This is a genomic window from Fulvimarina manganoxydans, assembly GCF_900176465.1.
GTDB classification, from domain to species: domain Bacteria; phylum Pseudomonadota; class Alphaproteobacteria; order Rhizobiales; family Rhizobiaceae; genus Fulvimarina; species Fulvimarina manganoxydans.
This window is the reverse complement of sequence record NZ_FWXR01000006.1, coordinates 111,562-169,232: the sequence shown is the minus strand read 5'-3', so window position 1 is coordinate 169,232 and position 57,671 is coordinate 111,562. Positions and strand designations below refer to the sequence as shown.

At 62.9% G+C, this 57,671-nt stretch carries 46 protein-coding genes and 1 pseudogene (2 of these 47 only partly in view); 21 read left to right on the top strand and 26 right to left on the bottom strand.

Annotated features, from left to right (window positions below; all coding sequences use genetic code 11):
* The 5 genes from B9A15_RS09480 to xylF all read right to left on the bottom strand — a co-directional run.
* On the bottom strand, nt 1-842 hold the 5' portion of the coding sequence (locus tag B9A15_RS09480) for a flagellin N-terminal helical domain-containing protein (protein WP_084409804.1). 460 nt of this gene lie to the left of the window's left edge; 842 of the gene's 1,302 nt are visible here — the first part of the coding sequence; the start codon lies at nt 840-842; its stop codon lies off the left edge, out of view.
* 624 nt (nt 843-1,466) lie between these two features.
* Complete coding sequence (locus tag B9A15_RS09475) at nt 1,467-2,771, bottom strand: flagellin N-terminal helical domain-containing protein (RefSeq protein WP_084409803.1); 1,305 nt, start codon at nt 2,769-2,771, stop codon at nt 1,467-1,469.
* A gap of 603 nt (nt 2,772-3,374) precedes the next feature.
* Complete coding sequence (locus B9A15_RS09470; protein ID WP_084409839.1) at nt 3,375-4,127, bottom strand: ATP-binding cassette domain-containing protein; 753 nt, start codon at nt 4,125-4,127, stop codon at nt 3,375-3,377.
* An 83-nt stretch (nt 4,128-4,210) separates the two neighbouring features.
* Nucleotides 4,211-5,530, bottom strand: coding sequence for a sugar ABC transporter permease (locus B9A15_RS09465; protein ID WP_084409838.1), 1,320 nt, complete (start codon nt 5,528-5,530; stop codon nt 4,211-4,213).
* Between the two features lie 235 nt (nt 5,531-5,765).
* On the bottom strand, nt 5,766-6,809 hold the full coding sequence (xylF, locus tag B9A15_RS09460; protein ID WP_084409802.1) for a D-xylose ABC transporter substrate-binding protein: 1,044 nt from the start codon (nt 6,807-6,809) through the stop codon (nt 5,766-5,768).
* A 183-nt stretch (nt 6,810-6,992) separates the two neighbouring features.
* Between xylF and B9A15_RS09455 the strand changes: the two genes are divergently transcribed.
* From B9A15_RS09455 to B9A15_RS09425, 7 genes are all read left to right on the top strand, one after another.
* Nucleotides 6,993-8,222 carry an ROK family protein gene (locus B9A15_RS09455; protein WP_084409801.1) on the top strand — a complete coding sequence of 410 codons (1,230 nt, stop codon included), beginning with the start codon at nt 6,993-6,995 and terminating at the stop codon, nt 8,220-8,222.
* A 47-nt stretch (nt 8,223-8,269) separates the two neighbouring features.
* Nucleotides 8,270-9,649: a di-heme oxidoredictase family protein gene (locus B9A15_RS09450; RefSeq protein ID WP_244556870.1), complete on the top strand. Its 1,380-nt coding sequence runs from the start codon at nt 8,270-8,272 to the stop codon at nt 9,647-9,649.
* 284 nt (nt 9,650-9,933) lie between these two features.
* On the top strand, nt 9,934-11,604 hold the full coding sequence (locus tag B9A15_RS09445; protein WP_084409836.1) for a CRTAC1 family protein: 1,671 nt from the start codon (nt 9,934-9,936) through the stop codon (nt 11,602-11,604).
* Between the two features lie 117 nt (nt 11,605-11,721).
* Nucleotides 11,722-13,626, top strand: coding sequence for an ABCB family ABC transporter ATP-binding protein/permease (locus B9A15_RS09440; RefSeq protein ID WP_084409800.1), 1,905 nt, complete (start codon nt 11,722-11,724; stop codon nt 13,624-13,626).
* Between the two features lie 172 nt (nt 13,627-13,798).
* On the top strand, nt 13,799-15,091 hold the full coding sequence (hisD, locus tag B9A15_RS09435) for a histidinol dehydrogenase (protein ID WP_084409799.1): 1,293 nt from the start codon (nt 13,799-13,801) through the stop codon (nt 15,089-15,091).
* A 6-nt stretch (nt 15,092-15,097) separates the two neighbouring features.
* A complete protein-coding gene (locus B9A15_RS09430) occupies nt 15,098-15,580 on the top strand; it encodes a UPF0262 family protein (protein ID WP_084409798.1) in 483 nt (160 codons plus the stop codon).
* A gap of 33 nt (nt 15,581-15,613) precedes the next feature.
* Nucleotides 15,614-16,063 carry an arsenate-mycothiol transferase ArsC gene (locus tag B9A15_RS09425; protein ID WP_425292952.1) on the top strand — a complete coding sequence of 150 codons (450 nt, stop codon included), beginning with the start codon at nt 15,614-15,616 and terminating at the stop codon, nt 16,061-16,063.
* 1 nt (nt 16,064) lies between these two features.
* Here the strand turns inward: B9A15_RS09425 and B9A15_RS09420 are convergent, their stop codons facing one another.
* From B9A15_RS09420 to B9A15_RS09410, 3 genes are all read right to left on the bottom strand, one after another.
* A complete protein-coding gene (locus B9A15_RS09420; RefSeq protein ID WP_084409796.1) occupies nt 16,065-16,919 on the bottom strand; it encodes a TrmH family RNA methyltransferase in 855 nt (284 codons plus the stop codon).
* A gap of 69 nt (nt 16,920-16,988) precedes the next feature.
* Entirely contained in the window at nt 16,989-18,041 is a 1,053-nt protein-coding gene (locus B9A15_RS09415) for a glycosyltransferase family 4 protein (protein WP_084409795.1), read from the bottom strand.
* Nucleotides 18,041-18,883, bottom strand: a complete 843-nt coding sequence (locus B9A15_RS09410) for a UDP-2,3-diacylglucosamine diphosphatase (protein WP_084409794.1) — start codon at nt 18,881-18,883, stop codon at nt 18,041-18,043. Before B9A15_RS09410 ends, B9A15_RS09415 begins: the two co-directional genes overlap by 1 nt.
* A gap of 308 nt (nt 18,884-19,191) precedes the next feature.
* Here B9A15_RS09410 and B9A15_RS09405 point away from each other — a divergent pair, with 308 nt between their 5' ends.
* Nucleotides 19,192-21,495: an NADP-dependent malic enzyme gene (locus B9A15_RS09405; protein ID WP_084409793.1), complete on the top strand. Its 2,304-nt coding sequence runs from the start codon at nt 19,192-19,194 to the stop codon at nt 21,493-21,495.
* A 240-nt stretch (nt 21,496-21,735) separates the two neighbouring features.
* Here the strand turns inward: B9A15_RS09405 and proX are convergent, their stop codons facing one another.
* The 9 genes and pseudogenes from proX to polA all read right to left on the bottom strand — a co-directional run bounded on the left by proX (nt 21,736) and on the right by polA (nt 34,515).
* On the bottom strand, nt 21,736-22,761 hold the full coding sequence (gene proX, locus B9A15_RS09400; RefSeq protein ID WP_084409792.1) for a glycine betaine/L-proline ABC transporter substrate-binding protein ProX: 1,026 nt from the start codon (nt 22,759-22,761) through the stop codon (nt 21,736-21,738).
* Nucleotides 22,762-22,882: 121 nt separating this feature from the next.
* On the bottom strand, nt 22,883-24,097 hold the full coding sequence (gene proW, locus B9A15_RS09395) for a glycine betaine/L-proline ABC transporter permease ProW (RefSeq protein ID WP_244556869.1): 1,215 nt from the start codon (nt 24,095-24,097) through the stop codon (nt 22,883-22,885).
* Nucleotides 24,090-25,283 (bottom strand): glycine betaine/L-proline ABC transporter ATP-binding protein ProV, encoded by a 1,194-nt coding sequence (proV, locus tag B9A15_RS09390; protein WP_084409791.1) that lies wholly within the window; start codon nt 25,281-25,283, stop codon nt 24,090-24,092. The genes proW and proV overlap by 8 nt, the downstream gene beginning before the upstream one ends.
* 1,662 nt (nt 25,284-26,945) lie before the next feature.
* Nucleotides 26,946-28,199: pseudogene (locus B9A15_RS23355) on the bottom strand (polyhydroxyalkanoate depolymerase); the annotation flags it as partial.
* Nucleotides 28,200-28,362: 163 nt separating this feature from the next.
* Nucleotides 28,363-28,956, bottom strand: a complete 594-nt coding sequence (locus B9A15_RS09380; RefSeq protein ID WP_084409789.1) for a GNAT family N-acetyltransferase — start codon at nt 28,954-28,956, stop codon at nt 28,363-28,365.
* Complete coding sequence (locus tag B9A15_RS09375; RefSeq protein WP_084409788.1) at nt 28,946-29,239, bottom strand: DUF1330 domain-containing protein; 294 nt, start codon at nt 29,237-29,239, stop codon at nt 28,946-28,948. The genes B9A15_RS09380 and B9A15_RS09375 overlap by 11 nt, the downstream gene beginning before the upstream one ends.
* A 102-nt stretch (nt 29,240-29,341) precedes the next feature.
* A complete protein-coding gene (gene pyrF / locus B9A15_RS09370; RefSeq protein WP_084409787.1) occupies nt 29,342-30,052 on the bottom strand; it encodes an orotidine-5'-phosphate decarboxylase in 711 nt (236 codons plus the stop codon).
* Between the two features lie 41 nt (nt 30,053-30,093).
* Nucleotides 30,094-31,359, bottom strand: a complete 1,266-nt coding sequence (locus B9A15_RS09365) for a PAS domain-containing protein (protein ID WP_084409786.1) — start codon at nt 31,357-31,359, stop codon at nt 30,094-30,096.
* 237 nt (nt 31,360-31,596) lie between these two features.
* Entirely contained in the window at nt 31,597-34,515 is a 2,919-nt protein-coding gene (gene polA / locus B9A15_RS09360) for a DNA polymerase I (RefSeq protein ID WP_084409785.1), read from the bottom strand.
* 705 nt (nt 34,516-35,220) lie between these two features.
* Here polA and B9A15_RS09355 point away from each other — a divergent pair.
* Nucleotides 35,221-36,408: a GGDEF domain-containing protein gene (locus B9A15_RS09355; protein ID WP_170923225.1), complete on the top strand. Its 1,188-nt coding sequence runs from the start codon at nt 35,221-35,223 to the stop codon at nt 36,406-36,408.
* A gap of 259 nt (nt 36,409-36,667) precedes the next feature.
* Here B9A15_RS09355 and B9A15_RS09350 read toward each other — a convergent pair whose 3' ends face one another.
* From B9A15_RS09350 to B9A15_RS09335, 4 genes are all read right to left on the bottom strand, one after another.
* Nucleotides 36,668-37,660: an MBL fold metallo-hydrolase gene (locus B9A15_RS09350; protein WP_084409783.1), complete on the bottom strand. Its 993-nt coding sequence runs from the start codon at nt 37,658-37,660 to the stop codon at nt 36,668-36,670.
* Between the two features lie 189 nt (nt 37,661-37,849).
* The gene (locus B9A15_RS09345; protein ID WP_084409782.1) at nt 37,850-39,520 is read right to left on the bottom strand and encodes a putative bifunctional diguanylate cyclase/phosphodiesterase; all 1,671 of its coding nucleotides are present in this window, start codon (nt 39,518-39,520) and stop codon (nt 37,850-37,852) included.
* A 665-nt stretch (nt 39,521-40,185) separates the two neighbouring features.
* Complete coding sequence (locus B9A15_RS09340) at nt 40,186-41,016, bottom strand: class II glutamine amidotransferase (RefSeq protein WP_084409781.1); 831 nt, start codon at nt 41,014-41,016, stop codon at nt 40,186-40,188.
* A gap of 3 nt (nt 41,017-41,019) precedes the next feature.
* Nucleotides 41,020-41,736 (bottom strand): aspartate/glutamate racemase family protein, encoded by a 717-nt coding sequence (locus B9A15_RS09335; protein ID WP_084409780.1) that lies wholly within the window; start codon nt 41,734-41,736, stop codon nt 41,020-41,022.
* 173 nt (nt 41,737-41,909) lie between these two features.
* Between B9A15_RS09335 and B9A15_RS09330 the strand changes: the two genes are divergently transcribed.
* Nucleotides 41,910-42,371: an Lrp/AsnC family transcriptional regulator gene (locus tag B9A15_RS09330; protein ID WP_084409779.1), complete on the top strand. Its 462-nt coding sequence runs from the start codon at nt 41,910-41,912 to the stop codon at nt 42,369-42,371.
* 4 nt (nt 42,372-42,375) lie between these two features.
* Here B9A15_RS09330 and B9A15_RS09325 read toward each other — a convergent pair whose 3' ends face one another.
* Nucleotides 42,376-43,593, bottom strand: coding sequence for an ROK family transcriptional regulator (locus B9A15_RS09325; protein ID WP_084409778.1), 1,218 nt, complete (start codon nt 43,591-43,593; stop codon nt 42,376-42,378).
* Between the two features lie 239 nt (nt 43,594-43,832).
* On the opposite strand from B9A15_RS09325, the gene B9A15_RS09320 reads away from it, so the two are divergent.
* From B9A15_RS09320 to B9A15_RS09280, 9 genes are all read left to right on the top strand, one after another.
* The gene (locus B9A15_RS09320; protein ID WP_084409777.1) at nt 43,833-44,861 is read left to right on the top strand and encodes a sugar ABC transporter substrate-binding protein; all 1,029 of its coding nucleotides are present in this window, start codon (nt 43,833-43,835) and stop codon (nt 44,859-44,861) included.
* A 217-nt stretch (nt 44,862-45,078) separates the two neighbouring features.
* Entirely contained in the window at nt 45,079-46,149 is a 1,071-nt protein-coding gene (locus B9A15_RS09315) for an ABC transporter permease (RefSeq protein ID WP_084409776.1), read from the top strand.
* Nucleotides 46,125-46,934, top strand: coding sequence for an ATP-binding cassette domain-containing protein (locus B9A15_RS09310; RefSeq protein WP_084409775.1), 810 nt, complete (start codon nt 46,125-46,127; stop codon nt 46,932-46,934). Before B9A15_RS09315 ends, B9A15_RS09310 begins: the two co-directional genes overlap by 25 nt.
* 559 nt (nt 46,935-47,493) lie before the next feature.
* Nucleotides 47,494-48,849: a DUF2252 family protein gene (locus B9A15_RS09305; protein ID WP_170923224.1), complete on the top strand. Its 1,356-nt coding sequence runs from the start codon at nt 47,494-47,496 to the stop codon at nt 48,847-48,849.
* Between the two features lie 85 nt (nt 48,850-48,934).
* Entirely contained in the window at nt 48,935-49,468 is a 534-nt protein-coding gene (locus B9A15_RS09300; RefSeq protein WP_084409773.1) for a gamma carbonic anhydrase family protein, read from the top strand.
* Nucleotides 49,465-50,622, top strand: a complete 1,158-nt coding sequence (locus tag B9A15_RS09295) for a pyridoxal phosphate-dependent aminotransferase (RefSeq protein ID WP_084409772.1) — start codon at nt 49,465-49,467, stop codon at nt 50,620-50,622. Before B9A15_RS09300 ends, B9A15_RS09295 begins: the two co-directional genes overlap by 4 nt.
* 13 nt (nt 50,623-50,635) lie before the next feature.
* Complete coding sequence (locus tag B9A15_RS09290; protein WP_084409771.1) at nt 50,636-50,989, top strand: DUF2147 domain-containing protein; 354 nt, start codon at nt 50,636-50,638, stop codon at nt 50,987-50,989.
* 204 nt (nt 50,990-51,193) lie between these two features.
* A complete protein-coding gene (locus B9A15_RS09285; RefSeq protein WP_084409770.1) occupies nt 51,194-51,559 on the top strand; it encodes a CidA/LrgA family protein in 366 nt (121 codons plus the stop codon).
* Nucleotides 51,552-52,271, top strand: coding sequence for an LrgB family protein (locus tag B9A15_RS09280; protein ID WP_084409769.1), 720 nt, complete (start codon nt 51,552-51,554; stop codon nt 52,269-52,271). Before B9A15_RS09285 ends, B9A15_RS09280 begins: the two co-directional genes overlap by 8 nt.
* Before the next feature lie 27 nt (nt 52,272-52,298).
* Here the strand turns inward: B9A15_RS09280 and B9A15_RS09275 are convergent, their stop codons facing one another.
* On the bottom strand, nt 52,299-52,748 hold the full coding sequence (locus B9A15_RS09275) for a GatB/YqeY domain-containing protein (RefSeq protein WP_084409834.1): 450 nt from the start codon (nt 52,746-52,748) through the stop codon (nt 52,299-52,301).
* 472 nt (nt 52,749-53,220) lie between these two features.
* On the opposite strand from B9A15_RS09275, the gene carA reads away from it, so the two are divergent.
* Nucleotides 53,221-54,405 (top strand): glutamine-hydrolyzing carbamoyl-phosphate synthase small subunit, encoded by a 1,185-nt coding sequence (gene carA / locus B9A15_RS09270; RefSeq protein ID WP_139798297.1) that lies wholly within the window; start codon nt 53,221-53,223, stop codon nt 54,403-54,405.
* A gap of 118 nt (nt 54,406-54,523) precedes the next feature.
* On the opposite strand, the gene B9A15_RS22915 is transcribed toward carA, so the two are convergent.
* The gene (locus tag B9A15_RS22915) at nt 54,524-54,682 is read right to left on the bottom strand and encodes a hypothetical protein (RefSeq protein ID WP_170923223.1); all 159 of its coding nucleotides are present in this window, start codon (nt 54,680-54,682) and stop codon (nt 54,524-54,526) included.
* A gap of 466 nt (nt 54,683-55,148) precedes the next feature.
* On the bottom strand, nt 55,149-55,925 hold the full coding sequence (locus B9A15_RS09265) for a polyphosphate kinase 2 family protein (RefSeq protein ID WP_084409767.1): 777 nt from the start codon (nt 55,923-55,925) through the stop codon (nt 55,149-55,151).
* Between the two features lie 242 nt (nt 55,926-56,167).
* Here B9A15_RS09265 and B9A15_RS09260 point away from each other — a divergent pair, with 242 nt between their 5' ends.
* Nucleotides 56,168-57,328, top strand: a complete 1,161-nt coding sequence (locus B9A15_RS09260; protein WP_084409766.1) for a YbfB/YjiJ family MFS transporter — start codon at nt 56,168-56,170, stop codon at nt 57,326-57,328.
* 30 nt (nt 57,329-57,358) lie between these two features.
* On the opposite strand, the gene B9A15_RS09255 is transcribed toward B9A15_RS09260, so the two are convergent.
* A protein-coding gene (locus B9A15_RS09255) for an alpha,alpha-trehalose-phosphate synthase (UDP-forming) (protein WP_084409765.1) crosses the window boundary here: on the bottom strand, nt 57,359-57,671 show its 3' portion. 1,145 nt of this gene lie beyond the right edge of the window; the window shows 313 of its 1,458 coding nt (coding positions 1,146-1,458); its start codon lies beyond the right edge, outside the window; it ends in the stop codon at nt 57,359-57,361.

The following is a 57,671-nucleotide window of genomic DNA, read 5'->3' as shown; positions in this document are numbered from 1 at the left end:
GCATAGTCGGCCTCGCTGTCGATCACGCCGTCAGTCGAGCCAAGAGCGGAGTCGACCGTGGACTTGGTGATCGAAACCTTGGTTTCCGTGCCGGAACCGATCTTGATCTTAAAGCTCATGACATCGGTGTCACCCAGTGTCACGTCATGTGTACCCGCGGTTACGGTCGCGCTTGTGTCCCAGGTACCCTTCGTGGTCGCGGTACCGGCCGTGTTGGTCGCCGTGCCCATATAGGCGGCGAACTTCGTATCCTTCGCCGTTGTGGTCGCAGCCAAGTCCTTCTCGAGAAGGCCCGTCTTGGAGGACGAGGCGTCGAAGAGAGCGAGGCTTCCCGTATCGACCTTGATCGAGCCGGTGGATAGAGCGCCTGATTCCGAGCGGGTGAAGCTGCCCAGCATTTCCTTCACGGCTTTGTAGCCGCTGGCCGAAGAGTCAACAGACAGCCAGTTCTGACCGGAGAAAGAAGCGGAGTCGGCGATGCTCTTCAGCTGACCCTGGGCCTGCTTGATCTCGTCCTGAACCTTCGACTTCTCGACGCCGTCCTGAGTGGCTGAGGTGAGAAGTGTCTTGATCTTGTCGAGGACGTCCTTCGTGGAGGTCAGGGCATTGTAGGCCGTGTCGACCGTCGCCGAACCGATGCCGAGCGAGTCGGTCACGGTCGAGAGAGCCTTGACGTCCGAACGCATGGTGGTTGCGATCGACCAATAGGCAGCGTTGTCGGAGGCCGAATTGACCCGGTAACCGGTCGAGATGCGGCTCTGAGTGGATTCCATCTCCGAATTCGTGCTCTGCAAGGTCTGCAGGGCGGTCATCGCGGCGACGTTGGTATTGATGCTCGTCATTGTAATATGTCCCAAATAAAGGGCTACTTTGGGGACAGTCCGGGTCGGCCGGAATAGCAAGTCAGCATCATGCTTGCGGGTTATGTTTCATCCGCCTCGCTATGAGGCCAATGTGGACGCGGGAGTTTATCGAGGCGCTAAGAAAGACAGTTAATGGCGACCCGATGCATGTCCGAGAAAAAGCTTGGTAAACGGAAGCCGGAAAAAGCAGTTAAATTCATCTGAATATTCATTCTAAACGCCACGCTTGCAAATGGAGCTCTTTCCTCGCCTCGGAAGATCCGCCTTGGACTTCGCGTCTGTTCGGCGACACCGCTGTGCGCTCCAACTCCATAGGCAAACCGCGACTGCCCGGAAAACGACAGGCGAATGAGTGGTATTCCGTTTGTCGATGAACGTGCTTCAGGATGCCTTGCGGACCGCACGATCAGCTCCGGTCCAGTGAGCCAATTTTATCCATCGCACACTCAATCCCCCAGTATTGGCTTAGCATTGGCGCAGCGAATAGCGTCGTTGAGGGTCTACGTTACGAAGCCCCAAAGCGCGTTGCGCAAAAAGATCGCAAAACGCGAAAAGGGCCACCCGAAGGCGGCCCGTTCCAAGATTGGTTTGCTAGTTTGAACGTTAGTTCTGGAAGAGCTGCATGATCGTCTGCGAGGAAGAATTCGCAATAGACAGGGCTTGGACGCCGAGCTGCTGCTGGGTTTGAAGCGCTTTGAGCTTGGTCGATTCTTCTGTCATGTCCGCGTCGACCAGCGTCCCGATACCCTTCTCGAGCGTGTCCATGAGGGTGGAAACGAACTGGGTCTGAACGTCCAGGCGGTTCTTGACTGCACCCAGCGTCGAGGCAGCTGCAGTGACCTTTGAGATCGCCTTGTCGACGATGTTGATGTATGCCTTGATGTCGGAGAAGCTCGTACCGGAAGCGGTAATGTCGATGTCCGCAGCGCCGAAGCTCTCGATCTTGATTGCGCCAACCACAACAGACTCGTTGTTGTTCGCCGTGGTGATGGTCAAAGAGTTCGTAGCGATCGCCCAGGTTCCACCCTGAACGCCAGCGTCATCCAGGCCCTTCTTGAGGACCGCTGCATAGTCCGCCTCGCTGTCGATCACGCCATCCGTGGAACCAAGTGCCGCGTCGACCATCGACTTGGTAATCGCAACCTTGGTCGTCGGGCCGGAGCCGATCTTGACGGTGAAGCTCATAACGTCAGTGTCGCCGAGCGTGACGTCATGCGTGCCGGCTGTCACTGTGGGACCCGTATCCCAGATACCCTTCGTCGTTGCGGTGCCGGCCGTATTGGTAGCGGTACCCATATAGGTGCTGAAACGCCCGCTTTTAGCGGTCGTCGTCGCGGCGAGATCCTTCTCGAGGACACCTGTCGCGGAGCTAGAAGAGTCGAACATCTTCATGGTCGACGTGTCGATCTTGACGGTGGTCAGCGAAAGGGCGCCGGCGGAGCTCCGAGAGAAGCTCGCAATGACGTCGCGCATCGACACATAGCCTGTGGCGCTGGAATCGATCGACAGCCAGTTCTGACCGGCGAAAGACGCCGTGGTAGCGACATTCTTAAGCTGGTTCTGGGCCTGAGTGATTTCATCCTGAACCTTAGAGCGCTCGACACCATCCTGAGAGGCCGTCGTCAGCAGCGACTTCATTTTGTCGAGGACGTCCTTGATCGACGTCATTGCCGTATAGGCCGTGTCCACGACGGACGTACCGATGCCAAGCGCGTCCTTGACAGCCGACATCGCCTTGTTGTCCGACCGCATGGTCGTGGCAATCGACCAGTAGGCGGCGTTGTCCGAAGCCTCAGAGACACGGTAGCCGGTCGAGATGCGGTTCTGCGTCGCTTCCATTGCCTTATTCGTCGACTGCAGGGTCTGCAGGGCGGTCATGGCGGCGACGTTGGTGAGGAGACTCGTCATAACTTGATACCTTCGTTGGCGAGTGCCTGCCCCTCATGGCTGGCTAGTCTTGCACCGTCGCCTCATGCACGGCTTGAACAAGGAGAGTGATAAAGCGTTAGGGTTAATCATGCGTAAAACTGGATTGGGCTTGATCGCGGCAAAGCGCTGAAAAGCCTGAAGTCGAGTGCGACCTGACGCGTTTTATTAACGATAACAGCGCTTTAATTGGATTGATAAAAAATACTAAGGTCTCTTGAACGCCCCCCTCTGGCAGCGGTCGAGACGGCTTAGCGGGCAGGCCTTTGATCGAAGCTTCTTAAGATTGGCGCGCCCTCCCCTCGCAGCGCCAGGATCAGCGCCTTTCGAAAGAAGCGCGGTCGGGTCGAGGGCGTCGTTCCGCTGAGGGCGAGGGCCCGATCTGAAGATCGGCGAATGCGGCGCCTGTTCATGCTTGCGTGGACTTGGCGCTTTGGGTGGATTCTGCCGGTTCGATCATCGCCGGCACGACGATCCCCATGCTTCAAACACCAACGCCCGGCACCTTTCGGCACCGGGCGTTTGCGATCCATATCGGTCGGCATGACGGCGAGACTGAAGTGCCGCGCCGTCAGGTCATCGCGCTCAGTCCTTCATCGCGCCGGGCCCCGGCGTTGCGCCGGGCGGGCATTTGCCGAGGATGATCATGCCGAGGACCTCGTCCTTGGTCACGTCCTCGGTCCGGGCCGAGCCGACCACCTGACCGTTCTTCATGACGACAACCCGATCGGAAAGATCGAAGACATCGTGAATGTCGTGGCTGATCAGGAAGATGCCGATTTCCTCCTTCTTCAATTCCTTGATCAGATCGGCGACCTGCGCTGTTTCCTGCGGGCCCAGGGCTGCGGTCGGCTCGTCCATGATCAGGATCTTGGCGTTGAAGAGGATCGCCCGGGCGATCGCCACCGACTGCCGCTGGCCGCCCGACAGGGCTTTCACCGGCTCCTTGAAGCGGCGGAAGTTGGGGTTCAGCCGACCCATCACCTTGCGGGCCTCGGCCTCCATCGCGCCGTCGTCGAGCGTGCCCCAGGGGGTCATGATCTCGCGGCCGAGGAAGAGATTGGCGGCGGCGTCCACATTGTCGGCGAGCGCCAGCGTCTGGTAGATCGTCTCGATCCCATAGGCCTTGGCATCGCGCGGATTGGAGATCGACGCCTTGTCGCCGCGCACATAGATCTCGCCGGAATCGCGCTTGTAGGCGCCCGACAGGATCTTGATCAGCGTCGACTTGCCGGCGCCGTTATGGCCCAGCAGCGCCACGACTTCGCCGGGATAGAGATCGAGCGAGGCGTGGTCGACGGCGTGGATGCCGCCGAAGGCGATCGAGATATCTTCCATCGCGACCAGGGGCGGGCCGGAGCGGTCGACATGGTCGTGATGATGCCCCGGACCGTGATCCTTGATGGTCTCCATCGTGGTGCTCATGCCGCCCTCCTGCGGTAGATGGTGTCGAGCCAGACGGCGACGACGAGAACCGCGCCGACGACGATGTTCTGCAGCGGGGTGTCCATGCCGAGAAGCACCATGCCCGATTGCAGGCTCTGCATGACGAGGGCGCCGAGCATGGCGCCCGCGATGGTGCCGGCGCCGCCGGCGAGCGATGTGCCGCCGATGACCGCCGCGGCGATGGTGTAGAGCTCGTCCAGCGTGCCCTGTGCGTTGGTGGCCGAGGAGAGGCGCGCCGTCGAGATCGCCGCCGCGATCGCAGCCAGCATGCCCATCAGCATGAAGACCATCATGGTGACGCGCTTGGTGTTGATGCCGGCAAGTTCCGCCGCTTCCGGATTGCCGCCGATCGCGAAGACATAGCGGCCGAAGCGGGTGCGCCTTGCGATGAAGGTCATCACGATGCCGACACCGATGAACAGAAGCACCGGGATCGCGTAGCCGAAGCTGATTTCGAGCCCGCCGTCGGGCACGGCGAGGCCGTTCGCCTCCGCGTACCGACGCGCCAGCGGCCCCGGCAGGAGGTAGGAATTGACGATGATCGTCGCGGCGATGACGGCGAGAACCGAAATGCCGATGGTGAACCCTTCGGCCCAGAGCGGCTTCTGGGCGAAATTGAAACGCTTGCGCTGGCGGCGGGCATTGAGCGCGCCGACGAGGATGAGGACGATCGCGACCGCCGCGAGAATCCAGCTCCAGGTGGCGCCGATCGAGCCGTCACTGCCGCCGCCCAGAAGCTTGAAATTGTCGTCGGTGAGCGGGATCGTGCGCCCCGAGGCGACCCACCAGGCCGCGCCGCGCCAGACAAGCAGGCCACCCAGCGTCACGATGAAGGCCGGAACGCCGAGATAGGCGATGACGAAGCCCTGCAGCCCGCCGATCACCAGCCCGCAGATCAGGCCGACGGCCAGCGTGGCGATCCAGACGAGGCCGGAATCATAGCCGAGAAAGGGCGAGATATACTGGGTCTGCGCGACCGCCATCACCATGCCGGTGACGCCGAGGATCGAGCCGACCGACAGATCGATGTTGCGGGTGACGATGACCAGCACCATGCCCGTCGCCATGACGCCGACCGAGGCGGTCTGGACCGATAGGTTCCAGAGGTTGCGCGGGGTCAGGAACGTGCCGCCCGAAAGAATGTGAAATCCGACCCAGATGACCAGCAGCGCGCCGATCATGCCGAGCATGCGCGTATCGATCTCGGTCGCGCGCATGAAGCCCTTGAACCCGCCGCCCGCGCCGATCGTCGGGCTGCTGCGGGCCGGGGTCGTATTCGAGGTTGCCTCGCTCAATACCGCCTCCCATTCGCGATCGCGCGGCACCGGCCTCAAAAGCCTTTGCCCGAAATGCGCATCGCACGGTCTTGTTTGGGTTGAAGCCCGATCTCTTGAAGGATCGGATCGTCTTATGGCTGCCCGCGTCTTTTTTTCAGAGCAGCATGCCCGCCCGGCTCGCTTTGGTCGAGAGCCGCATTTGAAAATGGCCGCAGCATAAGCTGCGGCCATCCGTGTCATCGCCCCGTGGCGATTATTCGCAAGCCGGAACCGAGCCGGCCTCGACGCCCTGGCAGACGGTCTCCTTGGACACCCAGCCGGCATCGATGATGGTCTGAAGATTGTCCTTGGTGATCGCGATCGGCTTCAGGAAGATCGCCTCGAGCTGCTGGCCATTGGGGCTTTCCCAACCTTCGGCGCCCTCGACCTCGGAGAGCTGCTTGCCGTCAGCGAGCTGCAGCGCGATTTCCGCGGCGCGCTTGCCGAGTTCGCGGGAGTCCTTCCAGACCGAGACGGTCTGGGTGCCGAGCGCGATGCGGTTCAGCGCCGCCTGATCGGCATCCTGGCCGGAGACCGGAACGGAACCTGCGAGACCCTGCGCTTCCAGCGCCGCGATGGCACCGCCGGCCGTGCCGTCATTCGAAGCGACGACCGCGTCGACATCGTTGTTATTGGCGGTCAGGATCTGTTCCATGTTCTGCTGGGCATTGGCCGGAAGCCAGCCATCCGTATAGGCCTCGCCGACATTCTTGATCTTGCCGGAATCGATGGCGTCCTTCAGGACTTCCATCTGGCCTTCGAACAGGAAGTCAGCGTTCGGATCGGCCGACGAGCCCTTGATGAAAGCGTAATTGCCTTCCGGCTGCACCTTCTGGACTTCGCGGGCCTGAATGCGGCCGACTTCCTTGTTGTCGAAGGTGAGGTAGAAGGCGTTCGGATCTTCGATCAGGCGGTCATAGCCGACGACCGGAATGCCGTTGTTGACGGCGGTCTGCACGGCCGGGCCGATCGCCGCGGAATCCTGGGCGAGGATGATCAGCGCATCGGCGCCCTGCGTGATCAGCGACTCGACGTCGGTCAGCTGCTTGGCGGCGGACGACTGGGCGTCGGCCGAGATGTAGCTGGCGCCCGCGGCTTCGAGAGCGGCCTTGATCGCCGCCTCATCCGTCTTCCAACGCTCTTCCTGGAAGTTCGACCAGGACACGCCGACGGTCGGGCCGTCCTGGGCGATCGCGCCCGTGGTGGCGCCAGCGATCGTGAACACCGCGCCGGCAAGCGCGAGCTTCAAAGTCTTCATCTTGTATCCTCCCTGGCGTCGCAACGCCTTCGTCACTCCCCCGACGCCGTTCCTCCGCGCCGGTCAGAGACTTTTTCCAAGCCTCGGAAAAAATGGTGACAGCAATTCATAACTCTGTCAACTTGCGTCCGTCGTCGCCCCAGGGAGGAGACCGGGACGAATGACGGGAGGACTAGACAGCACATGCTCGCCAAGACCGATGCCGAGGGCGTGCGCGCCCATAACCGGCGCGTCGTGATCGACCAATTGCGCCGAAGCAGCGTCTCGACGCGCCGTGCCGTGAGCGCGGCGACCGGCCTGTCGGTCTCGTCGGCCTCGGCGATCACGGCAGCCCTCATCCGCGACGGTGTTCTGATCGAGATCCCGGACGACGAGCGGGGCCTGAAGCGCGGCCGTCCCGAGCGCCGGCTCGGCTTCGAGCCAAGCGCGGCGACCGTCGCTGCCGTGAAGATCGCCGTCGGCGAGATGGCCGTGCGTGTGTCGGATTATGCGGGCCAGCCTCTCGCCTATGTCCATCGCACCATGACAATCGCCGATCTCGACGCCGATCGCATGGTGGCGGCGATCGCTGATCTGGTTCGCGAAGCAGAGGCACTGGTGAAGCGTGCTGGGCACCCCAAGACCGAGCGCCTGACTCTGGCCGTCCAGGGCAAGACGGATGCGGAAGACGGTCGCATCGTCTGGTCGCCGGCCATGAAGCATCGCGATCTGGTGGTCGGGCCAAAGCTCGCACAGGCGTTGGGCGCCACGATCAGCGTCTGCAACGACTGTTCGCTGATGCCGGAAGGCGTTCGCTGGCGCGGCGGCACCAACGCCCGCGACTTCGCCTTTCTCTTCATCGGCTTTGGTGTCGGCATGGGCTTGAGGATCGGCGGGCGCACCTTTCAGGACGGCACCAATTCGGCCGTCGAATTCGGCCATATCAATCACGTGCCAGGGGGCGCGGCTTGTCGCTGCGGCAATTCGGGCTGCGTCGAGGCCTATGCCGGAGACTATGCCATCTGGCGGCGGGCGCTGGGACGGCCGGCCTCGGAAATCATCGACCGCCGCATCAGCGATGCCGAAATCCATCGCCTCGCCGAGGACGCGCGCAAGGCGCCAGGCGACGCACGATCAGCCTTCGAAGAGGCAGGAATCGCCATCGGTTATGGGCTCGGCCGCCTCTTCACCATCATCGACCCTCTACCGATCATCTTCACCGGCGTCGGCGCCCATGCGATCGACCTGATGGAGCCGGCGATCCGAAAAGGCATCGCGGAAAGCTCCATCGCCGAACAGGGCGCGGACGTTCCCTTCAGCGTCGAGGAGGATGTCGATGCCCTCGTCTTCGAGGCAGCGACCAATCATGCGCTTGCCGGGATCGACGAACGCTTTGCCCGCAGTCCCGGGCGCCATGCGGAGGCCGCAGAATGATGTGGATGCGAACCCTGGCCGGAGCCGGCCTCGCCACAGCGAGTCTCATGCTCACTTCTCCGGCCTTGTCGGCGGACACGCCGCCCTGGTCGGAACATGCGATCCGCGAGCCCGTCGATCAGGCGACATTGGTCGGCCGGCTGTCGAAAGCCGATCTCGAAGCCCTCATCGAGAAGGGCCGTGAATTCTTCGAGGCCCGCTTCACGACGCTCGACGGGGCGGGACGCCCGCATGCGACCCAGGCGATCATTCCGACGGCCCATCGACGACCCGTCGAACATGACTTCCAGCGCCTCGCCGGTCCCGATGCCAATGCCTGCGCCTCCTGCCACAACGAACCGATAACGGGCGGGGCCGGCGGCTTCGTCGGCAATGTCTTCGTTTCGGAAGGCTTCGAAAGCGCGGATTTCGACACGCTCGATCCGCAATTCTCGAACGAGCGCGGCACCAACCATCTCTTCGGCGCGGGGCTCGTCGAGCTTCTCGCCCGGGAGATGTCGGCCGATCTGAAGGCCGCGCGAACAAAGGCTTTGAAGAACGCTCGGCAGAGCGGCGAGCCGGTAAAGGCCAGGCTCGACAGCAAGGGCATCTCCTTCGGCTTCCTGACCGCCCTCCCCGACGGCTCGGTGGATTTTGCCGGCCTTGAAGGCGTCGATCCGGATCTCGTCCTCCGCCCCTTCACCCAGAAGGGCGTGATGACCTCCTTGCGCCAATTCACCGTCAACGCCCTCAACCAGCATCACGGCATCCAGCCCGACGAGCGCTGGGGCGCCCGCTGGACGGCCACCGACGATTTCGATCGTGATGGTAAGGCGAAGGAATTCGGCGAAGGCTCGGTCTCGGCCATGGTCGCCTTTCAGGCTGCCCTGCCCGCCCCGCTGGAAACCGATCCCGGTGACGAGGCCTGGCGGCAAGCGGCCGCACGAGGGCGCGAGATCTTCGCCGATCTGAACTGCGAAAGCTGTCACCGCCCGCATCTGCCGCTCGACAGCCTCGCCTTTTCCGATCCGGGCCCCCTCGATACGGCGGGCACGTTACGGCTTGGCGATATCGAGACCCCGGCGATCTACGACCTGTCCCTTCTCGACTGGGCGAATACCTTGCCGCGTGATGACAAGGGCCGTGTTCTCGTGCCGCTCTTCGGCGACTTGAAGCGCCACCGCATCGCCGATCAGCGCCAATCCGCCCTCGGCAACGAGACCCTCGCCCAGCGCTTCGTCGAACGCGACGTCTTCATGACCGCCGAGCTCTGGGGCCTTGCCGATACCGCGCCCTATGGCCATCGCGGCGACATGACGACGCTAGACGAGGTGATCCGCGCCCATGGCGGCGAAGCCTATGCAAGCGCCAAGGCCTATGACGCGCTGATAGAAGAGGATCGCTCCGCGCTGATCGCCTGGCTCAAGACGTTGAGGGTTGCACAATGAAGCGTTGCACTGGAGCCTCCCTCTCTGGAAATGACGGGCTACGATGTTCACACATTGTGCCGCTAACGGATGAGAGCCGAACAGGGAAGCTGCGGCTTCCCCCCCATGGGGAGAAGTGCCGGCAGGCGATGAGGGGACAAATAGGGCGTTTGCGGGAGGAACGCCGATCGGCCACAACCCTCATCTCGCCGAGCTTTCCCGCTCAGCCGCCCCTTGGGCAACGTCTCTCACGGGTCGGCGAAGACGTGACCCATGTGATCGTTGCCATCCTCCTCGGCTTTGCGATGACAATGGGCACGAAGGCACAGGAGGCGCCGCCCCCCTTCTCGGCCGATACGCCGGTCCTCAACGAGGAGGCCGAAGCTGCCGGCATCTCCCATGTCTATGACGGGCCCTGGGAGTTTTTCGTGGGCGGTGGCGGCGCGGCCTTCGATTGCGACGGCGACCGCAAACAGGATGTCTTCCTGGCCGGTGGCAAGGAAACCGCTCAGCTTTTCCGCAATCGCTCAGCCGTTGGCGGGGCGCTCGCCTTCGAGCCCGCCGAGACGGGGGTCGACGCGGATAGTCTGACCAAGGTCACCGGCGCTTACGCGCTCGACATTGACCAGGACGGTATCAAGGACCTCGTCCTGTTGCGCGTCGGGGCGAACCACATCCTGAAAGGGCTCGGAAACTGCCGCTTCGAGGATGCGACGCGCGCCTTCGCCATCGATCCGGGCCGGGACTGGACAACGGCCTTTTCGGCGACCTTCGAGCCCGGCCTGTCCTATCCGACGCTCGCCTTCGGCAATTATGTCGACCGATCCGCGCCCGGATCGCCCTGGGGCACTTGCGCAGATAATATGCTGATGCGCCCGATGAAGGGCCGCGAGGAACCGGACTATTCCGAGCCACAGCGCCTCTCGCCGGGCTTTTGCGCGCTCTCGATGCTCTTCACCGACTGGAACCGCAGCGGCGAGCCGGCGCTTCGCATCACCAATGACCGGCAGTATTATCGCGGCGGCGAGGAGCAGCTCTGGCGCGTCGAGCCGGGCCGACCTGCCCGCCCCTATCGCAAGGCCGATGGCTGGCAGCATCTGTCGATCTGGGGCATGGGCATCGCGGAAGCCGACCTCAACGGCGACGGCTGGCCGGAATACGCCCTCACCTCCATGGGCGACACGAAGCTCCAGGTACTCGACCGAACCTATGAGGACACGCCGGCCTATGAGGACGAGGCCTTTGACCGCGGCGCGACCGCGCATCGGCCTTACGAGGGCGACGAAGGCAAACCCTCGACCGGCTGGCATGCCGAATTCGCCGATTTCAACAACGACACCGCCCTCGATCTCTTTATCGCCAAGGGCAATGTGGAGGCGATGCCCGATTTCGCCGCCTTCGATCCCGACAATCTCCTGATGGGCGGGTTCGATGGCCGCTTCACCGAGCGCGGCCGCGAGGCCGGTATTGCACGCCCTACCAAAGGTCGGGGCGCGCTCGTCGCCGATTTCAACATGGATGGCGCCCTCGACCTTCTCGTCGTCAATCGCGGCGGCAAGGCGAGCCTCTTCCGCAATCTCGGCGGCGCCAGCCCCTTTGGACCGCGCCCCTTGGGCAACTTCCTCGAAGTCGAACTCGCCCAGAAAGGCGCCAATCGCGAAGCCCTTGGCGCCAAGCTTGCCGTGCGCGTCGGCACCAAGACATTGATGCGCACGATCAAGGTGGGCGGCGGCCATGCCTCGGGCTCGAACGGCTTCGTCCATCTCGGCCTAGGCGTCGCCGAACGCGCGGAGATCCGCGTTCAATGGCCGGATGGTGAGTGGAGCCACCCCTACCGCGTCTTCGCCAACAATTTCGTCCTGATCGACCGGGACGCGGATGCCGCCCGCTATTGGTATCCGGCGGAGGAGCCGGTCGAGGCCGATGGGGCGGTGGATTCGGCTCAGGTCGATATAGAGGCCGAGATCTCCCGATAGAGGCGGCGAACAGGCCGGCCGGTTCCCCTTTCCCTGGAACTGTTCTAGATGAAGCCGTCAAGCGGCGCTTTCCACGCGACCGCTCCTAAACGCACAGCCCACCGATCCGAGGACCTCTTGGCCGATCCGCAACGGACAATTTCCGGCGACAGCGGCGCCACCCTGTCGACGCTGAAGAATCTTTGGCCCTATATGTGGCCCGACGACCGGCCGGACCTCAAACGCCGCGTGCTTTGGGCGACGCTGTTCCTGGTGGCGGCGAAGCTATTAACCGTCGGCGTTCCCTATTTCTACAAATGGGCGACCGATGCTCTGGACGGGGCGAACACGGCGCGCGAATGGCTGCCGATCGTCCTCACCGGCGCAATCACGCTCGTCGTCTCCTATAATGTGGCGCGGATCATCTCGGTCGGGCTCAACCAGCTGCGTGACGCGCTGTTCGCCTCCGTCGGCCAATATGCCGTGCGGCGTCTCGCCTATCGCACCTTCGTTCACATGCACCGCCTGTCGCTGCGCTTCCATCTGGAGCGTCGCACCGGCGGTCTGTCCCGGATCATCGAGCGCGGCACCAAGGGCATTGAGGCGATCGTCCGTTTCACCATCCTCAACACCCTGCCGACGCTTCTCGAATTCGCCCTCGTCGCCGTCATTTTCGGCTTCGCCTATGGCCTCGCCTATGTGGCGGTGATCGGGATCACGGTCTGGCTCTATGCTTGGTTCACCATCCGGGCGAGCGACTGGCGGATCGGCATTCGCCGGGCGATGAACGATTCCGACACGGAAGCAAACACCAAAGCGATCGACTCGCTCCTCAATTTCGAGACGGTCAAATATTTCGGCAATGAAGCGATGGAGGCCGAGCGCTTCGACCGCTCCATGGCGCGGTACGAACATGCGGCGACCCGCATTTGGACCTCGCTCGGCTGGCTGAATTTCGGCCAAGGCGTCATTTTCGGCGCCGGCATGGCGGTCGCCATGGTCATGTCGGCCTTTGCCGTGCGGGCCGGTACGCAGACGCTCGGCGATTTCGTCTTCATCAACGCCATGTTGATGCAGCTCTCGATCCCGCTCAACTTCATCGGCTTTGTCTATCGCGAAATCCGCCAGGGCCTGGCCGATATCGAGGCGATGTTCGCCCTTCTCTCGGTCAAGGCGGAGGTGCGCGACAGGCCGGACGCCAAGCCGATCGCCATCCAGAACGCCTCCATCAAATTCGAGGATGTGCGCTTCGGCTATGATCGCGAACGCCCGATCCTGAAAGGCATTTCCTTCGAAGTGCCGGCGGGGCGCTCCATCGCTATTGTCGGCCCGTCCGGTGCGGGCAAATCCACGATCTCCCGGCTCCTCTTCCGCTTCTACGATGTCGGCTCGGGCCGCATCACCATCGATGGCAAGGACATCTCGCAGGTCACCCAGGAAAGCGTTCGCGCTTTGATCGGCATCGTTCCCCAGGACACGGTCCTCTTCAACGATACGATCGCCTACAATATCCGCTATGGGCGCCCGGATGCGAGCGAGGAGGAGGTTCAGCGCGCCGCCGATCTCGCCCAGATCGGCCCCTTCATCCGCTCGTTGCCCGATGGTTTCGAGGCGATGGTGGGCGAGCGCGGCCTGAAACTGTCGGGCGGCGAGAAGCAGCGCGTGGCGATCGCCCGCACCATTTTGAAAGCGCCGCCCATCCTCGTTCTCGACGAGGCGACGAGCGCCCTCGACACGCATACCGAACAGGAAATCCAAGACGCCCTCGACCTCGTCTCGAAGGGCCGCACCACGCTGACCATCGCCCACCGGCTCTCCACCGTGGTGGGCGCCGACGAGATCATCGTGCTGAAGGCCGGCGAGATTATCGAGCGGGGCACCCATCGCGATCTCGTCGCGGCGGGTGGCCTCTATGCCGAGATGTGGTCCATGCAACGCGAAGCGACCGAAGCCGAGGAAGCCCTTCGCCGCGCCCGCGAGGCCGACGAGATGGGCGTTCTCGAACGGCGGCGCACCGATCCGCTTGGCGATCGCCAGGGCTAGGTCGAGGCTGACATTAAGCTTCGACGCCCCATTTCCAGCAAAACAACCCCGTTCGGCCTGTCGCATTGCGGGTCAGGGCCTGCCGGGCTATCGAGGGACGAAGGGATCGCCATGAGCGCGGCTGGTCAAGGCCCCGCTCGAATGGCCGAAGATAAGGGATGAGAGGCGAGACGTGCCCCAAAGGCTGACCACCGCCGATGCCGATTTCGAGACGCGCTTCGAGGCCTTTCTTGCAGAAAAGCGCGAAGCCGAGCCGGACGTTGCCGGCGCCGTCCGCTCGATCATTGCCGATGTGAGGGCTCGGGGCGACAAAGCCGTGATCGAGCTCACGGAAAAGTTCGACGCGCTTGCGCTGACGCCGGAAACCGTCCGCGTCCCGGCGGCCGAGATCGAGGCGGCTTGGGCGGCGACTCCCGAAAAGACCCGCGAGGCGCTACAGACCGCCGAGGCGCGTATTCGCTCCCATCACGCACGCCAGCTTCCCAAAGACGATCGCTATACGGACGGGCTCGGCGTCGAGCTCGGCAGCCGGTGGACGGCGGTCGAATCGGTCGGCCTCTATGTGCCGGGCGGGACGGCGAGCTACCCGTCATCGGTCCTGATGAACGCGGTTCCGGCCAAGGTCGCGGGGGTGAAACGCATCGCCATGGCGGTGCCGGCTCGGGCGGGCGAGCTGAACCCGCTGGTTCTGGCCGCCGCCCATCTTGCCGGCGTCGACGAAATCTACCGCATCGGCGGGGCGCAGGCCGTCGCGGCGCTCGCCTATGGCACCGAAACGATCGCACCGGTCGTCAAGATCGTCGGCCCCGGCAACGCTTATGTGGCCGAAGCCAAACGCCAGGTCTTCGGCCGTGTCGGCATCGACATGATCGCTGGCCCCTCCGAGATTCTGGTCATCGCCGATGGCGGCAATGATCCCGACTGGATTGCGGCCGATCTTCTCTCCCAGGCCGAGCACGACCCCTCCGCCCAATCGATCCTCATTACAGACGACGCGGGTTTCGCCGAGGCTGCCGAGGCCGCCGTCGAGCGCCAGTTGAAGCAGTTGCCCCGCGAGGCGACCGCCCGTGCCAGCTGGGAAACCCATGGCGCGGTGATCCTCGTCTCCTCCATGACGGAGGCGCCAGCGATTGCCGACCGGATCGCCGCCGAGCATCTGGAACTCGCCGTGGAAGAGCCCGAAGGCCTGCTTGCCAAGATCAGCAATGCGGGCGCCATCTTCCTCGGCCGGCATACGCCAGAGGTCATCGGCGACTATGTGGGCGGCTCGAACCATGTTCTGCCCACATCGCGCTCGGCACGGTTCTCGTCCGGGCTTTCCGTGCTCGATTTCGTCAAGCGAACCTCCATCCTCAAGCTCGGGCCCGAACAGCTGAAGGCGCTCGCCCCGGCTGCGATGGAGCTTGCAAGGGTCGAAGGTCTCGACGCCCATGGCCGCTCGGTCGGCATCCGAGTCAATCTTTGAGGACGCATGATGGCTGAACAGCCGAAAGGCCGGCTCGTCGACGTCGAACTCGATGACACGATCGGACGGGCGACACCCGACGTCGAACACGAGCGCAATGTGGCGATCTTCGATCTGATCGAGGAAAACGTCTTCAACCCGGCCGGCGCGCCCGAGAATGGCCGCTTCAAGCTGAAGCTCTCTTTGGTGGACAAGCGTCTCGTCTTCGACATTCGCAACGAGGCGGACGAGCCGCTCGTCACCCATATTCTGTCGCTGACGCCGTTCAGAAAGGTCATCAAAGACTACTTCATGATCTGCGACAGCTACTACGAGGCGATCCGCTCGGCGACGCCCCAGCAGATCGAGGCGATCGATATGGGACGTCGCGGCATCCACAATGACGGGTCGACGACCCTGATGGAACGGTTGAAGGGGAAGATCGATGTCGATCTCGATACGGCACGCCGGCTGTTCACCCTCATCTGCGTCCTGCAGTGGCGAAACTGACGCGCCTGCATCCATGGTGGTCCGGAAGTGAGCTTGCCCGGCTCCTCTGGCGGTCGCATCTCATCCATCCTGTTCCTCTGCGGGATGAACTCGATCCGCTCACCAATGGCCGAGGCGATCGCCAAGGCCGCCTTACCCCCGACGGTCTACGTCGCCTCCGCTGGCGTCCGGGCCGGCGAGCGCGATCCCTTCGTCGATTCGGTCCTCTCCGAACACGGGCTCGATCTCGGCACTCGGCGCCCGCAGCTCTATGACGATCTCGAAGACGATTATTTCGATCTGATCGTCACCATGGCACCGGAAGCCCATCACATGGCGCTCGACGCCATGGGCACCCAATCGGTCGAGATCGAATTCTGGCCGATGCCCGACCCGTCCGTCGCCACCGGCACGCGCGAGCAGATTCTCGACGCCTATCGCGACCTTTATCGCCGGATCGTCAAGCGGTTCGGCGAGCGGTTTCCGGCCTTCCGCGAACCGTAACTCAGCCTGCGCTGCGGGCTTCGAAAAGACGGGCGAGCACGATCGCGGCGCTCACCGCGACATTCAGGCTGTCCACATGCTCGGCCATTGGGATGCCGAGCCCCATCGCCCGGCGCAGCACCGAGGCCGGCAGCCCCGGCCCTTCCGCCCCAACGAAAAGAGCGAGAGGCCGCGCCGGATCGAGGCTCGCCGGCGTCGCCTCGGCACTCGGCGTCAGCGCGACCGGCTGATAGCCGGCCTCGCACACGCTCTTGAGAATGGTCTCGGCGTCGCCGCCATGATGCCAAGGTGTCGTCAGCACCGTGCCGACCGAAACCCGCAAGGCTTTTCGGTAAAGCGGATGGCAGGAGGTTTCGTCGAGGAGCACCACGCCGACGCCGAAGGCCGCGCCATTGCGGAACAGGGCGCCGACATTGTCGTGATTGGCAATCCCGATGGCGGCAAGGATCGGTTTCCTCGCCTGCGCGGCCGCTTTGGCGACGACCGTCTCAAGCGTCGGCGCAGCCTCCCTCTCGATCCCGAAGGCAAGGACGCCGCGATGCATCGGAAAGCCGGCAATGGCGTCGATTACGTCGCGCTCGGCCACGTAGATGGGGCAATCCGAGCCTAAGCGCTCGATGCGATCGGCGATGCCCGGCAGGCGGTTTTTCAGAACGAGAAGCGAGGCCGCGCGAAATCGCTCGCTGATCGCCAAATGATCGAGAAGCACCGTGCCTTCCGCGATGAAGCCCGATCGGCGAACGAGATCCTTTTCACGAATGTCGCGGAAGACCGCGATCCGTGGATCGTCCGGGTCGGTGATCGGCAGGACGGTTCGTCCCGGTTGAAGCGCGGACAAGGATTGGCTGTCGGTCATGCTTCGTCAGATGACGCAGCCGGCCTATGAGGGCAAGCGCTCGCTCTTGCGCAAAGGCAAACGCATCGCTCAGGCGGCGAGACGCGGTGACCGCTCCAAGCCGTGTTCGTCGATGTCCGTCATATCGAACTCGGCAGCCGCTTCCACGAAGATATCGGCGCAAGCGGCCCAGCTGAAGGCTTCGGATCGCGCCAGCGCATCTCGCGGGCTGAGGTCCAGCGCTTGCAGACAGGCCGTTCTCAGATCGTCCGACATGATGCCGGCTCTCGTCTCGGCAATGACGTCGATGGGGCCCGGCTCGCGATAGGTCGCCAGCGGAAGGCCACAGGCGAGTGCCTCGATCAAGACGATCCCGAAGGTGTCGGTCTTGGACGGGAAGACGAAGACATCGGCCGCGGCATAATGGCTGGCGAGCGCCGCACCCACCTGCTTGCCGGCGAAATGGACGTCCGGATAGCGGCGTTTCAGATCGGCAAGGGTCGGGCCGTCGCCGACGACGAGCTTGGAGCCGGGCAGGTCGAGATCGAGGAAGGCCTCGATATTCTTCTCCGGCGCGATGCGCGAGACGGTCATGAAGATCGGGCGCGGCAGGTCGAGCGGAACGGGATCGGCTTTACGGAACAGCGAGCGATCAACGCCGCGCGTCCAGGTGACGAGATGCGAAAAGCCGCGCTCGGAAAGCTCCCGGCGCATGGTTTCGGTCGGCACGAGAACGGCGCTCGCCGGCCGATGAAACCAGCGCAGAAAGGCATAGGTCCAGGCCTCCGGGATCGGCGCGCGTTTGCGCAGATATTCCGGGAAACGCGTGTGGAAGCTCGTGGTGAAGCTCAGACCAAGATCGAGCGCGGCGCGCCGGGCCGCAAGACCGATCAGGCCTTCCGTCGCGATATGGATCGCGGTCGGGCGAAAGGCGGCGATCCGCTTGGCGATCTGCCGGCTGCGGGCCAGCGCCAGCCGGATTTCACCATAGGTCGGACACGGCACGGTGCGAAAATCCGCTGGGCTGACGATCTCGACCTCATGGCCGCGCGCGGTCAGTTCGTCGGTCAGGCTCGACAGGGTCCGCACGACGCCGTTGACCTGGGGATGCCAGGCATCCGTCGCGATGAGATAGCGGCCCATCAGGCGGCCTCGGCCGGGCGCTCGCTCGCCCGCTGGCCGCTCGCCGGTTTGGGAAGCGCCGTCACTTTCGGGCGCAGCGCCTCTTCGCGCATGAGATCGGCCCAGCGCACGAGTTCGAGGGTTCCGTCATAACGCTCGGCGACCGCCGTGCAGCTTTCCACCCAGTCGCCGGTATTCACATATTCGACGCCGTTCAATTCGCGCATCTCGGCGTGATGGATATGGCCGCAAATGACGCCGTCGCAGCCATGGCGCTCGGCTTCGGCGGCGAGCGCCTGCTCGAAGGCCCCGATGAAGTTGACGGCGTTCTTGACCTTGAGCTTGGCCCAGGAGGAGAAGGACCAATAGGGGAAGCCCAGACGTCGACGGACCTTGTTGAAGATCACATTGATGGCGATCGCCGCGTCATAGGCCCAATCGCCGAGATAGGCGATGATACGGGCATTGCGCACCACCACATCGAACTCGTCGCCATGCATCACCAGGAACTTGCGACCGTCCGCTGTCGTGTGGATGTCGTTCTGCCGGACCTCGACGCCGCCGAAATGCTGGCCCGGAAAGTCGCGCAAGAACTCGTCGTGATTGCCGGGAATATAGACGATCCGGCTGCCCTTACGCGCCTTGCGCAAGAGCTTCTGGACCACGTCGTTGTGAAGCTGGGGCCAATGCCAGGAGCGCTTCAGGCGCCAGCCATCGACGATGTCCCCGACGAGATAGATCGTCTCGGCGTCGTGGACGCGCAGAAAATCGACCAGCAGTTCGGCCTGTGCGGCCTTCGAGCCGAGATGCACATCCGAGATGAACAGGGTGCGGAAATGGCGCGCCGTCATTTGGGAGGTCATGGTCGCCTTGGCCTTTCTTCGGGTCCGCCGGGAGCGATCGGTTCCGCGTTAAGGCTTTGCACATGCCTGATTGCATCCGTGTGACGATTGTCCGACGCTCTTATGACGGGCAGGGCTTGTCCCCTGAAAGGCACGCAAGGGAAGCTGGAGGTTCGCCGGAGCGGGCCGCTAGAGCGACGGGTTGCCGAAAAACCGGTATCCGCTTTTTCGCCCGTCGCTTGATAGCTTCACTGCTTGTCGCCGCCTAAGGACACGCTTACTAACCAGCCGAGAACTTGATCCCTTTTTGACGAGGAGCGGCTGAGGCGATGATGGAAGGCGACAATTCGAGACCGACGAGCGGCGACCTCGACGAGCAGGCCCTGTTCTTCCATCGCCATCCCAAGCCCGGCAAGCTGGCGATCCAGGCGACGAAGCCCCTGGGCAACCAGCGCGATCTGGCGCTCGCCTATTCGCCAGGCGTCGCCGCGCCTTGCCTTGCGATCGCCAAAGACCCCCATCTGGCTGCCGACTATACGAGCCGGGCCAATCTCGTCGCCGTCGTCTCCAACGGCACCGCCGTTCTCGGACTCGGCAATATCGGGCCGCTGGCCTCCAAGCCCGTGATGGAGGGCAAAGCGGTCCTCTTCAAGAAATTCGCCGATATCGACGTCTTCGACATCGAGATCGACGCCCATGAGATCGACCGGATCTGCGACGTCGTGGCGGCGCTGGAGCCAACCTTCGGCGGCATCAATCTGGAAGACATCAAGGCGCCCGAATGTTTCGAGGTGGAAAGCCGACTGCGCGAGCGCATGGCGATCCCGGTCTTCCACGACGATCAACACGGCACGGCGATCATCGTCGCCGCCGCGATCCGCAACGGGTTAATGCTGGCCGGAAAGAAGCTGGACGAGGTGAAGATCGTCGCCTCGGGCGCCGGCGCCGCCGCGCTCGCCTGCCTCAATCTTCTGGTCGAACTCGGCGCAAGACGCGAGAACATCATCGTCACCGACATCGACGGCGTCGTCTATGAAGGGCGCGAGGCCATGGATCGCTGGAAGGCGGTCTATGCCAAGAAGACCGAGATGCGCACGCTGGAAGAGGCCTGCGAGGGTGCCGATATCTTCCTCGGTCTGTCCGCCGGCGGCGTCCTCAAGCCGGACTATCTGAAGAAGATGGCGGACCGGCCGCTGATCATGGCGCTCGCCAATCCGACACCGGAGATTATGCCATCCCTCGCCAAGGAAGTGCGGCCCGACGCGATGATCTGCACCGGGCGTTCGGACTTTCCGAACCAGGTCAACAACGTTCTGTGCTTCCCTTACATTTTCCGAGGCGCACTCGATTGCGGCGCGACATCGATCACCGAATCCATGAAGCAGGCCGCGGTCGATGCGATCGCCGCCCTTGCCCGTGAAGACGTCTCGGAAGTCGCGGCCAAGGCCTATGGATCGGAAACGCCGATCTTCGGCCCGGATTTCCTGATCCCGACCCCCTTCGACCCGCGGCTCATCCTGAAGATCGCGCCGGCCGTCGCGGAAGCGGCCGAGCGGGACGGCGTCGCAACGCGCCCGATCACCGATCGCGGCGCCTATCTGGAAAAGCTCAATCGTTTCGTCTTCCGCTCCGGCCTCATCATGAAGCCGATCTTCCAGATCGCGACCGGTTGCGAGAAGCGGATCATCTTTTCAGACGGCGAGGACGAACGGGTGCTGCGCGCCGCCCAGGTCCTTCTCGAAGACCGCGTCTGCCAGCCAATCCTCATCGGCCGTCCGTCGGTGATTTCCAGCCGGCTCGAACGCTTCGGTCTGCGCATTCGCCCCGGCACCGATTTCGAGGTGATCAATCCGGAAGACGACCCGCGCTATCGCGACTATGTGGACCATTATTTCGCAAAGGTCGGCCGCAAGGGCGTGACCCCCGATACGGCCCGCAGCGTGGTGCGCACCAATCCGACGGTGATCGCTGCCGTCGCCGTCTCGCGCGGCGAGGCGGACGCCATGATCTGCGGCCTGGAAGGGCGCTACCCCGCCCATGTCACCGATATCAGCCAGGTGGTGGGCGTTGCCGAGGGCGTAAAGAAATTTGCCGCCCTCTCCATGCTGATCGCACAAGGCGGGACGAAGTTCTTCCTCGACACCTATGTCCAGCGCAATCCGAATGCGGCCGAGCTCGCCGAGATGACCCTGCTCGCGGCCGACGAGATCAACCGCTTCGGCATCACCCCGAAGATCGCGCTCGTCTCCCATTCCAATTTCGGCTCGGACGATACGCCCGACGCCGAAAAGCTGAGGGACGCGCTCGCCTTGATCCGCGAGGCGGCGCCCGATCTCGAAATCGACGGCGAAATGCATGGCGATGCGGCGCTGAACGCGACGATGCGGGCGCGCACCATGCCGAATTCGACGCTTGACGGCGAGGCCAATCTCCTCGTCTTCCCGACGCTCGACGCGGCGAACATCACCTTGAACGTGGTGAAGTCGATGCTGGAGGCGCTGCATGTGGGCCCCCTTCTCCTCGGGCCCGCCTCGCCCGCCCATGTGCTGACCCCGTCGGTGACCTCGCGCGGCGTCGTCAACATGGCGGCGATCGCCGCCGCCCAGGTCGTTCAGCGCACGGCAAAAGCGTAAGCGCGAGAGGTCCAAGGCTCCGGCGCGAGGCGGCGACAGCCTCGCGGACAAACGAAAACGCCGGCCTCTCTGGGGCCCGTTTTCACATTCAAGAAGACCATTCGAGAATGGCGAGGCGATCATGCGAAATTTGTCAGTTCGCTTCGCGATACGGATCTTGAGAACCGCTGAAGCGCCGCGAGGGCTTGGATACGGCGTCCGACCGAACCAGTCGGACACCGTATCAACGGCCCGAGATGGTTACTTTTTCGCGGCGGCGCGGGCCTCTTCCAGCCAGCCGTTCCACTGGTCCTGGTGACCGGCGATCCAGGCGTCGGCATGCTTCTCGATATCGGCTTCCGAATCCTGGCCCTGCTGCATCAGGAGATTTTGGGCGCTGATGTCGTTGGACGAGACCTGCATGATCGAGAAGAGCTTGGCCGCATCGGGATGGGCCTCGGCGAATTCGCGATTGGCGATGATGCGCTGATTGTTGGCCTCGAAGCCGTAATTCGAGCCGTCCGGCAGCGAGGTGTCGACGTCCGAGCGCTCGCCCGGCAGCGAGGAGAACGGTACGTTGAGCCAGGTCACGTCCTTGCCCGGCACCATCACGCCTGAAACCCAGTAAGGGGTCCAGGTGTAATAAAAGACCGGCTTGCCTTCCTTGAAGCGCGTGATCGTGTCGGCGATGATCGCCGAATAGGAGCCCTGATTGTGGGTGACCGTGTCGCGCAGACCGAAGGCGTCGAGCTGATGCTCGATCACCGCTTCGCAGCCCCAGCCCGGGGTGCAGCCGGCAAGATCGGCCTTGCCGTCGCCATCGGCGTCGAAGAGCTTGGCGATCTCGGGATCCTTCAGCTGATCGATATTGGTGATGTTGTGCTCATCGGCCGTTTTCTTGTCGATAAGATAGCCCTGAAGCGCGCCGGGCGAATAGACGCCCTCGCGATAGAGCTTCGCGTCACCGCCGGCCGCCGTATAGAAATCGGCATGGAGCGGGTCCCAATGATCGGCCATGAAGGTGCCGTCACCATTGGCGGTGGCGACATGACCGGCCGCATATTCGATTTCCTTGATCTCACCGACGTCGTAGCCGAGCTCTTCGAGCGCCTTGGAAACCAGGAGCGTCTGAAAGGTCTCTTCGGCGATCGAGGATTTCAGCGGCGTCACAGACACGCCCGCGCCCGGCTTATCCGCATCCTGGGCAAGAGCCGGCAGAGCGGCAAAGGACAGGCTGACGGCCGTCGCGCAAGCAAGAAGGGCAGACTTCGACTGGAAGAGACTCATGCAGGAACTCCCATGGGTGGTTTTGTTGAAAGAAGCGCGTCCAGACTTTTAAAGAGGGGCTCGGAACGCGGCTCCGGTTCGGTTGGAGGCGACCGACGGGCGGTCGCACTCGATGCAAGGATCAGGAGGCGAGCTTGGCCCGGCTTTCTTCTCCGGCTTCGGCCCCGGTGCGGGCCGATGTCCGGCCGAGAAGCCGGCGCGCATAGCCGATCGGCCCGCCTTCATGCCAGGCCAGATTGCCGCGCTCACGGCGGGACTGGCCAAGAGACTGTGTCATCCGATCGATGAGGATCGCCAGGATCACGATGCCGACGCCGCCGACGGTCGCAAGGCCCATGTCCAGACGGCCGATACCGCGCAGAACCATCTGACCGAGGCCGCCGACCGCGATCATCGAGGCGATGACCACCATGGAGAGCGCCAGCATCAGCGTCTGGTTCACGCCGGCCATGATGGTCGGCATCGCGATCGGCAGCTGGACCTTATAGAGAAGCTGACGCTTGGAGGCACCGAAGCTCGTCGCCGCTTCGATGAGGTCCTTCGGGACCTGGCGGATGGCGAGATTGGTCAGGCGGATCAGCGGCGGCAGGGCGAAGATGATGGTCACGACGACGCCCGGCACGTTGCCGATGCCGAAGAGCATGACGATCGGCACGAGATAGACGAAGGCCGGCGTCGTCTGCATGGCGTCGAGGACAGGCCGCAGACCGCTCGCCGCCCGGTCGTTGCGCGACAGCCAGATGCCGGTCGGCAGACCGATGACGACGCAGAAAAAGACCGAGGTGAAGACGAGTGCCAGCGTGACCATCGCTTCCGACCAAGCGCCGATCAGGCCGACGAAAGTGAGCGAGAGCACTGCGCCGATGGCGAGGCGCCGTCCGGCCACCTGCCAGGCCAAGAGGCCGATGATGAGGATCATGAGCAGCGGCGGCGTGCCCTGAAGCATCGCTTCGATGAAGGACAGAACGCCATCGATCGGATAGCGGATCGCCTGAAAGACAGGGCGGAAGTGCGCGACGACCCAGCTGAGACCGCTATCTACCCAGTCGTTCAGCGGAATGACCGAATGGTCGAAGGGGTGGAGCCAGTCGAAGCTCTTCTCCGGGGCGGCCGGCACTTGGGAGAGCCAATCCGGCGTCCCGGAGACCGTTCCGGGAGGGGTGCTCGTTGCCGCATCGCCCGCGGACGATGCCCCGCCTCCCCAAGGGTTGGAGGCCGCCGCGCCCGCATCTGGAGCCGAACCGGCGGCGGGAGCCGCCGACTGGGTGGAGGCGCCGCCTCCGGTTGCCCAGGGATTGTCCGCCTGAGCCATTTTGATGGTCACCTGATCAACCATGGGTCTCGTTCTCCCGGCACATGGCCTTCAACAGGATCTCGCGGCTCACGCCACCGATGAGGCGACCATCCCCGCGCGTCACGGGAACCGGACAAGGCGCGTGGGCGACCGGCCTTACGACTTCGCTGAGCTTGGTCTCTTGGCTGACGGCCTCCACATTGGAGAGCGTCGCGAGGGTCAGGCCGGCGCCGTTCGTCAGATGCCGCAGGGAGGCTTGCGACACCGTCCCCGTATAGCGTCCATCGGCGTCGACGACGTAGCCATGACTGGCAGAGCCCAGCTTGTTGGTCGCCGTCTGCGGATCGTCCGTCGCGACGACCACCGGAAGCAAGCCCTCCTGCACGATGTCGGCGACCGTATAGACATGCTGGACGTCCACACCGCGGAAGAAGGAGCGGACATAGTCGTTCGCGGGATTCTTCAAAATATCGTCCGGCGTGCCGACCTGGACGACCAGTCCGCCCTGCATGATGGCGATGCGATCGCCGATGCGCATGGCCTCGTCGAGATCGTGCGAGATGAAGACGATCGTGCGGCGATGCTTGGCCTGAAGCTCGACTAGTTCGTCCTGCATCTCGGTGCGGATTAGCGGATCGAGGGCGGAAAAGGCCTCGTCCATCAAGAGGATGGACGGGTCGTTGGCGAGCGCGCGGGCCAGGCCGACGCGCTGCTGCATACCGCCTGACAATTCGTTCGGATAATTGCTGCCATAGGCGCCGAGACCGACCTGCTCCAAGGCTTCACGGGCCCGCGCCTCCCGCTTGCTGAGCGGCACGCCGGACAATTCCAGTCCGAAGGCAGCGTTCTGCAAGACGTTCATGTGGGGCATGAGGGCGAAGGACTGGAAGACCATGGAGATATGCTTCCGGCGAAACGCCATCAACTGCTTCTCGTCCATGGTGGCTATATCTTCACCACCGACGACGATCTCGCCCGCGGACGGCGCGATCAGCCGGTTGAGCATGCGAACCAGCGTCGACTTACCGGAGCCGGACAACCCCATCACGACGAAAATCTCGCCTTCTCGGACGGAGAAGCTGGCATCGCAAACGCCAAGCATCATTCCAGTCTTCGAAAATATTTCGTCTTTGTTATGTCCGTTTCGATAGAGATCGATGGCAGCCTTCGGCGCCGATCCAAATACCTTGAACAAGTTCCTGACTTGTAAGGCCTCAGCTTGACTCATTTGACTGTCCATGAAGAAGGAACTGCGTAATTAAGCACCACGCTCTCTATAACGGGGTCTCAAACGCAAAAAATGTCAAGTCGAGAGTTGAAATTTGTCTATATTAGCCCGCGAAAAAATGAATTCGCGATTTAGCGAGGACCCGGGCGACATCAAGCATAGAGAGAGCGACAGGTCGTGACGCTCGGTCGGGGCCACCGATAAGCTGTCGGACTGCCTAGAAATCCAGCAATCGCCCTTTGGTCGATTCCCCCATGGCAGGGGAGACCAGAGCCACGTCCATCGCCTTTTCCATGGCGGCAGCGCGTTGGGCAAAGGGGCAACAGGCCATTTCGACGACGGCGATGGTGTCTCTCCTATCGGCTGCCCAGTTGATGGGACAGGCCCGGCTCGAGCACCGCTTCCCGCAATCTGGTCAAACCGATCTACCGCCGGCCGGAAAGAGCCGATCCATAAAAAGAAAAAGGCCCCGACTGAGGCCTCCTTTGTTTCGATGAGCAGGGGAAAGGCCCCGCGTCATTTCTTGCGGGCGGCCGTCGCACGGCGCGAATGGCGATTGCCATTCTTGGCAACCCCGCGGTCGCTGGCTGGCTTGGCCGGACTGCTGGCCTCCGTTGGGGCTTGAGCCGGGGTGTCGCCTTTGGCCTTGGCAGCGGTGGTCGAAGCTGCCTTCGGCGTGGAGGCGGCGCTGCCGGACGCCGAAGCGGACGGCTTCGGACTGCGCTTTGCGCTCGCCGACGCCGAGGCCGCAAGAGCCGGCGCCTTGCGACGGGAGGCCTTCGTGTTGCGCGAGCCGGTGTTCGGCTTTGCAGCCGGGGCCGCAACGGAATCCTTGGCTTCCGTCTCTTCGGACTTGCCGGCCTCCGCCGGCTTGGATGCTTCGACCGAAACAGCTTCGGCCACCGCATCCTCTAGGGTCTTGTCCGCCGGTGCGGACTGCAACGCGGATGTTGCTTCGGCGAATTCCTGCGACGTCTCGGAAGCTGGCGCCGCCGCTGAAGGCATCTGTGCAGCCTCGATGACCGAGCCAAAATCGGCATTCGGCGCGCTCAACACGGATGCAGCATCTTCAGGCATGGCTGACGTGGCCGGTTCGGTTTCGGGCGCAGCCTCCGGGGAGCCGGCCTTTGTCGATACGCTCTCAGTCGACGGCGCCTCGTCACCGGCCGTCCGCGCAGTCGCCGTCGCCTCATTGACGGTCTCGGTCAGGCTTTCGCTCCCAGAACCGATCGCGTCCGCGCCGGCCTGCGTCGCATCGCTCACTTGATCAGCGACCGTATCGGCGACTTCGACTTCGGCCGTCTCGGCTGCCAACTCCTCGGATGCAGACGGCTTTGCCGATTCAGGCGCTGGCGCCGCGACATTTTCGGGAAGCGACACGACGCTGTCGGCCATCACACCGCCGCCGAAGCTGCCGAAGACGGCACGCCCTTTGGCGATTTTCTGGACGTTGGCGACGCCCTCCTGCATCAGCTTCTCGGCAGGCTCGGTGAAAACGCGCATCATGCGCTCGCCGGCCGCGAATGGGTTTCCCATGCCGAGCAACGGATCGGCGATGCCGGTCTCGCCGCCGGCCGAGAGGCTCTGGCCGAGCTCTTTGGCCTTGGAGTGGCGTTCGGCATGCGCGCCGTAATTGCGCTGGGTCTGGGTCTTGTTCGCCCCCTTCGGCAGATGCGCCGAGGAATGGGTGCGGCCATGAGTGAGGGCGAAATCGATGATACGCGGCACGATCTCGGCCCGGAAGCGCGAGCCGTTGAAGACGCCGTAATGCCCGACCTTCGGCTGCACGTAATGGACGCGCATTTCTTCGGGGATGTTGACGCAAAGATCCTGGGCGGCCTCGGTCTGGCCGACGCCGGAAATATCGTCATTCTCGCCTTCGACGGTCAGAAGCGCGACACGCTTGACGGCGCTCAAGTCGATCCGATCGCCCTTGAACATCATCTCGCCCTTGGGCAACGAGTGCTTGATGAAGACCTCTTCGACCGTCTGAAGATAGAACTCCGCCGTCATATCCATCACGGCGTTGTATTCGTCATAGAAGGTTCGGTGCTTCTCGGCGGAATCGCCGTCATTGTCGACGAGATGCCAGAAGAAGTCCTTATGGGCGATCATATGCCGATCGAGATTCATCGACATGAAGCCCGTCAGCTGCAGGAAGCCCGGATAGACCTTGCGCGTAAAGCCCGGCTGGGGGAACGGCACGGACATGATGACATTGTCGCGGAACCAATCGATGCCCTTCATCTGGGCCAGACGGTTCACGGCGGTTGGGTGGACGCGGGTGTCAATCGGCCCGCCCATCAGCGTCATGGTCGCAGGCGCGGCGTCGTCGCCCGCCTTCTCCATCGCCGCCACCGCCATCAGCACCGGAACGGCGGGCTGACAAACGGCCAGAACATGGGTGTCGGGGCCGAGATGGCGCAGGAAGTCGATGACATATTGGGTGTAGTCGTCGAGGTCGAACTTGCCCTCCGACACCGGCACCGTGCGCGCATCGGTCCAGTCGGTGATATAGACGTCGGCATAGGGAAGCAGAGCCTCGACCGTGCCGCGCAGAAGCGTCGCATAATGGCCGGACAGCGGCGCGACGATCAAAAAGCGCGGATCGGCTTTATGCTTTTGGGGCAGCTGACGGTCGAAATGGAGAAGCCGGCAGAAGGGCTTCTCGACGACAACCCGCTCTTTGACTTCCACCGGCTGGTGATCGACGACCGTCTGGGTCAGCCCGAATTCCGGCTTGCTGTAGACCCGTGTCGTGCGCTCGAAGAGTTCGGCGCCCGCGGCGATAGCGCGACCGACCGTCGTGCCCGACAGCGGATTCATCGGGTTCTGGTAGAACAGGCGCGTCGCGTCTGCAGCCGCCCGCATCGGGGTCAAAGCTGCATGGTTCCATTCGTAAAAGTAATACAACATCGACCCCTGTCAGCGTCCTCTCAAGCGCGATTTACCACGAAATGCTGCGTCGCACAAATCCAGTGACGCTTAGGGAAGGTCCGCAAGTGGACCGGAACGGCTCGCACCATCGCGCGAAGCCGGCATGGCGGCTCCTCATGATCGACAAGGATTGGCCTCGTCGTCAGAGCCATTTGATCATAACCGTTCGATCCTGGCCGGCCCCGCCACCCGGCGTTTCGGCTCGCCGCTTGTCGGCCAGCCATTGGGGCAGCTGCGCATCCGCCACGCGCAAAAAACCGAGCCGTTCGTAGAATGGCGCGCCGCAGGGAACGTCGCCATAGGTCGAAAGGCCTACGGCCCGAAAGAAGAACCAGGAGGCGCGCATCAGCACCGCTTCGACAAGGGCGGTTCCGATGCCCTTGCGGCCATGGTCCGGGTCGACGTCGAGCCCGGCGAGCCAGTAGAGATCGCTTTCCGGTGCGGCGGCGGCATAGGCGACCGGCAGCCCATCCTCCTTGTGGACGGCGACGAAGATCTCATGGGCGAGAAGGAAGCGGGTGAAGCGATCGATATCGACCTCTTCGCTCGCCGCCTCCGACTTGCCGACAGAGGCCAGAAGCAGAGCGCCAGCCCGCTCGATCTCGAAAAGGCGCGGGGCCTCTCCCGGCTCCATCATGCGGATGCGATAGCCGGCCGGTGCCAGACCCTTGAAAGCCTTGCGGCCATTCTTGGGCGGCTTTTGCGTCGGTCCTGTCTCCGCGATCCTATCCCTCATACCCTTCGACAATGATCATGTCCGCGTCGGCGACCATCTGCCGGATCGCCGCAGCCTTCTGGTATTGGGCGCTATCGTAGCAGGCCTTGGCTTGCTCGACGCTGTCGAACTCGATGACGACATTGCGCCCACGCTGCTGGCCTTCCAGCGGCGTCACGGGACCGCCGCGCGCCAGAAAACGTCCGCCATATTCGGCAAAGGCCGGCGCGGCGGTTTCAACATAGTCCTTATAGCGTTCCGGATCGCGCACATCGACGCGTGCGATCCAATATCCTTTGGCCATAACGGGTCACCTCCTCTTTGTGTTTCATGAAAGCCGTGGAAAGGGCCTGCGCGACGCCTATGGGCAGGTCCTGCCAGAGCCCAAAGACAGGTCGCACTCGCTTCAGGCCGCCGATCCCGTCGCGCCAGCCATCTCAGTCAGGATCGCTTCGGCGGCAGCCTTCGGATCGCTTGCGGCAACGATCGGACGCGCGACGACCAGATGAGAGGCGCCATTGGCGATCGCGTCGGCTGGTGTCACCACGCGCTTCTGATCGCCGGCCGCTGAGCCCATCGGCCGGATACCGGGCGTGACAATCGCCATGTCGGGGCCGACGATTTCGCGCAGGGCGCCCGCTTCGACCGCCGAGGCGACGAGACCGCCCATGCCGATTTCGCGCGCCTGCGCTGCGCGCTTGGCGACGAGATCCTCGACCGAGAGGCCATAGCCGGCCTCGGTGAGATCGGCATCGTCGAGGGCGGTGAGCACGGTCACGCCGAGCAGCGTCAGATCACTGCCCTTGGCCGCTTCGACGGCGGCGCGCATGGCATGGGGATAGGCATGGATGGTCAGCATGGCGGCGCCGAGATCCAACGCGGCTTCGACGCCCTTTGCCACCGTGTTCGGGATATCGAGAAGCTTCAGATCGAGAAAGACGCGCTTGCCCTCCTGCGAGAGCTCTCGCACCAGAGGCAGCCCACCAGCATAAGCGAGCTGATAGCCGATCTTATAAACGAGAGCGCACTCGCCGAGGGTCGAGACGATCCGTTCGGCCTCGGCCGTCGATGCAACGTCGAGGCCGACGATCAGACGCTCACGCATGTCCGGGATCATGGACACTCCCCTTAACCGAACGAGACCTATCGCCGCAGGTCTCACGTTTCGGGGGGAATGTCGACCGTCACCGTCGTCCCGACCGTGTCGGAATTCACGTCGAGCCGGGCGTCGAGTCCGCGCACCAGCGAGACCGTGATGCGGCCGCCGAGACCGCCCTCCTGGGTGCGGGCACGCTGACGCCGGAGCGCCTGTTCGCCGGCCTCGGTCACGACGCTGCCGGTCTCGTCCCCCTTGGCTTCGCTGCGCCCCATGCCCATCGAGTCGGCGATTTGCCGCGCTTCGTTGCCGCTTGGCGCCCTGGCCTGTTCCAGCGCATCGGCCTTGACCTGGCGGACCGTTTCCTCGTCCACGGCGCTTGGCTCAGGTCGATTGCCATAGGGCCATTTGGCATTCTTGGGCAGGCCGACGCCGTCATCGGTCACGGTCAGCCGGATGACCCCGGAGGAAAGGGTCTTCAGCCGCGCTTCCACCAGGCCTTCTTCGCGCCCCTCGAAGGCATGCTTTAGCGCATTGGTGAGAAGCTCGGAAAACAGGAGGCCGATGCGAGCGGCTCGGTCGACCTTCACCTCGATGGCGTCGCAATCCACATTGATGCGGATCGAGCGGCGGCCTTCCAAATGACCGATCGTCGCGGCGACGCGGCTGATATAGGCGCCGAGCGGCACACGCTCGGAGCGCGAGGACGCCACGCCTGCCTCGGTCATTTCCTGATAAAGCAGCTGCAGGCTTTCGATGCGGCGGGCAAGCGCCGAAAAACTCTCTTCGGTCGACTTGGAACGCGCCTGCATGCGGATCATGCCGACGATCATCGACAGGTGGTTCTTCACCCGGTGCTGAATTTCGCCGAGCACGGCATCGATGGGCGCATTCTCCCCTTGCGCCTGCACATTTTCCGCATTGGCGCCCTCGCTCATGTCGCGCTGGACACCCAGAAAGCATTGCAGGCGGTTCTCGCCGTCATAAAGCGGCGTGATCATCAGACGGTTGAGAAATTTCGTCCCGTCGGCGCGATAGTTGAGGATATCGATCGAGACATCCTTCTCCTCGCGCAAAGCCTCGCCGATCAGCCGCGAATGGTTGGGATCGGTATCGTCGCCTTGAAGGAAGCGGCAATTGCGGCCGATCGCGGCGGCCGCTGAGTAACCGGTGATCTGCTCGAAAGCCCGATTGGCGTAGATGATCGGATTGTCATCAATGTAAGGGTTGGTGAGAACCAGTGCGAGCGGCAGCTTGGCAAGGGCCGCCGTGCTCATGCCCTCCGGCATCGCGAAGGTCGGCTCTCCCCCGTCTTCCCGCTGATCCATTCTTCACCTCAGTTCGTTTGCGCATCCCGAAAGCCGCCATCCTCGACCGAGAGGCAGATCGGCTTCTTCGTGTCGGGAAACCTTCAGACGCGAGAGATGCGGCTGTCAAAGCGCATTTCAAGTCGTTGGTCAGCAAAACTCTCGTCTTGGCAAAGAGTTGCGCGACGCCAGCCGAGCCGACCGACCCATCGGCGGCGACCGGCTCGGCCGGAAAATCTCCCCAGTGAGGAGAAGGGCTTAATGCGCCTCCTCCCAATTCGTCGCCGCCGCCGCTTCCACCACCAGCGGCACCGAAATCTCAACTCTCGGGCCCGCAGCGGCCTCCATCACGTTTTTGACAACGGTGATGGTCTCGTCCACTTCGGCCTCCTCGACCTCGAAGACGAGTTCGTCATGGACTTGGAGCAGCATTCGGGCCGAGAGTTTGGCCTTGGCCAAGGCCGGCTCCATGCGAATCATCGCCCGGCGGATGATATCGGCCGCCGTCCCCTGGATCGGCGCGTTGATCGCCGCGCGCTCGTTGAAGGCGCGCACCTGCGGATTTTTCGCGCCGATATCCGGGTAATGGGCCCGGCGCCCGAACAGCGTCTCTACATAGCCGTGCTTTTTGGCATAGGCCTTGGTCTCGTCCATGTAATCGCGAATGCCGGGAAAGCGCTCGAAATAGCGGCGGATGTAAAGGCCGGCCTCTTCGCGCGGGATGGCGAGCTGATTGGCGAGGCCGAAAGCCGAGATGCCGTAGATGATGCCGAAATTGATCGCCTTGGCGCGTCGGCGCACGGACGGGTCCATGCCCTCGACGGGGACGCCGAACATTTCCGAGGCGGTCATGGCGTGGATGTCGATCCCGTCGCGAAAGGCGTCCTTCAGCTGGGGGATGTCGGCGATATGAGCCAGGATCCGCAATTCGATCTGGCTGTAATCGGCCGAGACGAGCTTCTTGCCCTTCGGCGCGACGAAGGCGGTGCGGATCGCCCGGCCCTCTTCCGTGCGCACGGGAATGTTCTGAAGGTTCGGCTCCGAGGAGGACAGACGCCCGGTCGTCGTCGAGGCCATGGAAAAGGAGGTGTGGATGCGCCCTGCCTCGTCCATGTGATTGGGCAGGGCGTCGGTATAGGTGCCCTTCAGCTTGGTCAGCTGGCGCCATTCGACGATCCGCGAGGGGAGTTCATGCCCCTCGGCCGCCAGATCCTCCAGCACCTTCACATCGGTCGACCACTGGCCGGTCTTGGTCTTCTTGCCGCCCGGCAGGCCGAGCTTGCCGAAGAGGATTTCGCCCAGCTGTTTAGGGCTGCCCGGATTGAAGGTCTCGCCCGCCATGTCCGCGATCTCGGCTTCGAGACCCGCCTGTTTTTGGGCAAAGCGGCCGGACAACCGCGACAGAATCTGTCGGTCGACCATGATGCCGCGCTCTTCCATCCGCGCCAGCACCGGCACTAAGGGACGCTCCAGCCGCTCATACACATGGGCGAGGCCTTCCGCCGTGAGACGCGATTTCAAGACCCGCCAGAGCCTCAGCGTGACGTCGGCGTCCTCGGCGGCATATTCGGTGACCTTATCGATCTCGACGGCCGCGATCGGCTTGGCATTGCGGCCGGTTCCGCAAAGCTCCTTGTAGCTGATCGGCTTGTGGCCGAGAAAGCGTTCGGACAATTCGTCCATGCCATGGCCGGCCAGCGAATTCGACGCATCGAGCGCATAGGAGATGAGCATCGTATCGTCGATCGGCGCCATCTCGACGCCATGGCGCAGCATGACGAGAAGATCATATTTGACATTCTGGCCGATCTTCAGGATCGCCGGGTCTTCCAGGATGGGCTTCAGGATATCGAGTGCCTCGCCGAGCGGCACCTGCCCCCCCAGCGTCTCGGCCTCATCTGGCCCGGAGAGAAGATCGGCATCCGCCGCCACATGAGCGAGAGGCAGATAGGCGGCCCGGCCCGGGCGGGTTGCAAAGGAGACGCCGACGAGCTCCCCCTTATAGGCCGAAAGCTCGCTCGTCTCCGTGTCGAAAGCGAGGATGCCGGCCTCGCGCGCCTCGTCCATCCAGGCGCGGAGCGTCTTGGCATCGCGGATCGTCTCATAGGCGGAGCGGTCGATCACCTCGCCTGTCGCCGCCTCCCGGCGCCTTTCGGCGAGCCCCTGCGGCGTTGCGGCAAAGAGCGTGTCGCCGGAGGCCGGCGCGTTTGCGGCCACAGGATCGAGATCGGGACCGCGCGGCGCGCCTTCGACCGAGAGGCTCGCGCGTTCCACCTCGCTTGCATCCGTCTCGAGAGCGGCGGCGACGCGCCGGGTGAGCGTCGTGAACTCCATCGCCTTCAAGAAGGCAACGAGCTTCTCACCATCCGGCTCGTGAATGAAGAGATCGTCCAGCGGTGTGTCGAGCGGCGTCTCGCAATCGAGCGTCACCAGCTTCTTCGACAGGCGCGCCTGATCGGCGAATTCGATGAGATTTTCCCGGCGCTTGGTCTGCTTGATCTCGGAGGCGCGCTCTAAAAGCGCTTCCAGCGTGCCATATTCGTCGAGAAGTTGGGCGGCGGTCTTCGGGCCGATGCCGGGCACGCCCGGCACATTGTCCGAGGTGTCGCCGACCAGCGCCTGAAGATCGATCATCTTCTCGGGATAGACGCCGAATTTCTCCTTCACCTCTTCGGGCCCGAGGCGCTTGTCTTTCATCTGGTCGTAAAGAATGACGCGCTCGCCGACGAGCTGCATCAGATCCTTGTCCGAGGAGACGATCGTCACGTCGCCGCCGGCCGCCACCGCCTGTGTCGTATAGGTGGCGATGAGGTCGTCGGCCTCATATCCCTCCTTCTCGATACAAGGCAGATCGAATGCGCGAACGGCATCGCGGATCAGCGAAAATTGCGGCACGAGATCTTTGGGCGGCGCTTCGCGATTGGCCTTGTATTGGTCGTAGAGCGCATTGCGGAAGGTGGTCGAGGAATAGTCGAAGATCACCGCGAAATGGGTGGGGGCAACACCCACTTCGGTCGAGCGTGCATCCTCGATGAGCTTCCACAGCATATTGCAGAAGCCCGACACCGCGCCCACCGGCAATCCGTCCGACTTGCGAGTGAGCGGCGGCAGCGCGTGATAGGCGCGAAAGATATAGGCCGAGCCATCGACCAGGAAGAGATGATCACCCTTTTGCATGGGTCGAAGAGGTAGCTTGGCGGGCGGAGAGAGTCCATCGGGGACGGGCACCTATCTCGGCGCGCCGGAACATGCGTCAGGCGGATGCCGACAGTGATGGCCGGAACACCGATTGGGGCCACGGTGGCGGAGAAGTGTGACCCGCCCATATCGCAGAGCGGTGAAGTCTGCCGTGCAAGACAAACCGCGCCTCAGGATCGGTTTAAGTAGAGTATTGTCCGCCAGACTCGCCATTTTATAATGTAATATTATAAAAATCATAGGCAAGCCCGCTTATTCACGAATACGATCGTTAAGAAAATTACGATAGCGTTGCCTCGGTACATTCAGATTGGACCGGACTGACCGTGCAATTGAGCAAATTGACGACTTCCCAGCGGAAGAAAGTCCTCGCATTCGCGCGGTAGATTATGTGTATTCTTCTAGATCTAGTCCGCTATGCAACAATGGGGTCCAATATTTTACGTGATAACGGCCTGATTCACTTAGGAAACCGTCGCGATTTATCGCCGAATTTATTTGCGACTTTCTGTCCTTTTTCCTTTCTCGATTTCATAGCAACCTTTGCGGGGGTCTCAAATGACGACGATCGACGCCTTTTTGCCGACAGCGACGAAGCATCTCGTCCCGCCCGCCGCAAAACAGAAGCAGCGCCTTTACGGGTTCACCGTCGAGACCGCCCTCGAATATCTCGAAGCAGAAGGGTTGTGGAACGAGATCGAGGAGCCGACTGGGCAGCGGGGCGGGATGCTGAAATATTCGGGACGGGTCGCCGCCATTTGCCGCTCCGTCGCATGGCCTGAAAATCAGCAAATCGCCAAACACTGGCTGGTGTGCGCCCTAATCATCATGTTGCTGGCCATCCCGTTCGACTGGATCGCGTTTCCGCATGCGCTTGCAGCCATCGTCCTGGGGCACGGCCCCGTGACACTCGCGGCGTTCATCTTGGCGTATCGGGCGTGGCGGGATGAACGATCCGAACTGGCTCAGGGCATCTTCAGCTGTCTCTTCAGCGTCGCCGTGATGATTGCGGCAGCGCTGACCGGCCGCGAAGTCGGAGGCGTCAATTTCGAACGTTTCATCGTCCTCGCTTATCTCGCCATGGCGACAGGCTTGGCCCTCCTCCCACTGAACACGCTTTGGAGGTGGATGAACGCTGCGGCACTCAATGTCAGCCTCATCATATGTCAGTTCTTCAACCCGGTGATGGATGGCACCGCCGGTTGGCTATTCAGTCTCTATTTCAGCGCGTTCCTGCTCGCTTGCGTCGTCACACGCTACCTCTTCGAATATCGACAGATCGAGATGACCATCCTGCGTTTGAAGGAGGCCCAGAACACACAGACTATGAAGCGGATGGCGCTGACCGACGCCTTGACCGGCCTGCCAAATCGCAAGGCCATGATGGGTGATATGGCGAGACTCCTGGATGAAGCGCAGTCCGGCTCGCTCCTGTCGGTCGCCATGGTCGACATCGACGACTTCAAACGGCTGAACGACACGCTGGGGCACACGGTCGGTGACGAAGCGCTGAAATCCATCGGCTCGGTCTTCATGGAGTGCGCGAAGGCAAGCGGTGCCATCTGCGGGCGGATCGGCGGGGAAGAGTTCCTGCTTCTCTTCCCCGACACGGACGCCGACGCGGCAACTCGTGCGCTGGAGGAGGCCATGCGGCATCTGGATCGACTGAACATTCCCAATCCCGGTTCACGGGTCGCAGACCGGGTCACGCTAAGTGTCGGCCTCGTGACGGCGACCTTTGGCGATGGGTCGGAGCATCATGCGGACCAGTTGATGCGGGTGGCGGACATCGCGCTCTATGAGTCCAAGAATGCCGGACGCAATCGGATCACATTCATGGACCCCTCCACCGTCGAATCGGAACTGGCCTGACCGCGTCGAGCGAAGTTGCCGCCGTCTTTGGTTTCCCTGCGCCATCTTGTGAACGATTATCGGGTTTGCAGAGTTCGAAGGTGAGACCAATTTTCCCGACACTTCGTCATCCTCGCAGGCGAAGAGTGCGGGATCCCATGCCATCACCATCAAAGCGGCATGCGGGCCGAGGATGACGACGGGTCTCAACACTTCGACCAATCGTCAGCCGTTTCCATCTGACGCGGGGGGATAAGAGCACCAGTGCCGTCGTGGCAGCTCACGCAATAGCTGCGGGAATGTCCCAGGCCTCGCCGGCCAGGAGCGGGCGAAAGCGCTCGCTCGCGACACCGTGGCGCTCCAGAGCCTCAGTGAGATGGCGGCTGGGCTCGTCGATCGCCTCGTTCGTCAGCTGAAACGTCGCCCAGTGGTGGCCGATGGCATAGGATGCGCCGGCTTCCAGCATGCCCCGGACCGCTTCGTCCGGGTTCTGATGCTGGCCCTTCATGAACCAGCGCGGCTCATAGGCGCCGATCGGCAGGATGGCGAGACGGAAGCCGCCATGCTTCTGCCGCGCGGAGCGATAGTTGATACCGTCATGGTAGCCCGTATCGCCGATATGGTAGACTCGCCCGGCGGCCGTCTGGACAACGAAACCCGCCCACAACGCCATACGCCGGTCGAACATACCGCGCGCCGACCAGTGATGCGCCGGCTCGATATGGACGAGCCCTTTCGGTAGCTCGATCCGCTCGCCCCAATCGCCGACCGCCAGCCGCATGTCGGGCACGCTGTCCCTGACGATCGCGTCATTGCCGAGCGGTGTGACGACCAGCGGGTCATGGGCGGCCTTCAGCTTTTTGAGCGTTTCGACATCGAGATGGTCGTAATGATTATGGGAGAGAAGCACGAGATCGATGGGCGGCAGGCTGTCAAAAGCAATGCCGGGCGCGCGAACCCGCTTCGGCCCGGCAAAAGAGACGGGGGACACGCGCTCGGACCAAACCGGATCGGTCAGGATGTTGAGCCCTGCAGCCTGGACCAGCATCGTCGCATGGCCGACCATGGTGACACGTAGATCGTCGACCCTTTCATCCGGCAGTGCTAGGCCCGCTTCGTTCTGCACTTCGTCGGGCCATACGGCGCTGTGTTCGCCGAACTTCCAGCGCAAGAGGTCGAACGCATTGCCCGGCATTTCGCCGTTCGGATTGAAGAAGCGCGTCCCGTCGAAATGATCGCTGACGGGGCCTTCATAATAGCGATTTCCGGCCATGACCTGTCTCGCCCCAAACCCGCTCAACGCCGCAACACCGCCCAGGCCGAGCAGTTGAAGAAATCGACGTCTGCGCATGACGCCCTGGCCCTCGCACCGCTTCGAAACATAAGGCTCGAAACTATTGCAGGCGCCTTCATGCGCAAGAGGCCGGGCGATGACGGTTTCGTTCCGTTCGTGCTGGAGCAGTCACCCGGCGATCAAAGGCAGCTTTTTCAGCCCCTCGCGCAGATTCGACTGGCCTTTAAGAAAAGCGTCGACCTCCGTTTCGCGCATGGGCTTGGAATAGAAATAGCCCTGGATGAGATGGCAACCAATCCCCTGGAGAATATCGAGCTGTTCGCGGGTCTCGACGCCCTCGACGACGCAGGAGAGCGAGAGATCGCGCGACAGGGCGCTCACCGAGCTGACGATCTTCCGGCTGGCCTCGCTGTCGGCGAGATCGCGGATGAAGCTTCCATCCACCTTGATCTTGTCGAGCGGCAATTTCTGAATCTGGCTGAGCGAGGAATAGCCGGTGCCGAAATCGTCGAGAGAAATGCGCACGCCGGCCTCCTTCAGTCGATGGATGTTGGCCAGAGCCTCCTCAATATTCATCATCAGCGCGGTCTCGGTCACCTCGAACTCGACGCGGCTCGGCGACACGCCGCTGCGCATCAAGATTCCGATCAAAGCGAGCACCTTTTCGGCGGCGACGATGTCGTGGCCGGACAGGTTGAAGGAGATGCCCACTTCTTCGGGCCACTGCTTGATGGCCTCCAACGCCTTTTTCAGAAGCACCGGCGTCAAGGTGGAGATGAAACCGGACTGCTCGGCGGCGACGATGAAGCGGCCTGGCGAAACCAGTCCGAGAACAGGGCTCTGCCAGCGAGCCAGACATTCGAGGAGAAGCGTTCTGTCTTCGTTGGAATCGACGATCGGCTGGAACGTCAGGAAGAACTCGGCTTCCAGATCGGCCTCGCGCATGGTGCGCTCCAGAAGCGCGGCCTCGCGCACGTCGCGCTCATGCTCGTCGCTGAAGACCATGGTCTTCATGCGACCGGTGCGCTTGGCGTTGAAAAGCGCATAGTCGGCCCGGTCATAGATCTCCATGACGCTGTCGGCCTTTTCGGGGAATGTGGCAAAACCGACCGAACAGCCAATCAGGAGGCGCATCTCATTGATATGGATTGGCAGATTGACTGCTTCGATCAGCTCGTCGCCGACCTTTTGCAGGCCATCGCGATCCAGCCCGCTCGTCACGATAAAGGCGAATTCGTCGCCGCCGAGACGATAGACCTCTCCATGATTCGCCAGAATGCTCTCCAGGCGGCGGGCCATCGCATGGAGCAGCCGATCGCCGATCACATGGCCATGGCTGTCATTGACGCTCTTAAAGCCGTCGAGATCGATGATGCCGAAGGAGACGGACCCACCCTCTTCACGGGCCTTCGTCAAAGCCTGTTCGAGATCGCGAAAGCAGCGGCGCCGATTGCCGATATCGGTCAGCATATCGGTGTTCGCGATGCGATAATTCTCTTCGCTGAGGACACTGATCTCGGCACTCTTGGCTTCGACCGCCAAACGCGAAGTCACAAGCTTGGCGAAGTCACGATAATGCCTGAAAGCCACATAGCAAAGACCGGCAACACCGCCACCGAGAAGAACGACAAGAGCGAATATTCCCCCTTGCGACCGCTCGGCGATCAAAAGCATACCCGCGACGCAGGTGCAGGCGGCGATGATCGACGCCGTGCGCAGATGCAGAAGACCGAACAGGAGGAAAACCATCTGCCCGCCCATGCACAAGGCCAGAAGAAGCAAGGCTTCGGGGTTCGACCATTGCGAAAGCCAGACCTGCCACGCCACAATCGCCGACATCCCAATGACGAGTTCGATTCCGACGATACGCAGCGTTCGACGACAAACCTCCGGAGGAGGAACATCCCGACGTTTGCGATGAAGCAACGTGAACCAGAAAACCCCCTTCGGTAGCAGAAACAACGGTATGAAGAGAGCCCAACTCCACCATGGCGCGAGGCCGGCATGTACAAAGCCGATTGAGATGACGACTGCGCATAGCGCCAGGAACAAGGCCGGGCAAATATTGGCGAGGGCCTGAAAACGAGCTTGCTCGAGAGATTGGATCGGACTTGCGCTGGCGGTCACGGATTTCGGTCCTTGGCTATGAACTGAAATCGAACCTGCGCGTCAGAAGTTGACGGTTGATGACCATCGATTGAAACGTCTAGCAAAAGGTCAATAAAGCCTGAAGCCGTTTCATAACATTCGAAATGATTCTTTTGGTCATCCTGAGCCTCTTTCGTCGGAAATGTCAGCTCAGATCGAGATACGATAAGTCAGGATCGCTAATTCTTCGTAACCCCTTGTTTTTCAGCATGAGGCGATCGAGACAATCAGGCAACGGTCCCCCATTATGCGCCAACGGACTCGCGCGACATCGAGCGTCGTCGCTCTGAGTCAGGCTGCTTTCCTTGAAGCTCAGCCACCCTTCAATAAGGTGGCCCTCGCGTTGTCCGTCACCTTTACGCCGCCGATCGCGTGGCCTCGCTTGCGATCCCCGAAACCGTTTCGCAGGGGTTTTGGCTGGCCGGATCGAAGCGCGACGCGATCATACTGCTGGAGTCCAGCCTGACGAACGAATTCGGCGCGAGCGGCGTCCAGAGGGAGGCGTCGAGCGAACAGGGCTCGGAGCTGAAGGCGATGCCGCCCTCCAAGGCGCGCCAGTAGAGCGTTGGCGGGCGCGCATCACTCGACCAACGAAAGGCATGAGTGGTCTCGCCGTCCATCAGAACGGCACTGAAACGCAAGGGATCGGCAATGCCCATATCGGTCATCGCCGAAAGGCAGAGGCGGAGCGCCCGATCGATCGCCCAGACGGGATCGGTCTCCAGCCCCTGGCCGGCAGCGATCAGAAAGATCGCCTCGCTGTCACCCGTGCCGTGCCGATGGCCATAGAATTCGTCGGGAATCAGCGAATCGATGCGCCGGCGCAGGCGATCATAGCCACCGATTTGGCCGTTATGCATGAAGAGATGACGGCCAAGGGCGAAGGGATGGCAATTGGCCCGGGAGACCTCGCCGGCCGTCGCCGAGCGGACATGGGCCATGAAGGCGCCCGAGCGGATCTGATGGCAGAGCCCGGCGAGATTGGCGTCCGACCAAGCGGGCAGCGTGTCCCGATAAAGACCCGGCCGCTCTCGCTCGCCATACCAGCCAAGGCCGCAGCCATCGCCATTCACCACGGTCTTCGCCTCGCGCGCAGCCATGGACTGGCTGACGAGCGAAGCCTCCGGCTCGATCAGGAGCGTATCGAGCCAGACAGGCTCACCGGAATAGGCGAAGAGGCGACACATGGTTCAGGCGGCCTTGTCCATGGCATGGTCTGAAAGGGCGAAGCGCACGGCGGCTTCAGCGTGGATCGCGGTCGAATCATAGCCTGGCAGACAAAGCTTGTCCGGATCGATCAGCAGCGAGATTTCCGTGCAGCCGAGGATAACCGAATCGACCCCGCGCTGGCGCGCCGCCTCAATGATGGCGAGATAGCGCCGGCGCGAGGCTTCGCGAATCTCGCCCTGGCAGAGTTCGCCGAAAATGATGCCGTGAACCGCCGCGCGGTCGTCTTCCGCTTCCGGCACCACGACCTCGAGCCCATGGGCCGCCATGCGCTCGGCGTAAAAGCCATGCTCCATGGTGTAACGCGTCGCCAGGAGAAGCGGCCTCCGGCGACCGTCGGCTTTCAGGGCGGCGGCCGTCTCGTCGACGATGTGGATCAGCGGCACCCGCGCCAACCGCGCCACCTCATCGGCGACGAGATGCATGGTGTTTGTACAGATGAGAACGCAGTCGGCGCCTGCTCGGGCGAGCCCTGCGCCGGCCGCGCCCAGAAGCGCACCGGCCTCATCCCAGCGATCGGCCTTCTGCAACTCCACGACCTTCGAGAAATTCAGCGAATGAAGGAGGATGTCGGCCGAAGCGAGACCGCCTCGTGACCGGCGCACGGCCCGGTTGATCATCGTGTAATAGGTTGCTGTCGATTCCCAGCTCATCCCGCCGATCAACCCAATCCGTCGCATCGCTCTCATCTCCATTGTCCGCGATCTTGCTGGAGAAAAGCTTGCCACGAACCCGGCGCCGATGGCGCGCATTGTTGCGGGCATCATGGGAGCTTGACGCAACGGGCTTGCGCAAGTCGTGCCAAACGCGCATCTGGCTTGCATACGGCAGAGGGAGAGGTCATGGTCGCCCGATGATCGACGATAGAGACCGCCGCCTGCTTGCGCTCCTGCAAAAGGATGCCGAGACGCCCTTGAACGTCCTTGCCGAAAAGCTCGCGCTCTCGCCATCGGCCTGTTCGCGCCGCCTCGCACGGCTGAAAGCGGATGGCTATGTGACGCGTACCATGGCGGTGCTGTCGCGCGAGAAGATCAATCTGCCGACGACGGTCTATCTTCTGGTCAAGACCAGCCGGCATTCGGAAGACTGGCTCCAGCGGTTTCATGCCGCCGTCAGTTCGATCCCAGAGATCCTCGAAGTTCACCGCCTGACCGGCAATTATGATTACATTCTGAAGCTCGCGCTACCGAACGTCGAATATTACGACACGATCTACAAAGCGATCATCCGGCAGGTCGAATTGTCGGATATGTCGGCGCATATTTCGATGGAAACGGTGAAACTCTCCACTGCGCTTCCGGTTGGGCATATCTGAACGATCAGGACGCCCGCTCGGCATAGGGCGCGCGCTGATCCATCAGAAAACGCGCGAAGAAGGGCAGGCTCGCAGCGCCGAGGGCGCGCGCGTCCATGCCGACGCTTCCCGCCTCGATGCGGATCGGGAAGAGCCCTTGCTGGTCGAGCCCGCGATAAATGTCCCGTGTCGCCTCCACGAGCCTTTCCAGCACGGGTCGCGGAAAACCGCCATCGATCACCGCCGCCGCCAGATCATTGACCGCATGAGCGGAAAGGATCGCATAGGCAAGGCCATAGGCAGCCGTCTCGATCCAAAGGTCGAGGATGGGGCCAAGGGCGTCCCAGGCCGCGTCGTCGCGCCAGATCATCAGGGGATCGCCCCCTTCCGACTTAATCATCTTTTCCAGAACATGGATCGAGGCGAAATTGATCAGTTGCGCCGAGCCGCCCTGCCTGCGCGGGATCGGTAGCGAGCCGAGCGCACCGGCATTGCCGCGCCGGCCGAGCATCAGATCCCCGGACAAAACGATGCCGCCGCCCGCGAACGCCCCGACGAAGAAATAGACGAAGTCACTAGCGCCCCCTGTACCGAAGACGTTTTCGGCCGCACAGGCCGCCGAGGCGTCATTTGCCAGATGCACCGACAGGCCGGTCATCGCCTCCAATTCGGCCGTCACGTCGAAATCGCGCCAGCCTGCCATGTCGCCGGCCGGCGCTCCGATCTCCTCGGCCCAGGACCAGAGTTCGAACGGCATCGCGACCCCGAGGCCGGTGACCCGCCCGCGCAATTTGGCGTCGAGGCCATTGACGAGCGATTCGAAGGCGACACTGACGAAGTCGCGAATATCCTCCACCATCGGATAGGCATAGGTGCGCCGCTCGCTCGCCCGGATGCGGCCGATGAAATCCATCAGGACGAGCTCGCTGGAGCGCCGCCCGATCTTGAGGCCGAGCGATAAGGCGCCATCGGGATTGAGACGCATGGGAACCGAGGGCTGGCCGACCCGGCCGCGCCGCGGCTTTTCGCGAATCACCAGCTCTTCCGCCTCGAGCGCGCGCATGATGACCGAGGCCGTCTGTGCCGACAGGCCGGTGCGGCGGGCGATATCGGCCTTGGCGAGTTCTCCGTATCGGCGGATTAGCGACAGAACGGCCCGCTCGTTATGGGCCCGAAGCCCGGACTGGTTGGATCCACGGGCGCGGCTGTCCACGAGATGCCCGTTCGTGCCCGATTGCTCCATCCCAATCTCCCCCTTTGTTTCATCACGTTTAGCAGTCTATTCTTACACTGGCTCACGAGCGAGGATCGCATCACGCATGCGATCGCAAGTCCACTCGGCAATATATAACTTCTCCTGATTTATTTAAGTTGACAAGGGGGCGCCGCCATGTTTGGTTCGGTCTACCGGACACAGGGAGGTGGCCGGAGGTTTGCTGCCACCACCCGCCGTGCCGCAGCTATTCTAGGGAGGCTTTATTCATGAAACTTCGTACGCTTCTGTCGTCCGCCGCCGCTCTCGTTCTGGCCGGCTACGCCCTGCCCGCCGCCGCACAGGACGGTCCGGTCAAGGCGTGCCTGATCACAAAGACGGACATCAATCCGTTCTTCGTGAAGATGAAGGAAGGCGCGACGGCCAAAGCGCAGGAACTCGGCGTCGAGCTGTCGACCTATGCCGGCAAGGTCGATGGCGACCACGAAACGCAGGTTCAGGCCGTCGAAAGCTGCATCGCGGCCGGCGCCAAGGGCATTCTGATCACCGCGTCGGACACCAAGGCGATCACCGACGTTCTCGGCCAGGCGCGTGACAAAGGCATGCTCGTCATCGCCCTCGACACCCCGCTCGAGCCGATCGATGCGGCGGACGCGACCTTTGCAACCGACAACTTCAAGGCCGGCCAGCTGATCGGACAGTGGGCGAAGGCCAAGATGGGCGCCGATGCCGAGAACGCCAAGATTGCGCTTCTCGACCTTTCACCGGCTGCCCCGTCCGTCGACGTCCTGCGCGACCAGGGCTTCCTCGATGGCTTCGGCATCGACATCAAGGACAAGAACACGATCGGCGACGAAGACGATCCGCGCATCGTTGGCCATGACGTGACCTCGGGCAACGAGGAAGGCGGCCGCACCGCGATGGAGAGCCTTCTGCAACGCGATCCGGGCATCAATCTGGTCTATACGATCAACGAGCCGGCCGCGGCTGGCGCCTATGAGGCCCTGCAGTCCTTCGGCCTCGCCGATCAGGCGATCATCGTTTCGGTCGACGGCGGGTGCCCCGGCGTCAAGAACGTCCAGGAGGGCGTCATCGGCGCAACCTCGCAGCAATATCCGCTGGACATGGCGGCCCAGGGCGTCGAGGCGATCGCGCAATTTGCCAAGGACGGCACGGTTCCCCAGCCTTCCGAGGGCCTCGACTTCGTCAATACCGGCGTGAATCTCGTCACGGACCAGCCGCAGGAAGGCGTCCCCTCGATTTCCGTCGAGGAAGGCCTGGATCGCTGCTGGGGCTGAGGCCTTGCGACCACGCGCAAGAAGGGGCTCGCGAGAAGCGAGCCCCGACCTTCGGCGAGCCCCTGACGGATCGGCTTCGAAAGGCTCACGCCAATTCAGCGGGCGCCCGCTTCGCCCGGTTTTCTCCACGCATCGATGACGCGCGTCCAGAGCGGCTCATCCGGCCCGATTAGGCCGGCGCCGCAGCGGGACCCTGACCCTTCCGGAGCATGACGCCATGAGTCAGACCAGCGGCAAGGGATCGGACTACGAGTCCTCCCTGAAGGACAGCGACAGCAGCGTCGCCGTCTTCACGCAAAAGGCGAAGAGCCCGCTCGGCTTCGCCCAGCATTTCCTGCACGGCAATCCGACCATGGTGCCGGTGATCGTGCTGCTATTATCAATCATCGTCTTCGGCATCATCTCGCCGAATTTCTTTTCGCCCTTCAACCTGTCGCTGATCATGCAGCAGGTGGCGATCGTCGGCATTCTCGCCGCCGCCCAGAGCCTCGTCATCCTGACCGCCGGCATCGATCTCTCAGTCGCCGCCGTCATGGTCATGATCTCGGTGATCATGGGCCGCCTGTCGGTCGAGTTCGGGCTTCCCGTTCCGATCGCCATCGGGTTCGGTCTCGTCTGCGGCTGCGCCACCGGCTTCCTCAACGGCCTCTTGGTCACAAAGGTGAAGCTGCCACCGTTCATCACGACGCTCGGTACCTGGAACATCTTCCTGGCGCTGAACTACTATCTGTCGGGCCGTGAGACGATCCGCTCCCAGACGCTGGATGCCGAGGCGCCGCTCCTGAAACTGTTCGGCGAGCGCTTCAATCTGGGCGGCGCGGTGCTGACCTGGGGCGTCGTGTTGATGATCGTCATCTTCTTCGCCCTCTGGTTCGTCCTCAATCGGACGGCCTTCGGACGCCACGTCTATGCGATCGGCGACGACAAGGAGGCGGCGGAGCTGTCCGGCATCCGCACCGACCGCACCCTTGTCGGGGTCTATATGCTCTCCGGCTTCATTGTCGCCATCGCGGCCTGGGCCTCGATCGGGCGCGTCGGATCGATCTCGCCCACCTCCTTCTTCGAGGCCAATCTGGAATCGATCACCGCCGTGGTGATCGGCGGCATCTCGCTCTTCGGCGGTCGCGGTTCGATCCTCGGTCCTCTGATCGGAGCGATCATCGTCGGCGTCTTCAATTCGGGCCTCCGGCTCGCGGGCGTCGACGTCCTCTGGCAGCTCTTCGCGACGGGCTGGCTGATCATTATCGCGGTCGCGATCGACCAATGGATCAGAAAGATTTCGGCATGAGCGCGCGTCCCACCCCCGTTCTTTCCGCCCGCAATCTCGTCAAGCGCTATGGCCGGGTCACGGCCATCAACGAGGCGGATTTCGACCTTTATCCCGGCGAGATCCTCGCCGTGATCGGCGACAATGGCGCCGGCAAGTCCTCGCTGATCAAAGCCGTGTCCGGGGCTGTCGTCCCGGATGAGGGCGAGGTGAAGCTGAATGGCGAGCCGATCCGCTTCAACTCGCCCATCGAGGCACGCGAGGCCGGCATCGAGACCGTCTATCAGCAGCTTGCCCTTTCGCCCGCCCTGTCGATCGCCGACAACATGTTCCTCGGTCGGGAAATCCGGAAAAAGGGCTTTCTCGGCAAATATCTGAGAATGCTCGACCGGCCGGCGATGGAAAAGATCGCCCGTGAGAAGCTCTCCGAGCTTGGCCTGATGACGATCCAGAACATCAGCCAGGCGGTGGAGACCCTGTCCGGCGGTCAGCGCCAGGGCGTCGCCGTGGCGCGCGCCGCAGCCTTCGGCTCCAAGGTGATCATCCTGGACGAGCCGACCGCCGCGCTCGGCGTCAAGGAGAGCCGGAAGGTACTTGAACTCATCCAGGACGTGCGCTCACGCGGCATGCCGATCGTCCTGATTTCGCATAATATGCCGCATGTTTTCGAGGTGGCGGATCGGATCCACATCCATCGCCTCGGCCGTCGTCTCTGCGTCATCGACCCGAAAAAGGCCTCGATGAACGACGCGGTTGCCCTGATGACCGGTGCCAAGCAGCCGGACCCGGCGCTCGAAGCCGCGTGAGGACAAGAACCGGGCAGCCTCGCCGCTGAACCTTCGGGCAGAAGCGAGGCCGCACCGTTTGCGCCCATTGTCGGAATACGGAGAAACCGATCGGCTCGTCGCATCTGTGTCGCATGAGACACGGCGAACGAATCACTTCAGCGCAAGTGGCTACACCGACCCGACTGTGGCTGTCATTCACTTGACGTAATGTGCGCCGCATCATAGTTTTTGCAGTGCGACGATTTTCGTCGCTGCCCTTACGGGCGTTTCCTCCCTAGACTCAAGACCGCGCTGCCTCGTCAGTGCGGTTTTTTTTGACCCCTACTCGAACGATCTGGGGCAGAGACATTGCGGCCGGTCGATAAGATCGTGCCTGAGCAAAGGGCGGAACCAGGCCGGCACGCGCAGCATCGGTTGCAGCAAATCCTCCGTCAGTCCAATTTGCTTTGACGCCTCACGAACCCATCTCTTGGTGATTGCCAAGGCGCAAGGGGGGCCGTCTTTCGTGACCTTGTGCCATCGAGAGCCCGTCGCTGAACAGCGCGGGAACAAAGATCGCCAGCCGGGAGGTATGCCGATGGATGAGACCGAAACGGAGCGCCAGGAGCTGATCGCGGCCGAGCTTCACCGGGTCGATGGCGACCATCCAGCAATAGGCGAGCGGACGCGCAAGCACAGCAAGATGGCGTCGGACCCGTTCCGCTTCCTGCGCGGCTCGGCTCAGCTCTTCTATAAAGATCTCTACACCGGCGTCCTGTCGCTTCCCGCGCCCTTCATCGAGGCGGTGAAGCTGACCGGCATCATGGGCGATTGCCATTTGGCGAATTTCGGCTTCGTCACCGAGAAGGGCTCGGGCGGCGGGCTCATCGTCTTCGCGCCGAACGATTTCGACGATGCCTGTCTCGGCCATGCCGGATGGGATCTCTGCCGTTATGTGGTCAGCCTGTTCCTCGCCGTCGACTACGCGCATGGCATCTTGGACGGACGCTACAGATCCGAGGAGATCGAGGACAGTTCGGGCCTCGTCGCGCCGAACGAGGCGGAAAGCCGGGATGCGGCCGCCGCCTTCGTCGCAAGCTATCGGGACGCGCTTCAGGCGATTATCGACGAGCCGCAGAGGCGCCGCACAGTGTTGTCGGATTTCCCGAAGGGCCACATTCTGTGCAAGGCGTTGAAGAAAGCGCGGAAGCGGGCAATCGGCGGCAAGAATTTCGAGACGAAATCCAAGCTCGGCAAGGCGGTGGAAGTCGATGGCGGCCAAATGCGCTTTCGCGATCGGCCGGACCGCTTCCGCCGTCTGGATGCCGCCAGCGAAGCCGAAATCCGCAAGGCCTTTCGGCCCTATGTGGATGACGAGATCATCGATCTCGTGGAGCGGATCGGCCAGGGAACCGGCTCTGTCAATGTGGAGCGCTACTATCTTCTGGTGGGTCCCAAGGGCGCCTCGACCGTCGCCGAGCTTCCCATGTGCCATCTGGTCGAATTGAAGCAGCAGCGCCATGCGGCCCCCCTCGCCTTTTTTGGCGATCTCGACCCGCGCAATTCGATGGAGCCGGCGCATCTGACCGTCGATCTTCAGCGGCTCATGCAGCGCGAACCCGATCTTCTCCTCGACGACGTGACCTGGAAGGGATCGCAATGGCTCGTGCGCTCCCGCCACCATGCGAGCGTCAGCCTCGATCCGGAGGAGATCTGCCTGCATGACGAAAAGCCCGGCAAGCGGCTGAAGCAATATGCCGAAGCTTGCGGCGAAGCGCTCGCCTACGCCCATTCGCGCATTGATCACCGCTCGACGCGGTTCGAGGCGGCCCATGTGATGGCGATCGACGAAGCCGGCGAGGCCTTGATCGAATCCGCCGAGGCCTATGCCCACAGGGTCATTGACGATTGGTCGATCTTGCGGTCGATGAGGGACGAGGATCAGGCAGCCTAAGCTTGGACCGGAGCGGCGAGGAACATCGCCGCATGTCCCAAGCCCCGAGCGCCGCCGAGAGTTTTGAAAGCAAAGAGGATTGAGAATGCCGATCTACGCGCTCGACGGTGACGCGCCGCAACTGCCCGAGGATGGCAGCGTCTTCGTTGCCCCCGGCGCCCATGTGATTGGGCGCGTGCGCATGGGACGCAATGTCGGCGTGTGGTTCGGCGCCGTCATTCGCGGCGACAATGAATGGATGGAGATTGGCGAGGGAACCAATATCCAGGACAATTCTACGCTCCACAGTGATTTCGGCCTGCCGCTGACCATCGGCGCGGGCTGCACGATCGGCCACGGCGCCATCGTCCATGGCTGCACCATCGGCGACAATGTACTGGTGGGAATGGGCGCGACGATCCTCAATGGCGCCGTGATCGGCTCTGACTCGATCGTCGGGGCGAACGCGCTCGTCACCGAGGGCAAGACGTTTCCCGAGCGTTCGCTCATCGTCGGCTCGCCCGCAAGGGCCATCCGCACACTCGACGATGCGACGATCGAGAAGCTGAAGCAGTCGGCGGCCGATTACGTCGGCAATGCCGCCCGCTTCGCACGGACGCTGGAAGACATTACAAAATGACAGAGACCGAACGGTCAGCCGAGCGCTTCTCGCCGCGCGTACGCGCTTTGCCGAGCACGATCCCTTTCGTCGGCCCGGAAGCGCTGGAACGCCGGCTGGGCCGTCCCTTCAAGGCGCGGCTCGGCGCCAATGAAAGCGTCTTCGGCCCCTCGCCCAAGGCTGTCAGCGCCATGGCGGACGCGGCGGCCCTATCCTGGGCCTATGGCGATGCCGAGCAACTCGACCTGCGCCAGGCGATCAGCCAGAAGCTCGGGCTTACGCCTGATCATATAGTAGCCGGTGAAGGCATAGACGGCCTCCTGCGCGATCTCGTCCAGGCCGCGATGGAGCCGGGCGATATGGCCGTGACCAGCCTCGGCGCCTATCCGACCTTCAACTATCACGTGACCGCCCATGGCGGTGCTCTCGACTTCGTCCCCTATGGAGAAGACTTCCGCCAGGATTGGCCGGCGCTTGTCGCAAGAGCCAAGGTGGTGCGGCCGAAGATCCTCTATCTCACCAATCCCGACAATCCGACGGGAAGCTGGCATGATGCAAAGGCGGTCGAAGCGGTTCTGCGGGACGTGCCGGAGGAGACGCTGATCGTCCTCGACGAGGCCTATGCCGATTTCGCGCCGGCTGAGGCGCTGCCGGAGACGACACGTCTTGCGCCCAATCTCCTGCGCTTCCGCACCTTCTCCAAAGCCTATGGCATGGCCGGGGTGCGGGTCGGCTTCGTCTTCGGCGAGCCGGACGCGATCGCCCAATTCGGCAAGGTGCGCAATCATTTCGGCCTGTCGCGCATGGCCCAGGCCGGCGCGCTCGCCGCCTTGAGCGACGACGATCATCTGCGCAAGACGGTCGAGAAGGTGGCAGCGGGCCGCAAGGCGCTCGCCGAACTCGCTCGGGCCAAGGGCCTCGTCCCGCTGGCTTCGGGGACGAATTTCGTCGCTATCGATCTCGGCCGCGACGGCACCTATGCCCGCGCGGTCCTCGACGCCGTGTTGCGGCGCGGCGTCTTCATTCGCATGCCGGGCGCAGCGCCGCTCGACCGGATGATCCGCGTCAGCGTCGGAACGCCGGCCGATATCGCGCTCTTTGCGGAGGCGCTGGACGGCGCGCTCGAAGAGGTGAACGCCGATCAACCGCATCTGCCTACAGGAAACGCCTCTTAAGGGAGAACGACCTATGATGACAGGAACCCGTTCAGCCATCGCCGCCGCCGCCCTCGTCGCGGCGTCGAGCCTGTCTGCCGCCGCGAGCCCGATGGTCGGCACCTGGCGCGGGCCGGATGGGGCGGAAATCAAGATCGCCCAATGCCCCGCCGGTCTTTGCGCGACCGTCGCGAGCGGGCCTTATCGCGGCGCGCCGGTCGCGGAGGTTTCCGGCTCCGGCCCGAAATATTCCGGCCGTGTCCACGACCCGCGCAGCGGCGAGAGCTATACGGGCGCGCTCGTTCATCAGGGAAACCAGATCGCCCTCGAAGGCTGCCTCATGGAGGTCTTCTGCAAGACGGTCCAGCAATGGAGCCGGATCGACTGATCCGCCAATATCCCCATAGCCCGTTTCGCTGAGAGTGAGACGCCAAAAAGTTGATCGACTTTTTGGACCACGGCTGACGACAAACAAGAGGTCAGAGTGAACATGCGACCCAACTTGGTCGCGTTTCACTCTAAGCGATGCGCCCGAAGGGTGAGATCGCGCTATTCTGCCTTTCGATCGCAACGAGACCGGGCCGATTCGCCGATGCTTGCCGCCCTGACCGCCGTCTTTCTCTGCCAGCTCGCCGGCGAAACGCTCGTCGTCGCGGCCGGCCTGCCCATTCCGGGTCCTGTCTTCGGAATGGTGATCCTCTTCGTCTTCTTCGTCGTCAATGGCGGCATCCCGGCATCGATCGCGACGATCGGCGATGGCCTTCTCGGCCATTTGTCGATCCTCTTCGTGCCGGCCGGCGTCGGCATCCTGCAGCATGGTGCGCGGCTGGAGGCCGAGGGCTTGCAGATCGGCGCGACGCTCATCGCCTCGACGGTTCTGACCATCGGCGTGACCGGTCTCGTGATGCGGCTTCTCGGGCGCTCGGAGGCCAAGGACGAGGCATCGGGCAATGGGTGACACGATCGTCGATATCTGGGTCTATCTCGCCGCAAGTCCGCTTCTCGCGCTCACCATGACCCTTCTCGCCTTCGAGCTCAGCCAGCGATTGTGGAAGCGGATCGGCCGGCCCGCCCTCCTCAACCCGGTGCTCGTGACCGTCGTCCTGATCGCCGCCGTTCTCATCGCCACCGGCACGCCTTACGAGACATATTTCGAAGGCGCGCAGTTCATCCATTTTCTCCTGGGGCCGGCGACGGTCTGCCTCGCCATTCCGCTCTATCGCCAGTTCGAGCGGGTTAAGGCGAATGCTCTCGCCATTGCCATCAGCCTCGTCATGGGGTCGGCGACGGGCATTCTCGGCGCGATCGGCGCTGCCCTCGTCATGGGGCTCGATTCGGTCTCCGTCCTGTCGATCGCCCCGAAATCGGTGACGGCGCCGGTCGCCATGGGCATCACCGAAAAGCTCGGCGGCCTGCCCTCGCTCACCGCCGTCTTCGTCATCATGACGGGCATCATCGGCGCCGCACTCGGGCCGCTCGTGCTGGATAGTCTAAGGGTCAGGACGGCGCCCGCCAGGGGCTATGCGCTCGGCACCGGCGCCCATGGGATCGGCACGGCCCAGGCCTTGCAGGACAGCGAGGTCGCCGGCGCCTTTGCCGGCCTCGCCATGGGGCTCAACGCCCTGGCGACGGCGCTGCTTGCGCCGATCATTGTGGCGATGTTGCTTTAGGAGGACCTGTCCGGCGGAACCGCCTGATCAGCGAAGCATGCCCTTCACCACGGTCGAGGCCTTGGTAAAATCCATCTGGCCCGGATAGCGCTGCTTGAGCGCGTTCATGCACCGGCCGACATCGCGAAGGCCTTTGGCATCCACATCCTGCACGGCCTCACGGCAGGCCGCTTCGATCGCGCCCTGGTCCAGTTGAGCGGGGAGGAATTCGTCGATGACGGCAATTTCCTCGCGCTCCTGCTCGGCCAGTTCCAAACGTCCGCTCTCTTCATAGTCGTGCGCCGAGATCAAACGCTGCTTGCGCATGATCAGAAGGATTTGCAGGACATCCTCTTCGCTGACCGGATCACGTCCGGCCGCGCGACTGGAGACGTCCCGATCCTTGATCGCGGCATGAATGAGACGAAGCGTGGACAGACGCGTCTTGTCGTCGTCCTTCTGGGCATTGGCCAACGCTTCGGTAATGGCGTCGCGCATGAGTGTCTTTTGCTTTCGAGGTCCGATGCCGAACGCAACCGAAGACTTGAAGGTCCCCGACATCGAGCGATCGTGATAGATGATACGGCAAGCCTTCGCGATTGCAACGGCCCTAGCACAAGAGCGCTGCCGCGAAGCTGTATCCGTTTGTTTTCGTGCTGCCGAACGAACGGTGATCGAGCCGCCTATCCGTTAAGGATCCAACGTCCGGAAACTTGGACGGGCACAAGGCCAGCCCTCCCGTCGTTCTGTATCCCAAACGGTGGAAAGCGTCGCTCAGTCATTGTCCAGCCGGAATGGCCGGCTTGCGATCTGCAGCGCGCAAGATATAGAGACACGGCAAGACCCGCGCAAGCGTCGCAAAGCGGACGGCGCGTTCCTATTTCCTGGCCGATGGACTTAAGACACCGGGGGCGCCGCTCGGCCGGCAGACGCGAGCGCGGATAGACCCACGACGATGAAGGAGCCGACGATGAGCGAGCCATGGGTGAAACGCGTGACGACCGGGCTTCTGGTACTGGCCGACGGCACCGTGATCGAGGGCTACGGGCTCGGCGCGACCGGCGCCATCGAAGGCGAGGTCTGCTTCAACACGGCGCTGACCGGCTATCAGGAAATCCTGACAGACCCATCCTATGCCAAGCAGATCGTGACCTTCACCTTCCCCCATATCGGCAATGTGGGCGCCAATGAGGAGGACCGCGAGGACTTCTCGACCGAACCCGGCGCAGGCGCTGTCGGCGCGATCTTCCGGGCGGAGGTTTCAGAGCCGTCGAACTATCGTTCCGCCGGCCATCTCGACGCTTGGCTGAAGACCCGCGGCGTCGTCGCGCTATCGGGTATCGATACGCGCGCCCTTACCGTCACGATCCGGGAAAGCGGCATGCCGAACGCCGTCATCGCCCATGATCCAGACGGCAATTTCGACATCGAGGCGCTGAAGCGCCGGGCCGCCGCGTGGCCGGGCATCGTCGGCGCTGATCTCGCCAAGGATGTCGCAACACGCAGCGAGCGTGCATGGACCGAGCGGCCCTGGGCCTGGCAGGCCGGTGAAGCCGTCGAGACAGAGCCTCGCTACCGCGTCGTCGCGATCGACTATGGCACCAAGCGCAACATTCTGCGCCTCATGGCCGGTCATGGCGCCGAGGTGATCGTCGTTCCGCCGACGACGAGCGCGGACGAGATCCTGGCCCATAAGCCGGACGGCGTCTTCCTCTCCAACGGCCCTGGCGACCCGGCGGCGACCGGCGAATACGCCGTGCCGGTCATTCGCGACCTCGTCGAGGCGAATGTGCCCCTCTTCGGCATCTGCCTCGGGCATCAGCTTCTGGCCCTGGCGCTCGGCGCCAAGACCGAGAAGATGCATCAGGGCCATCACGGCGCGAACCATCCGGTGAAGGACTTCACGACCAACAAGGTCGAGATCGTCTCGATGAATCATGGCTTCGCTGTCGCGGCGGACACTCTGCCGTCCGGCGTCACCGAAACCCATCGCTCGCTCTTCGACGGCACCAATTGCGGCCTACAACTGTCCGACAAGCCGGTCTTCTCGGTCCAGCATCACCCCGAGGCCTCGCCAGGCCCTCAGGATTCGCATTATCTCTTCCAGCGGTTCTTCGACATGATCGACGGCCGTCGGGAGAGCGCGGCGGCCTGAAAGGACCCGCAATGATCGGAATAGAAAAGGCGCCTGGAGCTCTCGCTTTAGGCGCCTTTTTCATGCGCAATCAAAACAAGTCCCATCGCCACCTAGGGCGGTGCCTGAACCTGTTTCTTCAAGCCGCCTTGCGACCGCGTCCCATCATTCCGAAGGCCAAGGCCAAGCGCTTCAGGAAGCGCCGGAAGCCGTAATGGGCCGTGGCATGAAGATGCACGTCGTGGCGACCGCGTTCTCCGCCATAGGATGAGCGGCCGACGATGATGTCTGCGAGCATGCCAACCTCCTTTTATCGTTGTTATCTTGAGCGATGTCGCTTTTCCCAAGGTTATCTGTCGTGGGCGGCTCCGATCGTGCATTGCCCGATCCAGATGATGTTCGCACCACGGCTCGATGCCCCTTGGCTACCCTATAGATGCGCACGTCGTGCGCAAAGACAAGTACGCGAAAGCGCACATCGTGCATTTTCTAGGAGTGGGGGAAGGGCGCTTTCCGGCTCGCTCGTGCGATCTTGGATGCGCCGAGGCCATAAAATCCTACAATTTCAATGCCTTATAGGGATAAAAAGCATGCCTGGATTATTATCCTCCCGAGAATAATATTGACATCAAAACAAATTATCTCGAACGAGCGGTCAACCGGAGGCGTTGCGGTAACAGAGCATGCGGAACTGGATACGACAGAGCTCCCATCACATCAATGTGAGTTCAGGAAGGCACATCGGCTGCTTTAGCCGTTCTTTTCTACGCCACAGTCCCACCTTCCCTCTTCAATCGGTCCAGAAGATCTGGGTCGACAGGCGGCGGGGAAATATCAACATCTGTCGCAAGACTATCGGCAATATGGCCAAGCGCGGCGATGCGGGCGAATTTCTTGTCGTTCGCGGGCACGAGGCACCAATCAGCCTCGTTCGTGGACGTCTTTGCGATCATATCGTCGACGGCGACTTCATATTCGTCCCATTTGTCGCGATTGCGAAAGTCTTCATAGGACAGTTTCCAGCGCTTGACCGGGTCTTTCAAGCGCTTCTCGAAGCGCCGTAACTGTTCGTCCTTGTCGATATAGAGAAACACCTTGGCGAGCCTCATGCCCGACTGGACGAGCATTGCCTCGAAGGCGTTGATCTCGTCATAGGCCCGCGTCCATTCGGCTTCGCTCGCAAAACCCTCGACCCGTTCCACAAGCACGCGGCCATACCAGGAGCGGTCGAACAGCGCGATTTGCCGGCTGGCCGGCAGACGGTCGAAGAAGCGGGCGAGGTAGTGGCGTGCCTTGTCGGTTTCGCTGGGCGCCCCGATCGGCCAGACGCGAAAGCCGCGCGGGTCCATGACGCTTGCCATTCGGCGGATGGCGCCTCCCTTTCCCGCCGCATCCCAACCTTCGAAGACGACGGCCGCGCTCTCGCCGCTGCGCAGATAGGCCTGCTGGATCGCCTTGAAGCGCGACTGGAGCTCGGACAGCTTTGCCTCATAGGTTTCATCATCGAGCTTTTGCGACAGATCGAGGTCGGACAGGCGCATGGAATGACCTTCGAAAATGGGATGACAATGTTGGATCGCCCGCACTGGTGGGGCTGGCTTGATTGTCGAACCTAGAGTCTTGGAGAACGAAGGACACCGCCGACCTTCGAACCATAAGGACCGGATCGCCCGCGCGCGACGTCACCTGCCGCTTGAGCGGGGGAAGGACCGGCCTTGCGGAGAGGGCGTCACGGGCCTATCGCTTGGGCCTCGCCTCATTCCGCCAAGGATTCCCAAAGCCGATGCATCCGACAACCCGGCTCCTCCTCGGCGCCAGCCTGACCCTTGCTCTGGTCATGGGCGTCGGCCGCTTTCTCTACACGCCGCTTCTGCCTTTGATGCAGCGGGAATTCGGCTTCGGCGCCGATATTGCGGGTCTCATCGCCAGCGCCAATTTCGCCGGCTATCTGGCGGGCTCGCTGCTTTCCTCCTTCACGTCCCATGGCAAAGCGCGATTGATGGCCTTCCGCGTCGGTCTGTTCGCCAGCGTCGCGACGACCCTTTTGATGGGCATGTCGGACGAGCTTGCCGGCTGGCTCATTCTTCGCGCGATCTCCGGGGCCGCGAGTGCCTTTGCCATGATCTCCGCCGCCGGAATGACCGCCGAGGCGCTCTCCCGCATCGACGAAGAGGGCCGCCTCGCCTGGGTCTTCGGCGGGGTCGGCAGCGGCATCGCCGTCTCCGGGCTGATCGTCCATTTCGGCGTCGACCATCTCGACGCCTCCAGCCTCTGGCTTCTGGTCGGCGCGATCTCCGCCGCTCTGATGCCGATCGCACTGGCATTGGTCGGCGACAGACAGCTGCCGCGGCGAGATACGATCGCCAAGCGGATCAGGCGCGTCGCGCGCCCCCTGCCCTTCTGGCCGCTCTTCGTGAACTACACCTGCGAGGGCCTCGGCTATTCGGTTTTTGCGACCTTCATCGTCGCCCTGATCAAGGCCCGGCCCGGCATCGAGGCGCTGGGCGACTTCGTCTGGATCATCGTCGGGCTTGCCGGGCTGCCGAGCTGCCTGATCTGGATGCGGCTGGCCGAGCGGATCGGCTTTTCGACGGCGCTTGCCTGCGCCTATGTCGCCCAGATCGTCGGCGTCGCCCTGCCGGTTCTCTTCGAAGCGCCGATCGCGGCCGTCATCGCCGCCATTCTCTTCGGCGGCACCTTCCTGGCGATCACGCTTCTGACCTTGCCCTTAGGGCGAAAAGGCCTCGGCGGACGCGGCTTTGCCGTGCTCACCGCCGGCTTCGGCCTCGGCCAGATGACCGGCCCGCTGATCGCCGGCTGGCTGGTGGCGGGCGCGGCCGATTATTCGACGCCCATGCTCGGGTCTGCGGGGGTTCTGGCCTTCGGCCTTCTTGCCCTCGTCTATGCGATCAGAACGAGGCAAGACGCGGCGCCGGCCAGCTGACCGGCGCCCGCGCGCTCGGCGCGCCGGACCTTAGGCCATCTCGCTCGCCTCCGGCTCGTCAAAATCGGCGCCCCTGGCCAGAGCATCGATGAAGCTGTCGCACCAATGGGCCGCCGTACCGGAGAACACGGCCTCGCGCATGATTTCCCACCGCCGCTGGCGTTCTTCGAGCGGCATGTTGAGCGCCCGTTGCAGGGCACCGGCCACATCGTCGGTGTTGTAGGGATTGACGATGATGCAGCCGGCTTCGAGCTCGGCGCGCGCGCCGGCAAAGCGCGACAGGACGAGAACGCCGGGGTCCTCGGCGTCCTGTGCGGCGACGAATTCCTTGGCGACGAGGTTC

Excerpts from the sequence above, each read along its gene's own strand:
- B9A15_RS09475 (WP_084409803.1), bottom strand. The coding sequence starts at position 2,771 with ATGACGAGTCTCCTCACCAACGTCGCCGCCATGACCGCCCTGCAGACC.
- B9A15_RS09470 (WP_084409839.1), bottom strand. The coding sequence starts at position 4,127 with ATGGAAGATATCTCGATCGCCTTCGGCGGCATCCACGCCGTCGACCAC.
- xylF (WP_084409802.1), bottom strand. The coding sequence starts at position 6,809 with ATGAAGACTTTGAAGCTCGCGCTTGCCGGCGCGGTGTTCACGATCGCT.
- B9A15_RS09455 (WP_084409801.1), top strand. The coding sequence starts at position 6,993 with ATGCTCGCCAAGACCGATGCCGAGGGCGTGCGCGCCCATAACCGGCGC.
- B9A15_RS09450 (WP_244556870.1), top strand. The coding sequence starts at position 8,270 with ATGCTCACTTCTCCGGCCTTGTCGGCGGACACGCCGCCCTGGTCGGAA.
- B9A15_RS09445 (WP_084409836.1), top strand. The coding sequence starts at position 9,934 with ATGACAATGGGCACGAAGGCACAGGAGGCGCCGCCCCCCTTCTCGGCC.
- B9A15_RS09430 (WP_084409798.1), top strand. The coding sequence starts at position 15,098 with ATGATGGCTGAACAGCCGAAAGGCCGGCTCGTCGACGTCGAACTCGAT.
- B9A15_RS09420 (WP_084409796.1), bottom strand. The coding sequence starts at position 16,919 with ATGACCGACAGCCAATCCTTGTCCGCGCTTCAACCGGGACGAACCGTC.
- B9A15_RS09415 (WP_084409795.1), bottom strand. The coding sequence starts at position 18,041 with ATGGGCCGCTATCTCATCGCGACGGATGCCTGGCATCCCCAGGTCAAC.
- B9A15_RS09410 (WP_084409794.1), bottom strand. The coding sequence starts at position 18,883 with ATGACCTCCCAAATGACGGCGCGCCATTTCCGCACCCTGTTCATCTCG.
- B9A15_RS09405 (WP_084409793.1), top strand. The coding sequence starts at position 19,192 with ATGATGGAAGGCGACAATTCGAGACCGACGAGCGGCGACCTCGACGAG.
- proX (WP_084409792.1), bottom strand. The coding sequence starts at position 22,761 with ATGAGTCTCTTCCAGTCGAAGTCTGCCCTTCTTGCTTGCGCGACGGCC.
- proW (WP_244556869.1), bottom strand. The coding sequence starts at position 24,097 with ATGGTTGATCAGGTGACCATCAAAATGGCTCAGGCGGACAATCCCTGG.
- proV (WP_084409791.1), bottom strand. The coding sequence starts at position 25,283 with ATGAGTCAAGCTGAGGCCTTACAAGTCAGGAACTTGTTCAAGGTATTT.
- B9A15_RS09380 (WP_084409789.1), bottom strand. The coding sequence starts at position 28,956 with ATGAGGGATAGGATCGCGGAGACAGGACCGACGCAAAAGCCGCCCAAG.
- B9A15_RS09375 (WP_084409788.1), bottom strand. The coding sequence starts at position 29,239 with ATGGCCAAAGGATATTGGATCGCACGCGTCGATGTGCGCGATCCGGAA.
- pyrF (WP_084409787.1), bottom strand. The coding sequence starts at position 30,052 with ATGATCCCGGACATGCGTGAGCGTCTGATCGTCGGCCTCGACGTTGCA.
- B9A15_RS09365 (WP_084409786.1), bottom strand. The coding sequence starts at position 31,359 with ATGGATCAGCGGGAAGACGGGGGAGAGCCGACCTTCGCGATGCCGGAG.
- polA (WP_084409785.1), bottom strand. The coding sequence starts at position 34,515 with ATGCAAAAGGGTGATCATCTCTTCCTGGTCGATGGCTCGGCCTATATC.
- B9A15_RS09350 (WP_084409783.1), bottom strand. The coding sequence starts at position 37,660 with ATGGCCGGAAATCGCTATTATGAAGGCCCCGTCAGCGATCATTTCGAC.
- B9A15_RS09345 (WP_084409782.1), bottom strand. The coding sequence starts at position 39,520 with ATGTCGGCGATTGTGGCGTGGCAGGTCTGGCTTTCGCAATGGTCGAAC.
- B9A15_RS09340 (WP_084409781.1), bottom strand. The coding sequence starts at position 41,016 with ATGTGTCGCCTCTTCGCCTATTCCGGTGAGCCTGTCTGGCTCGATACG.
- B9A15_RS09335 (WP_084409780.1), bottom strand. The coding sequence starts at position 41,736 with ATGCGACGGATTGGGTTGATCGGCGGGATGAGCTGGGAATCGACAGCA.
- B9A15_RS09330 (WP_084409779.1), top strand. The coding sequence starts at position 41,910 with ATGATCGACGATAGAGACCGCCGCCTGCTTGCGCTCCTGCAAAAGGAT.
- B9A15_RS09325 (WP_084409778.1), bottom strand. The coding sequence starts at position 43,593 with ATGGAGCAATCGGGCACGAACGGGCATCTCGTGGACAGCCGCGCCCGT.
- B9A15_RS09320 (WP_084409777.1), top strand. The coding sequence starts at position 43,833 with ATGAAACTTCGTACGCTTCTGTCGTCCGCCGCCGCTCTCGTTCTGGCC.
- B9A15_RS09315 (WP_084409776.1), top strand. The coding sequence starts at position 45,079 with ATGAGTCAGACCAGCGGCAAGGGATCGGACTACGAGTCCTCCCTGAAG.
- B9A15_RS09310 (WP_084409775.1), top strand. The coding sequence starts at position 46,125 with ATGGATCAGAAAGATTTCGGCATGAGCGCGCGTCCCACCCCCGTTCTT.
- B9A15_RS09305 (WP_170923224.1), top strand. The coding sequence starts at position 47,494 with ATGGATGAGACCGAAACGGAGCGCCAGGAGCTGATCGCGGCCGAGCTT.
- B9A15_RS09300 (WP_084409773.1), top strand. The coding sequence starts at position 48,935 with ATGCCGATCTACGCGCTCGACGGTGACGCGCCGCAACTGCCCGAGGAT.
- B9A15_RS09295 (WP_084409772.1), top strand. The coding sequence starts at position 49,465 with ATGACAGAGACCGAACGGTCAGCCGAGCGCTTCTCGCCGCGCGTACGC.
- B9A15_RS09290 (WP_084409771.1), top strand. The coding sequence starts at position 50,636 with ATGATGACAGGAACCCGTTCAGCCATCGCCGCCGCCGCCCTCGTCGCG.
- B9A15_RS09285 (WP_084409770.1), top strand. The coding sequence starts at position 51,194 with ATGCTTGCCGCCCTGACCGCCGTCTTTCTCTGCCAGCTCGCCGGCGAA.
- B9A15_RS09280 (WP_084409769.1), top strand. The coding sequence starts at position 51,552 with ATGGGTGACACGATCGTCGATATCTGGGTCTATCTCGCCGCAAGTCCG.
- B9A15_RS09275 (WP_084409834.1), bottom strand. The coding sequence starts at position 52,748 with ATGCGCGACGCCATTACCGAAGCGTTGGCCAATGCCCAGAAGGACGAC.
- carA (WP_139798297.1), top strand. The coding sequence starts at position 53,221 with ATGAGCGAGCCATGGGTGAAACGCGTGACGACCGGGCTTCTGGTACTG.
- B9A15_RS22915 (WP_170923223.1), bottom strand. The coding sequence starts at position 54,682 with ATGCTCGCAGACATCATCGTCGGCCGCTCATCCTATGGCGGAGAACGC.
- B9A15_RS09265 (WP_084409767.1), bottom strand. The coding sequence starts at position 55,925 with ATGCGCCTGTCCGACCTCGATCTGTCGCAAAAGCTCGATGATGAAACC.
- B9A15_RS09260 (WP_084409766.1), top strand. The coding sequence starts at position 56,168 with ATGCATCCGACAACCCGGCTCCTCCTCGGCGCCAGCCTGACCCTTGCT.